Here is a 57671-nt window from a genome sequence, read left to right as displayed (position 1 = left end):
CGCGCAGCCCGCGACAAAGGACAGCGTGTCCTGCCCGACCTGGTACGAGGACGGGCACAGAATGTTGCGAAACCCCTGCGCCTCGGCGGTTTTCACGATCTCCGAACAATGTGCCCATGACGACCGCAGGTCGCCGTCCGGAACGCCCAGAAACTGATAATCGTCCGAGCAGAGCGCGGAAAACCATGACACTTCGGCAGCGTCCAGATCGGGCGATGTGATGGGAACGACGGTCATTTCTGTCTCCTGGCGGGCAATCGAATTTCCTCTTGCGTAGCAGCAGATTTAAAGTACATCAATGGTGCATCAATTATTTCTGCCCGTCTACACTCTTGCGCATGGGATCTCGCATGACACCGCCGAACGACCTTGACCGCACTGCCCCAACGGCGCTTCCCATCTATATGCAGATCAGCGAATTCCTGATCCGCGAGATCGCCGCCGGCCGCCTGGTGGATGGTCAGCGGCTGGCGCCGGAACGGGATATGGCCAAGAGCCATGGAACGACGGTGCGGACCCTGCGCAAAGCCCTGTCGGAGCTGGAGAAAAAGGGGATGCTGGAGCGTATCCAGGGGTCGGGTAATTACATACGCGCCAACCACAAGGTGCAGAGCGTCTATTCGATGTTCCGGCTCGAACTGACCACCGGCGGCGGCCTGCCGACGGCCGACATCTTGGAGGTCGCAGCGGTTCCCAAGCCGGCTGACCTGCCCGCCTTCGGCACCGCCGATCATGGCACGCGCGTGCGCCGGTTGCGATTCCTGAACCGCACGCCCATCGCTGTCGAGGAAATCTGGCTCGATGGCGATGCCGGCATCATCAAACCCGAGAGCATGTCGGATTCGCTTTATCGGACCTACCAGATGCAACTGGGCCTGATTATCGCACGGGCAGAGGATCGCGTGTCCATCGGCCAGGTGCCCGATTGGTCGCCACAGGGCTTCGCGCTCACGCCCGGCACGCTCACCGGATACATCGAACGCTTCAGCTGGGCCGACACCGCGTCCCCGGTGGAGTTTTCCCGAACCTGGTTCGACACAAGCAAGGCGCTCTACGTGCAGCGCCTGATTTGAGGGAGACAGTCTTGTCAAAAACGATCAACTACGGCGTCATCGGCTGCGGCATGATGGGCCAGGAACACCTGCGCAATATCGCGCTGCTGGACGACACGCGCGTCGCCGCCATTTTCGAGCCGGATGCGCATATGGCCGAGGAGAGCCGTAAATTCGCACCCGATGCGCAATTCGTCGACAGCGTCGATGCGCTGCTCGCGGTTGAGGATCTGGATTGCATCCTGATTGCCAGCCCGAATTATCGCCATGTCGAGCAACTCGAGGCTCTGGCCACGGCGCGCCCGCTGCCCGTGCTGGTCGAAAAACCCCTGTTCACCGACCCGGCCGATGTGGCCCGGCTGGACGCGTTTCGCAGCAATTACCCGGCTCCGGTCTGGGTGGCGATGGAATACCGCTACATGCCGCCCGTCGCGACCCTGTTGAACGAAGTCGAAGCGGCCACCGGCGGCATTCGGATGCTGACGATCCGCGAACACCGCTTCCCGTTTCTGGAGAAAGTCGGCGACTGGAACCGCTTCAACCGCTACACCGGAGGCACCTTCGTCGAGAAATGCTGCCATTTCTTTGACCTCATGCGCCTGGCGCTGAAATCCGAACCGGTCCGCGTGCTGGCATCCGGCGGCAGGGATGTGAACCACCTGGACGAGAGCTATGCGGGCGAGGCTCCGGATATTCTCGACAACGGCTATGTGATCGTTGATTTTGCCAACGGATCCCGCGCCCTGCTGGAGCTGTGCATGTTCGCCGAAGGATCCCGGTATCAGGAGGAAATCTCTGCCGTGGGCGCAAAAGGCAAGATCGAGGCACTGGTGCCCGGACCGGGCCGGTTCTGGCCAGAACATCTGGGCGCCCCGCCCGTGCCGCAGGTCGTGGTGTCGCCGCGCGCGCTCAAAGGACCAGAGGTGCGCGATATTCCCGTCGATCCGGCCCTGCTTGAAGCAGGCGATCACAACGGCTCCACCTTCTACCAGCATCAGGGGTTTCTCGAACTGGTGCGCGGTGTCCGCAGTCAACCAGACGTGAGCCTCGACGACGGGCGCATGGCCGTATTGATGGGGATGGCGGCGCAAATGTCGATGCAACAGCACCGCGCGGTCGAGATCTCGGAGCTGATGTCCACCGCCGCCTGACGGGCCCTGCCGGATGTGCACTCGCACTGTAAATCCGGCAGGCAGGCGCCCTCTTGAATAAGGTCAGGCCTGCCTCGCAGGCCTCCCTTGCTCCGGGCGTCCTGCCGATCCGGTTCGGAGAATGGTCATTCGGATGCGTCTTTCACCCGAAAGACGCCGCCAGATCCGCACAGGTCAAACGCCCCGGAGCCCGCCCGCGCGGGCTCGGCCTCTCCGCGCAGCTCCACCTCCCTCAACCCTCTGCCATACTCAAGCGGCGCTTGCGCCCAGTCTCGCGCCGCCAGCCCGGGCGTCTGCACGCCCACCGCTGCCGCCCGGGCGATCTGGGGGGCGGCACTGCTTGTCCCGCCCTGACGCACGAAGGAACCGCTCCGGGACCCGGCCCCCAGCACCCCGCGCAGAACCGCGCTGTCATCGCCGCGTCCCGTCAGATCCGGCCCCATGCGGTCTGCCGCATATCCGGAAGCAGGTTCATTCAGCGGACCCGCCGCCGAATAGGCGGACAGCTCACGTTCCTTGCCGACAAACGCAGCCACCGCCACCGCCGACTGGCCGCAGGCATAGCCGCTTAGCGTCATCGCCCGGCGCACAGGGGAGGTCGTATCCTCGGGATCGACGGCAAGCGGACGCCCAAAGGGACCAAAGCGGACATAATCCGCGTTGTCGAAATACGCCTGGCGCCCGCCGGGTTTGAAACCGGGCAGCGTTTCATCCCGCCGAACCCAGGCCTGCATGGCCCCCTTGGACCGTTTCCGGCGCCTGATCTGCGCCACCCACCTCCCGCAGGGCGCCAATGGCTCCTCCGCGATCAGGCTGGCGGTCGGGTTGAGGGATAAAATCGCGCGCCCGCGCTCTACCGGAGCAGGCACATGCTCATAGGACAGACGGGCGATTTCCTGCCCCGCTGCATTTAACAGGGATGCACAGGTTCGGCCCGCCGTGATGATCGCAACACCGTCGCCAAACGGGGTTGAGACGCTGATTTCCGCCTTTTCCTCTGTGCCATCAGCGGAATACGGCAGCCAGATCTGGACCTGCGTCGCCGTGCGATCATCCGGCTGCACCATCAGATCCAACTGGGTATTGCCGCGCCCCTCGGGGATCTCCCCGTGCATGCGGCTGAGGTTCAGATTGCCTGCCGCCAGAGTAAGCCACGCCGGTTGCAGTGCGGCGGCGCCGTTCTCCGCAAAGAAATGATCGAACAGGGTGGCAAAGGGGCCGGTCCCATCATGCGGCCCGCCCGCGTTGCCAAAAGACAGGTTGAAGACCACCGGCGCAAGTGCACCATCTTTGGTGCGAAACCGTCGCGCCTGCTTCATCAGCATGTGAAACGACAAATACAGTGCGGGCAGCATTTCGACACCTGTCGTATCCTCGACCAGCCGCGCTGGAAGCGCCGCGCAGATGATCGGTCGATTTTCGATCTGCTCCTGCATTGGGTACCCGGCGGCCAGCCCCATCACATGGGTGCCATGCGACGCGCGCAGAGAGACGGTGGAAAACACCTCTCCGTCATAATCCGCCTGCCCCGTGCGCGCATAGAACAGATCCTCGTCCAGCAGACCATTGAAGGTGCAGGCGGCCAACAACGCGTCGATCTCGTCGCGCCCGAATGTCCGACCCGCGCTTGCCCGGCTGGGGCGCGGCCCCTTGCGCGCTTCGAGCAGCGCGGCAAACTCCACCCGCGTCGCCACGGGTCCCATGCGAAACAGGTTGTTGGCTATGCCGATGCCATCGTCGATGACCGCCATGACCACGCTGTCGTCGGCGACCTCGATCACGCTTGTCTCCGGCCAATCCGCCGCGAAATCGAGCACATTTCGGGCTGTCAGCGCGCCCAGCGTCAGCGCCCGCACGCCAAAGCGGTTGGCGGCGTCCGGGTCCTCCGGTCGCCGGTTCAGCGCGTGCACAAAATCCTGCCGGGCATAGATCACAACGGGCTGCACGTCGGCAGCCGCCTGCCGGTCATCCGGATCATAGGCAACCGGAACCAGGAAATACGGCCCTGCCCCCGCGCCCCCATAAGCCTCTGCCTTGGCAATAAACGCCTCGATGCTGCCTTCGATCTGCAACAGCACGGACCACCATTTGGCGATCTGGCTCTCGGGATTTGCATGCGGATGCCGTGTGAGCCGGAAATCCGCCTCCTGGCTGAGGATGTTCGCCGCGCGAGCGCTCTCAGATGCTGATGAAACCGCCATCGGCTTATCCTGCCACTGCAAAGGCGGGCGGCAGATCGCGCCATTCGGCGACGGCGGCCTCCCAGAGCCAGTTCAAAATGTCGGACGGAGTATCCCGAGCGCCCTTGTGCGCCTTTGATGTCCCCCAGCGACAGCCGTCAGTCACGACCTTTCGGTGCAGGCGATCCGTTGCCGGCTCATAAAGCGCGTGCCAGTCGAAATCGAGCCTGCCCTCAAAACCCGGCCCATCAAAGTCGGCGGACTCCCAGCCGCCCCCTCGCGTGACATTCTGCATGTGCTCTGCAAGTACAAGGCCGAGCATTGCGCCGGCGGCGCTGTCGACGGGGAAGTGCACGCCTGCCACCGTCCGGTTGATTGCGATACGCGCGGCCTGACGCATCAGCATGTCCCCCCAGTAGGCGTGATCGCCATATTGGGGCGCCTCGCTCTGCCGCATCAGTTTCCAGATAAGCCGCGCGATCAGGAAGGCTTCTGTCGCATGCCCGCTGGGCAAGGACGCATGGGTCGGCGTTGGAATGATCGGTTGCACCTGTGGTGAGAATTCGATGGGCCGTTTGACTGCCAATGCAAACTTCAACCGCTGGATCGTGGAGAAGGCAAATGCCGCCGCCAGGCCCAGGAGCTCCAACGTCCGAGGCGTGCGTGCGGGATCGATGTATCCGATGCTCTGGAAGAACGGGAACGGCAGGCTCAGCTGCGTGAGGATTTCGGCCGTCCTGTCGCCGCGTATCTGCGCATAGCCGGCGACATAGTTGAGCTGTTGGACAAGCTGATCGATTGCGGGCGCTTTCATCCGCAGCATCTCGGTGTATTTCAAACCGCCCCCGTTACCCGTCGCACCAGATCGGCGCCAGACCGTCGCCGAAACGCACTCCGAGGCACCGGCCTCTGACGTGACATCAATCGTGGGTGCCAGAACCGACATGTAGATCGCGGCCTGTTGTTCCGGCGTCAGCCGTTTGAGCGCTTCCGGATTGCCCGCGCTGGCCGGTCGCGGTGGCGTAATGTGCTCGATCTGGCTGCTGACGATACCATCGCGGTTGGTGAGCAGCGCCAAGGCATCCGCGGGCGCGTCACTGCCGTAGGCATTGTAGGCGTTATAGGCATTGTAGGCGTTGTAAGCGTTATACGCATTGTAGGCATTATAGGCGTTTTCTCGACCGGCCATTCTCGTTCCTTCCAGACAAAATTCACTGTGGCTATTCCGGGATGCCGAGATGACGGAGCATCTCGGCGAACCGTTGGCCATTTCTGAACGCACCGCTCGGCGCGCCTTTTTGCCAGGCACTGACGGTCAAATCCGGCTGCCGGGCGATCAGATCCTGCGCCGCCGCACGCGCCTTGGCTTCCTGATCGCAGCCCAGATGCGCCACGGGCAGCATGCGGAGGCTGGAGGCATGCGCCGGATTCAGGCGCAGGGATTCCTTGGTCAGAACCAGCGCGCGCTCGTAGTCCTCGTTGGCGATGCAGGCCCCTGCGGCAAGCGCAAGATACATGAAGCGATGCGGATCCAGCGGTGTCAGATGCAGCGCCCGTTCCGTGTCGCGCCGGCCCGCAGATCCCCGGTCGCTGAACGCCAGCAGCATGCCACGCAGACTGCGCCCATTGGCATCGTTCGGATTGACCGACAGCGCCGAGTCATAGCTTCGCTCTGCGGCTTGCAGGTCCTTGACCAGATGCATCTGCACCTGCCCCTCGCACACAAGGGCGAGCGTGTGGAACGGGTCGATGTCGAGTGCACGGGCCGTCAGATCCTGCGCCGTTTGCGCTTCGACCTTGGGATCGGGCGCCCACCCCTGGGCGGAGTTCAACACATGCCACCGGGCCAGCCAGGCAAGCGGGGCGGGATGCTTCGGCGCGACAGACTGGAGGTGCTCCAGCAACCCATGCGCCTTGCGAAAGTCACGGACCGACAGGCGATGCATCAACCCGACCGCACCATGAAGGATGCTGAAACGCCGCAACTCCCCCAACGGGCGGGAGGCGACGCGCCGCACCTCGTTGAGCGTGATGGCACGCCGGATATTAGCCACAACCAGATCAAGCCCTTCGGTTTCCGGTGCCATCGGATCAAAGGGGATCTGCATGCGCTCCGCCCAGAGAACAAAACCTGTCTCGGCCTCCGAGAACTCGATCGACAACGCAACCTTGTCCGCCCGCTGCACCACGAAGCCGGACAGCAGGAAATCCGTCCGCAGCCTGTCACGGGCCACCTGCGGCGTGATGCCTTCGCCTCCGAAAGTCCCGGTCGACATCCGTGAAATCACGTTGACGTCGGCGTTCATGCTCAGCAGTTTGGCGATTTCATCCGCGAGAAAGATCCCATAGGTGGCGGCGGAGGTGTTCTCTCCGGCCTTGAACGGCAGGATCGCCAGAGTGGGCAGAACGTCCCGCGGGTCAAGCTCGGCAGAAATATGCGATGCATTTTCATGATCAACGCGATTGTCGGCTGCGGCTGTTTCGGCTGTGGGCTGGGGGCGCGCCTCCGCCCCAAAGACGATGTCCCGCGTCGCGTCCGGTCCATCGATCCTGCGCCCCTTCAACAGGTAGCCACGCTTGGGGATGGTCACCAGGGTCTCACGGCCCCGATCCCTGATCGCCTTTCGCACGTCGCGAATGCACTGGGTCAGACTGTCATCCGTGACCGCAACATCATGCCAGACCCGCTCAATCAGGGCGTCACGCGATACCAGTTCTCCCAGCTTCAGGACGAGAAAATGAAGAATTTCAGCGGATTGAGCGCGAAGGAAAATCTCTTCACCTCTGGCATCGAACAACCGGCGTGTTGCCGTGACATAAGACGCAGTGCCGATTGCAACCGACCCCGAGCCGGGATCCGACGCAGCCATCGTGCGCTGCTCAGATCCGCCCTTGCCCTTCGAGATCTCTTGCGCTGGTTCTGCTGTTGGCCTGCGCATGACAGCCCCTACTCTCCCCTGACGCTCGCTTTCGCGGGCGGGCATACCTATCGATACAACCCTAGGGAAAACTTCACTGCCATCCAACTCTTTATGCGGGAGATTCAGCATTGGTCCACCGACTTCAGAAACAGGACGTCCTCGCCGATATGGGCGCAGTAGAGTTCGTCCATGACGATCGACTGCAATGTGCGTTTCGATTTCGCCGCAATCGTGAGGCGCGCCGCCCCGACCGTAAATCCAGCAGGCAACGCCGTGGACGGAAGCAATATGCCGATGCAGGCCGGGACGGTCATATGTGTCATAACGAGCCAGCCTTCACTGCCGAGCTGCACCTGGACGTGATCGAATACCGGATTGGGGGATCGTTCGATCGAAGTCAGATCCGCCAGGGCTTCCAACTTTATCGGTTCGACAGAGGCCTGCGTCGGAAGCGGCGCCGCCTGCATGCGTCGCTCCAGGTTCAGGACCGTGCCAAAGGTCAGCCCATTGCCCAGGGACGTGCAATACAACCAATGTGAGCTGAGCGATTGACCCGACTGAGAGACGCCGTTCCAGCTGTAACTCGCGCCGACCTGCAAGCGCGACACGGCACAGCCCGGCTCCAGATGCAGAAGATGCATGTGGGAGTGCATGATGCGCGCGCTCGAATAGGTGCCGGAGGCATTGAGCACCACCGGCTCTGCATCGCAAACGACACCGGGAATATAGGGAAACACCTGCACGGATGTGACAGTACGGCTTTCCATCCGGGCGGGTCCTTTGGTTCATTTGCAAGGGCGCTGCGTTCAGCTGTCTTGCAGCATGCGGCTCTCCGGCGCAGATTTCCTGAAATCAAACTGAAATCGCTCTGAAATCTCCCTGTGACCGCCACGGCACCCCTCGGCCGTGGGTGGGACAAAGGGCAGGGAATGTCGTGCGTTATCAGATCGCTCGCGCCGCCCTTTGCAGATTTCGCCTGCGTTTCAGGATTATCGGCGGCGGTGGTCCCAGACTGGGTGCTGTCAGCGGGCCAGCCCCGCGGCGTCCATACCTCAATCAGAACCCTCCGGTCCCAACGGAGCCGGCCACCTGCTGGCCGCTTCGGAACCGGCGTCACAGAAAGGAAATGACGATGTCCGCCATTCAACCCAGTGACTGCACTATCTTTGTCCAGATTTGGGTCGACACAGATGCGCTGGTCAACGGTCAGACCACCGGGGTCTATCTCGTCGACAACAACCTCAATCACGGCAGTGCCAACGAAGGCAGCGTGAACCTGATGACCGCGGTGCCGGTCGGCACCAACATCTGCTGGTCCCTGCTGAACGTCGACCCGACCTCTGACACGATTCTGAGCATTCAGAACTTTGGCAACGCGGGTGTCTTCGGTGCCAGCGGCACGCCGCAGCAGGTCAATGCGACCACCTGGACCGGAACCGTGCAGGCACAGGGCGAAGATCGCTATGCGATCAATTTCTCCGCCCAGATCCCCGGCAAGTCCGGCATCACCACGTCGGTCGACCCGACGCTCAGCGTGCATTGATGCAAGCCTCACCTCTGGAAAAAGGAAGTCAAAATGTCTGAAGCCGTCGCACAAGTCTCCACCGGCCGGAAGAGCGGCCTGCAACCCCAAACCAGTATCACCATCGCCGTGGATACCGCCTATGTTGCCGCGCAACAGGGGCAGAATGTGTCCAAGGGCATCTACATGATGGACAACCGCCTGCGGAATGGCTCGACGGGCGAGGGAACCCTCGAGTTGAGCACCGTCTGCAACAACGGCGACCTGATCGGGTTCAACGTGGTGCCCATCAATGCCCTTGGCACCTCCGGCGATGAGGTCGTCATCACCGGCTTCACCGTCTCCCAAGGGTCCGTGTTCACCGCTGCGGGCCAACCCCGCCAGCAGGAATCCCCCAAGGGTGAACCCCAGGGCGCCTATTGGGTTGGTCAGGCCATGCATCAGGGCGAACAAACCTACCAGATCCAGATCGAAGTGACCGTCGGCAAGCTGCAACCGGTCTCCTACTTCATCAATTGGGATCCGTTCATCACGGCCCGCTAGGGTCCTGAAGCGGGGCCGAAAGCGGAGGATGAGAAACGCCCATGTCGGCATTTGTATCCCCGGCGCGTCCCGTCTCGGCTGCCCTCACCCCTTCTGTGAGCATTGCAATCGCGGTCGACACGGCCGCGATTGCAGCCGTGCAGGACGGCAAAATCACGAGCGGCGTGTATATGATGGACAATCAGGTCCGCAACGGCTCTGCCCATGAGGGCCGCATCGACCTCCATACGGTCTGCAACGTGGGCGCATTGATCGGGTTTCAGGTGCTTCCGATCAACGCCGCAGGCACAAGCGGCGACAGCGCCGCGCTGACGTCCTTTGCACTGCAAGGCGGTGATGATGTGTTCACCGGGGCCGGGCACCCCCGGGCCGAACCTCCACCAAAGGGGCTGGCACCGGGAAGCTACTGGATCGGGCAGGCAATGGCTGCCGGGACCGAAGAATATCAGATCCAGATCGAAGTGACGGTTGGCGCCCTGCAACCGACCAGCTTTTATGTCACCTGGGAGGCGACACTCACCGCGTCCTGAAACGCTGTGCTGCGCGCCGCGTGAAACACCCTTCACGCTGTCAGCAATGCTCCGGCGACCCTGAGGACTTTGGCGGCGTGGGCGTTGGCCTGATGCGCGGCCGCCTGCGGATCCTGTCCAGACAGATATGCCGCGATCCAGCCTGCGTTGAAAGCGTCTCCCGCACCAGTCGCATCAACGACACCACCCGCCAGCATGGGCGGTGCGACCTGGCATCTGTGACCCGCCACATCCATCAACACGGGGTTTTCCGCATCCTTGACCACCACGACCTCGGCCCCAGCTTGGCGATAGCGCGCCAGGGTTGCCTCTGGGATGTCATCCCCGAACAGTGCCTGCTCGTCGCCAAAACTCGGAAGAACACACCAAGACCGTGCCGCAGCATCAGACAAGACGTCACGGCACTGCTCGGCGCTGTCCCACAAGCGCGGGCGGATGTTTGGATCAAAACAGACACGCGCCCCGGATGCCGCGATCACGGCCCATAGCCGCACCCGGGCCTCCGGGCTCAGAATCGCCAGGGTGATGCCGGACAGATACACCAGCGCCGCCCCTTCCAGAGCCCGCGCCAGTGCTGCCTCATCGTCAGCCAGGCGACGCGCGGCGGAGTGGCTGCGCCAGTAGCTGAACACCCGGTCCCCCTGCTCCTGCCCAATCAGGTACAGGCCCGGTGATGCCCCGGGCAGGCGCTGCACGTGATCGACACCGATGCCAGAAGCAGCGATGAAGTCGCGCATCCGCGTCGATGTCGCATCATCCCCGATGGCTGTCACATAGTCGATCTGATGCTGGTCATCCAACAGGCGGCGAAGGTGCCAGGCGGTGTTGAACGTGTCCCCGGCAAACCCCATGCGGTAGAGCCCGCCGTCGACAGGCGCCATTTCCACCATACACTCCCCGATCACGGCAATGCGCATCATGTCGCCTCCACAAACCAGTCGCGTGCGTTCTCGTAGCAGATGCCCCGCACCAGCTGATGCAACAGCGCCTCGTCATCCGGCAGATGGCCGGTTTCCGACCAGCGTCCGATCATACCGCAGAGCAGCCGCCGGAAATACTCATGCCGCGGAAACGACAGGAAAGAGCGGCTGTCGGTCAGCATGCCGAGAAAGGTGGACAACAGCCCGACCTGCGCCAGGCTGCGCATCTGGCTTTCCATGCCATCCAGCGTATCGTTGAACCACCAGGCCGCGCCGGCCTGCACCTTGCCGGGGACGGATCCGTCCTGGAAGGTCCCCGCCGTGGCCGCCAGCACTGGGTTGCGGCCTGGATCAAGCCCATAGAGCACCATCCGTGGCAATTGCCCGTCGCGATCCAGCCGGTCCAGCAACCGGTTGAGCGGCCCGGCCATGTCGGTGTCGCGCAGCGAGTCGCCGCCTGCATCGGGGCCGATGCGGTGCAGCAATCTGCTGGACCCGTTGCGTACCACGTTCATGTGGCATTGCATCACCAGCCCGCGCGCCGCATAGGCCCGCCCCAAGGCATCAAACAATGCCGCCCGGTGGCCCGCGGCCTGCTCCGGCGAGACTGCGCGCCCGGCCCGCGCAGTCGCAAGCGCCCCGTCAAGCGCCGCCGCGCCGGGGATCTCGGCAGCATCGAGGTGATTGATGCCATGATCGGCCGCCTTGCAGCCATGGGCGACAAAATGGTCCAGACGCAGGAGCAACGCCGCGACCAGATCCTCAAAGCTGCGGATCGGATGGGTCAGTGCTTCGAGGCGGTCGAGATACGCGGCGAACCCGTCCGCTTCGATCTGCACAGACTTGTCGGGCCGGAAGGTCGGGACCACCCGGATATCGGCGCCAGAGAGCGCCGCGTGATGCTCCAGCGTATCCAATGGATCATCGGTAGTGCCCACCAGTTCCACCTTCATCCGGCGCAACAGCCCCTGGGCGGAAAACCCGTCCTCGCCCAACTTTGCATTGGCCTGCGCCCAGACGCGATCCGCGGTGTCCGGTGTCAGCACCGTGCCGTCCAGATCGAAATAGCGCCAGAGTTCGAGGTGGGACCAATGGTGCACCGGGTTCAGAACCGCGCGCGGCATGGCAGAGGCAAAGGCATCGAATTTCTCGCGCCAACTGGCTGCCCCCGTGACGCGCGCCTCGTCGATGCCGGCCCAGCGCATCACCCGCCATTTGTAGTGATCATGCGCCAACCACATTTCGCCAAGCGTGTCCCACCGCCGGTCAGCCGCGATTTCCGCCGGCGGGAGGTGGTTGTGATAATCGATAATCGGCAAATCCTGCGCGACCTCAAAATAGAGCCGCCTTGCGGTCTCCGTATCCAGCAGGAAGGACTGGTCTAAAAATCTGGCCATGGGTTATGTCGCCTCCATCAGAGCGGACAGGACGGAAGACAGCCCCTGCGCCTCGATCCGGTCATAGGCCGCCGTCACCTCGCTTTCGAATTCAGAAGAATGCGCCAGCGTCGGCGGGATCACACCGGGCACCGCCAGCACCCCGGCAACCGGCCGGTCCGAGGCGGCAGCCGCGCGCAGCGCCTCCTGCCGTGGATCGGCGATCGGGGCAAGCCTTTGCAATCCCGTGACCCAGCAGGCGATGGCCACTGCCGCCACCGGCCAGGGTCGCCCCGCTGTGATCGACTGCTCGACGGGCGCAAACAGCCGTTGGGGCATCTTGTTGCTCGTGTCGGTCGCAATCTGGTCCAGACGGTGATGCAGCCGGGTATTGGTGAACCGCGCAAGCAGATCCTCGGCATAGTCCGCAACATCCACGCCCGCCGGCAAATCCAGGGTCGGCGCTTGTTCTGCCAGCATCAGACGCCGGACCGCCGCACACAGGGGCACGTCCGTCATCGCCTCGGCCACGGTTTCATAGCCAAGAAGCTGCCCCGCCCAGGCAAGCGTGGTATGAGCGCCGTTCAAGAGCCGTAGCTTCATGTCCTCGAACGGCTCCACATCTGGGACGAGGAGTGCTCCACCGGCAGCAAAGGGCGGCGCTTCGCCGGCGAAGTCATCCTCGACCACCCATTGGCGGAAGGGCTCGCACAGGATCGCATTGGCGTCATCACGCCCGAGTGCCTCTGCAACTTCGGCACGGCTGCTGTCGGTCATGGCGGGCACGATCCGGTCCACCATCGAGGAGGGAAAGCGCACTGTGCCTTCGATCCAGGCCGCCAGCTCCGGGTCCTGCGCCCGGGCAAATCCAACGACGGCACGGCGGGTGAGCCTGCCGTTGGCCGGCTGATTGTCGCAGGACAGGATCGTCAGCCCGCCCTGCCCCGCAGCGCGCCGCCGCGCCAGCCCGGCCACAAGGACGCCGATCGCCGTGCGCGGCGCCTCAGCCCCCTCAAGGTCGGCCCGAATTCCAGGATGGGTCAGATCGAGCGCACCACCCGACGTGCAATAGCCTTTTTCGGTGATGGTCAGCAGGATCACCGACAAATCGCCCGAGGCAATCAGGGCCGGCAGCGCGTCGGCCCCATCGCGCGCGGGGTGACAGGTGCCGCAGAGCACACCAATCTCGCGCAACTGCGTCTGATCGCCATCCGCCTCGGCCACGTGATACAGATGATCCGCCTCCGCCAGGCGATCCAGGTCTTCGACACCGGAGTTCAGGCGCGCCGCGACCACCCCCCAGGTGCCTCCTGCAGTCTCGATTCCTTCTTGCAGGTAGACCATCGGATGCGCCCGCGCAAAGGCGCCAAACCCGATATGCAGGATGCGGGGTTTGAGGCTGGCCCGGTCAAGGGTGCTGGGATGTCTGATCACGCTCACAGGTGGATCCTCCCGTCAGGTTCAGTGGGGTTGGACAAGATAAGACTGCGGCGCTCCCCCGCGGGCAGCACCACCTCGGCGAGTGGGACATTCGGGGCGCCCGGCCCCTCGCGCTGCGTTAGAAGTGTGACCTCATCGAAGTCGCTGGACATCTCCAGATGGGTGACACACCAGACGGGATCAACCGAGACACCATCGTCTTCGTACATAAGGCTCGTCCCCACCGCGTCGCCCGCCGCAGGAAACAGGGCAAGGCTGCGGCGAAGGTCAGCGGATGGCGCGGCGCGATCAGCACCTTCCGACAAGGGGATGACACTGCCACCACGCACAAAGAGCGGGATCGTCTCAAGCGTCACGGGCACCTCAAGCCATTGGCCGCCCTGGTGCCAGATCCCGGTGTGGAAATCCCACCAGCCCCCGGCATGCTCGGGCAGATAAACGGGGCGGCTGTCGATGCCCTTGTCCAGCACCGTCGCCACCAGAAGATCCCGCCCGAGCAGGAAGCTGTCAGTCTCCTGCCAGGCCTGCGGATCATGGTCAAAGTCAAGAAACAGCGGCCGCAGCATCGGTTCGCTCTGCGCCGCCGCCTGCCAGAGGCAGGTATAGAGATAGGGCAAGAGCCTGTAGCGCAAGCGGATTGCGTTCCGGATCAGATCGGTGACCTCCGGATACATCCAGGGCTCGTTCACCGTCGCGTCATCGTTCCACGAATGGATGGTAAAGCGCGGGTGGAACACCCCGTTCTGGACCCAGCGCACGAACAGCTCCGGCTCGGGGCGCGGACCGGAGAAACCGCCGACATCGTGGCCGATGTTATAAAATCCCGACAGGCTCATCCCGAGGCCCGTGCGCTGGTTCCACCGCAGGGTTTTCCAGTCCGTGCGGTTGTCGCCACTCCAGGTCTGGGCATAGCGCTGCAACCCGGGCGCCCCGGACCGGCTGATCAGATAGGGACGTTTGTCCGGCGCTTGTTCCAATTGCGCCTCCATCGAGGCACGGGTCATGAGGATCGGCATCACCGGGCGCATCAGTGCAATATCCACCTCTTCGCCAAAGCCGGCACAACGGGCGTGGCGATCCCAGATCTCGTACTCATTATTGTCGTTCCAGGTCGACCCGATGCCGCGCGCCAGAAGCGCCGAGGCCACGTTGGCCTTCCACCACGCAACCGTATCCGGATTGGTGAAATCGAGATGAGATCCTTCATCATCCCAGAACACCGACCGCTCCGGCCCGCAGGCGGCATCGGCCTCGGCACTCGCGCGGATGAACAGACCCGCCTCCACCACCTCGTCATAGCGGGGGTGATCTTGCAACAGGCAGGGCTTGATGTTGGCGATCAGATGGATGCCTTGATCGGCAAACTTCGCCGCCATGCTCTCAGGGTCCGGCATCTTGTCATCGTTCCAGTTGAACACATACCGTTTGGCCCCGATGGAGGTGTAGCCCGACGACATCTGGAAGCTGTCGCAGGGGATCTGATGCTCCTCGATCCTGGCGAGGAACCCTTCGAGCTGCGCCTGCGCGTCGGGCGCGTCGGTATAGGACATGGTCGAGCCGGAGTAGCCCAGGCTCCAGCGTGGTGGAAACGCGGTGCCGCCTGTCAGTTGCTCCTGCCGCTTGACCAGATCCAGCAGCTGCGGCGCCCAGGACATGTAGAAATCGAGATCGCCATCCTCGGCCCGATAGGCGCGATAGGGGGCATGGTAGTTGTCGAGTTCATTGCCGAGATCGAACCAGCAGCCGGCAAGATTGTCATAGAAGATCGACCAGCATCCCGCACCCTGCGTGCGGGTCATCGTGAAGGGCACATGCTTGTAGAGCGGATCGGTGCTTTCGGCGTCATAGCCCATCGCATCCAGGTTTCGCATCTCGTAGCGCTTGCCCGCGCGGTTCAGCGGCCCGGTTTTCTCACCCAGGCCATAGACCGGCTCACCCGCGGTACGGGACAGGAAATGCGCATGAGCGTGGTCGCGCAGGCCCAGGTGGAACGCCCCCGTCGCCCGATCCGTGGCGAAAGTCTGCCAGGCACCGTTGATCTTTGCCTCCCAGACCATCTGCAGCGGCTGCAGCACACGAAGCCGCAGCGTCTCTGTCGCGATGGTCAGCGCGCCCTCTGCCGCCGAAACGACCGGTGGCGGGCATGTGAAACCCGAAAGATCTTCCCGCCGCCGCCCTTCCCAGGGGGCGTTCCCTCCCGGCGCAATCGTCCATGTGCGCCCAAGCCGCCAGGCTGCATCCTTTTGCAGCGACACGCGAAACAGCGCGTCCTCCAAAACGGAGATGTGCAGGAGGTGCCGTTCTTCGACACGCAGAGTGGCACCGGAGGCCGTCTCGGCCTCCAGCACCCATGATTTCAGGCATTTCATTATTGGTATCCCAACAGAAGTCGCGGCAGGAACAGGCTGATCTCAGGCACGTAGGTCACCAGCATCAACAGACCAAACAACACCGCGTAAAAGGGCAACAAGGGGCGGATCACCTTGGCGATCGACGTGCCCCCCACCGAGCAGCCGACAAAGAGCGCCGACCCGACCGGGGGCGTGCAGATGCCGATGCAAAGGTTCAAGGTCATGACAACTCCGAAATGGACCGGATCCATGCCCAGCCCTTGCACCACCGGCATGAAGATCGGTGTGAAGATCAGCAGTGCCGGCGTCATGTCCATGAAAGTGCCCACCACCAGCAGCGCGATATTGATCGCCAGCAGGATCGCCAGCGGATTCTCTGACAGCCCCAGCAGGAAGTCCGAAATCGCAAACGGAATACCGCCAAAGGCCATCACCCGGCTCATCGCGATGGAAGCGCCGATCATCAGCAGCACGACCGAAGTGGTCACGGCACTTTCGATCAGGATCGCGGGCAGGTCCTTGACCGTGATTTCGCGATACCACACAAGTGCCAACAGCAGCGTGTAGATCACCGCGGCGGCAGAGGCTTCGGTGGCGGTGAAAACGCCGGTGATGATGCCGCCCATGACAATGACGATCAGCCCCAGGGGCAGCGCCGCATCGCGGGCGGACACCAGCACCTCACGCAGCGCCGGGCGCGGTGCCACCGGGTAGCCGCGACGTTTGGCGATGATGCCTGCGACGATCATCAGCCCCAGCCCCATCAGGATACCCGGCAGATATCCGGCCACAAAGAGCGCCGCGATCGAGGTTCCGCCGGTGATCAGCGAGTAGACGATCAGCGTTGCGGAGGGCGGGATCAACAGCCCCGTCGGGCAGGAGGCAATGTTCACCGCCGCCGAGAATGCCGGGTCATAGCCCTCTTTCTTCTGCAACGGGGACATGACACCACCGACCGCCGCCGCGGAGGCCACGGCCGAGCCCGAGATCGAGCCAAACATCATGTTTGCAATGACGTTGCAGTGGGCCAGTGCCCCGGGCAACCGCCCGCCAAGCACCTTGGCGAAGTTGATCAAGCGCATGGCGATACCGCCACGGTTCATGATGTTGCCCGCCAGAATGAAGAACGGAATGGCGAGCAGGGTAAAGCTGTCCAGCCCGGACGCCATCTGCTGCGCCACGATGAACAACGACTGATCGAAGCCCATGAACAGCAGGAACGTCGCGGTGGTGGCAATCCCGATGGAAAAGGCGATCGGAACCCCCAGCGCCATCAAGAGGGCAAAACTGCCGAACAGCAGGATAATGGCCAGTGTCATGTCAGTTCCGCCCTCAGTCCAGTGGTCCGCCCACAGGGGCGTCAGCCCCGGGGTCCGTCGTGCCCGGCCCATTTCGCCAAAGCTCAACCAGAAAAATCACGCAGTAGAAAAAGATAATCGCCCCGGCGAAAGGAATCGCGCCGTAGACATAGCCCATCGGGATTTGCAGGGCCGGAGTGACCTGCCCCGAGGCAAAGGTCTTGAGCACCAGCTGACCGCCGCCCTTGATCATGACCAGGGCCGCAAACCCCGCAATGGCGCAGAGACTGAACCCCTCGGCAACGCTCCGCGCCCAGCCACTGAGCTTTTGTGTCAACAGATCAATGGCCAGGTGACGCCGCAATCCCATCGTGTAGGCTCCACCGATCAGCGCAAGCCACATGAACAGGAACCGCGCCAGCTCATCCGTCACCGTGCTTGGCACACCCAGGATGTAGCGGCTTATGACCTGCCAACTGACGCAGGCCACCAGAACGACGAAAATCGCCGTGAGGACCGTCTTGAGCAATAGATCGACCGCCCACCTCATCTGCGGCCTGCCCTGCCCCAACGGGCTGATACGCTCCACGTCATAGGTCCCCTCCCCGCGACAACCATGTGAGATCTGCGCCAGACACTCGCGCAGGAATCCAAATTGGTCAACCAATTTCTAAAAACTTCCACACCCACGTTGCAATTTCGAAGTTTTGGTTGACTGAATCGAAAAGATGGGGAAGTTTCCTCAAATATTGGTCGACCAATTCTGACAGGTCAGACCAAAGCACCTTGGGAGGAGAGACCATGACCAAGACATTGACCACGGCCCTGTCCGCATTGGCGCTGGCGGCGTCTGCTGGCGTTGGCGCTGCCGCGACATTGAAACTGAACCACAATAACCCGCCGGATCACCCGGTTCACATCTCCATGCAGGTCATGGCCGACCGCGTGGCGGAACTGACCGATGGCGAGATCAAGATCCAGATTTTCCCGAATGCCCAGCTTGGCACCCAACGCGAATCCATGGAGCTGGTGCAGAACTGCGCGCTGGAGATGGCCCGCTCCAACGCCTCCGAGCTCGAAGCCTTCGAGGAGAGCTACTCGGCGCTGAACCTGCCCTACATCTTTTCCTCCGAAGAGCATTTCAACACCGTTATCACCGGCGACATCGGGCAGGACATCCTGAACGCCTCTGTCGATCAGGGGTTCCGTGGCGTCGCCTTCTACACCGAAGGTGCCCGCTCTTTCTATGCCCAGAAGCCGATCATGTCGCCCGCCGACCTGGAAGGCGTGAAGGTGCGCGTACAGCCGAGCCCCTCTGCCATCCGCATGGTTGAGCTGCTGGGGGGCAACCCGACCCCGATTTCCTGGGGGGAACTCTACAGCGCCTTGCAGCAGGGTGTTGTCGATGCGGCAGAAAACAATCCGACCGCGCTGACCACCGCCCGTCATGGCGAGGTCGTCACCGATTTCTCCCTTGATGAGCACACCATGATCCCCTCCGTGGTGGTGATCTCCAACTGTGCCTGGGACGCAATGACCGAAGCGCAGCAGGAGGCGCTGCGCACGTCGGCGCAAGACTCCATGGCTGCGCATCGCGAAGCGTGGAATGCGGCCTCTGCCGCCGCCATCGACGAAGCCAAGGCAACGCTGAACGTGAACGTGCACGAGGTGGACAAGGCCCCCTTCTCCGAGGCTGTTCTGCCGATGCACGAAGAAGTCGCGGCGAAGTCGGAGCACCTCGCCGATCTGATTGATCGCATCAAAGCGGCACAATAAGCGATAGGCACAGGCACCATGCTGGAACGATCCGAACTCGCAGACAACGCGTTGCAGGCCCTGCACGACGAGGACTATGACCGTCCCTTCAACACGCAGAACCTCAACGCCGAAACGCTGATCTTCACCCGTGGCCGCCAGGGGCAGTCGCTGGACGGAGACTGGAATTTCTGCGTCGATCTTCTGGACACCGGGCTTCGGCAGAAATGGTACGCCATGCTGCCCGAGGCTCCCGAGGACCGGATCGAGCCCTGGGATTATGATCCCTATATGGGCGAGACGGTGCCTGTGCCCTCCTGCTGGCAGATGCAAAAGGAGAAGTGGTACTTCTTCGAGGGCTCTGCCTGGTACACCCGCCCCCTCCTGCACGACCCTGCCCCAGACCGGCGGCAGGTGCTGCGGATCGGTGCGGCACAGTATGATTGCAAGGTGTTCCTGAACGGCGAATTCCTGGGCAACCACTACGGCGGCTCCACCCCGTTCTGTGTGGAATTGACCCAGGCCCTGAAGCCGGGCCAGAATTGGCTGATGCTCTGCGTCAACAACACCCGCACGCTGGACCGCGTGCCCATGCGCAACACCGACTGGTTCAACTACGGCGGTGTCTACCGCGAGGTGACGCTCTATGATCTCCCGCCGGTGGTGATCCGCGACCTGTTTGTCCGGCTCGAGAACGGCGCGATCCGTGCCTCTGTCGATGTGGATGGAGACTGTGCCTCTGCCCGGTTGGCGATCCCAGAACTGGGTATCGACACCGAACTGCCCCTGTCCGAGGGCAAGGGCGAGATCACCTTGGATGCCGCACCAGAGCTGTGGTCACCGGACACTCCGAAACTCTACGACGTGATCCTCAGTGCCGGCGGGGACCGGGTGCAGGACCGCGTCGGGTTCCGCACCATCGCGCGCGCGGGCACTGAAATTCTGCTCAACGGCGCGCCGATCTTCCTGCGTGGCATCTCTGTCCATGAGGATGACGCAACTCAGGGCAAGGTCACGGGTGAGACCGACATCCGCCGCCGCTTTGCCCACGCCAAGGAACTGGGCTGCAATTTCCTGCGGCTGGCGCATTACCCGCATCATGAACGCGCGGCAGAGATTGCCGACGAGATGGGCCTGATGCTCTGGGAAGAGGTCCCGGTGTATTGGGCGATTGATTTTGCCAATCCGGCCACCCGGCGCGATGCCGAAAACCAGCTGCGCGAACTGATCCGCCGGGATCGCAACCGCGCCAGCGTCATTATCTGGTCGGTCGGAAACGAGAACCCCGACACCGACGCCCGTCTCGACTTCATGCGCGGTCTTGCGGATCTGGCCAAGGCCGAAGACCCGACCCGCCTGACCTCGGCCGCCTGCCTGGTGAACCACGCCAAGCTGAAGATCGAAGACCGTCTGGCCGCGCATATCGACGTGATCGGCCTCAATGAATACTACGGCTGGTACGAAGAGAACTTTGACGAGTTGGGCGAGATCGGCCGCAACTCCGCGCCGGATCGCCCGGTTGTGATCTCCGAAACCGGCGCCGATGGCGACAGCACCGAACACGGACCCGAACGCGGGCTGTTCAGCCTCGCCTATCAGGACGAAGTCTACGCAAGGCAGATCGCCACCCTGCGCGCGCTGGACTATGTGAAGGGCATGTCGCCCTGGATCCTCTATGATTTCCGGGTCGAGCGGCGTCAGGGCATTTTTCAACGGGGCTGGAACCGCAAAGGATTGATCGCCGCCGATAAAGCGACGAAAAAACCCGCCTTTCACCGGCTCGCCGCCTATTATGCCGAACGCGCGGCAGAAGAAAGCCGCGCGACGCAAACCAGCGGGGAGACAGCATGAGCCAATACAGGCGCTATCAGGATGTGGCACAGGCCCTGCGGGTCGTGATCCGGGACGAAGGTTTTGCCGTGGGGGACCGGCTGCCGCCCGAACGGCAACTGTCGGAACGGCTGTCGGTGTCGCGCTCCCTGGTGCGCGAGGCGCTGATCATGCTGGAGATTGATGGTCTGGTGGAGGTCCGCAAGGGCTCCGGCATCTATCTCGCCGCTCCGTCTGCGACCACCGCACCGCCGGTGCGCGACGACATCGGTCCGTTCGAGCTGTTGCAGGCGCGGCAGCTTCTGGAAAGCTCGATCGCAGCCTTTGCCGCAGAAATGGTCACCAAGAACGACATCACCCGCATGCGCGAAGCCCTGGAGATGGAGCGCCAGCAGATCGAATCCGGCAGTGCCGACCACTCCGGAGACGAGCTCTTTCACCGTTTGATCGCCGAAGCGACACAGAATTCGGTGCTGGTGGACATGGTCGACGAGCTCTGGCGCAAGCGCGAACAAAGCCCGATGTGGGCCAAGCTGCACGACCGGATCTTTGACGCGGACTATCGACGCAACTGGCTGGAGGATCACCAGAAAATCCTCGCCGCGCTGCGCACGAAGGACAGAGACGGGGCGCGTGCTGCGATGTGGCAGCACCTCGCACATGTTCGTGAAACCCTGATGGAGCTGTCGGATGTGGATGACCCCGCCTTTGACGGCTACCTGTTCCAACCCATCTCCGCGCCGGGCTGACGGCGCAGTCCGGGCCTTTCCTGCCCACGAAGACAAAGAACAAGAGGATCGCATGATCGAAACCTGGCGCTGGTTCGGCCCCGATGACCCCGTGACGCTGGAGGATGTCCGCCAGGCCGGTGCGACCGGTATTGTCACTGCCCTGCATGACCAGCCGAACGGCACCGTCTGGTCCGTGGAAGCCATCGCCGAGCGCCGCGACATGATTGCAGCAGCAGGTCTCAAATGGGAGGTGGTCGAGAGCGTTCCGGTACATGAGGACATCAAGCGCGGCGCTCCGGGTTGGGAGGACAAGGCCGACGCCTGGGCGCAGTCGATCCGCAATCTCGCCGCCTGCGACATCCGGACCGTGTGCTACAACTTCATGCCGCTATTGGACTGGACCCGCACCGACCTGACCCATGCGTTGCCGGATGGCGCGCTCTGCCTGCGCTATGATGCAGTAGATGCAGCGGTGTTCGACATTCACATCCTTGGCCGAGAGGCCGCCGCGGCCGACCACAATCCGGAGATTGCAGCCCGCGCGGCGACGCGCCACGCCGCAATGAGCGAAGCGGACTGCCAGCAGCTGACGCGGACCATTATCGCGGGCCTTCCCGGTGCCGAAGAGAGCTTCGACCTCGACAGCTTTCGCGCTCATCTGGCGATGTATGACGGGATCGATACAGCCCGGCTGCGGTCAAATCTGGCGGCTTTCCTGCGCCGTGTCGTCCCCGTCGCCGAAGAGGTGGGCGTCACGCTTGGGATTCATCCCGATGATCCGCCGTTCCCGATCTTCGGTTTGCCACGGGTGGTCTCCACGGCAGAGGACCTTCAGGCGATCCTCGACATGGCGGACAGCCCGGCCAACGGTCTGACCTTCTGCACCGGCTCGCTCGGGGTGCGCGCGGACAATGATCTGCCGGCAATGCTGACACGGTTCGGCCCGCGGGTGGCTTTCCTCCACCTGCGGGCAACCCTGCGCGAAGCCGATGGCATCAGTTTCCATGAAGCGCCGCATCTGGCGGGGGACGTGGACATGGTGGCGATCTGCAAGGCGGCTCTGGAAGCGGAAACCGCACAAGGGCGCGCGCTTCCGTTCCGGCCCGACCATGGGCATATGCTGGCCCATGACCAACGCACGACCAGCACACCCGGCTACCCCTATATCGGGCGTCTCCGGGGTCTGGCCGAACTGCGCGGTATCCTGCACACGCTGGCCCACAGCGCCGCGACATAAAATCGGCGGCGGGGCAAGCGGGCGCAGCCTCTGGAATATTTGCTTGCGGCGGCGGACCACTCGCAGATCCCTGAGAAGGGGGAGCCGGGCCAGTAGATCTGTCCCGGGCCTCCTCACCACGGGCATCGGCAGCTTGCCGCCCCCCGGAAGACGCGGCTCCCGCCAGCACATGGCATCAGCGCTGCATTTTGCCGCGCGGGGACACGACCTGATTTCCATCTGACAGATTCGCGGCGGGCGTATTTCAGGTTGTGTGCATCACAAAAATAGGAACACAGGATTTTGTTCGCCTGCCTCACACCGGCAGCCCATCACCCGCGCAGCAGACAAACCGGGCGGACGGCGAAAAAAATCGCATGCGGCGTCCGGGCCGGTCACGCCATAAAAATATCCATAAATCGCAATATATTATCGTGATCTAGGCCTGACGGGACCTGGCTGTCCAAAGACCTGATTCACAATCTAGCCCGTCCTAGTTCATGAAATTGGACGCCCCATTTTCGGTCAGTTTGTAACGCTTTTTCAGGTCGCCCCGCATTGCGGCGACAGGAAAGAGGATCGGCCCAATGACAACCCTGTGTCACATCGCGCTGTCCCCGGACGGTGGCACAAAGATACCTCTGCAAGAGCTCGGTCCCAGTCATGGGCTGACCCCGACCTCGGCCAAGATGTATGACCGTTTTTTCGGATTGCAATCCGTCACGCGTCACCGGGACGCACAGACTGGGATGCTGTCCCCGGTCCTGCAAGGCGCCATCGACAGTTTGCCAGACCGCGGCCGGTCCGCGGGGCTGGTCGTGTATTGCAAGACCCAGACACACAACACGCGCACCGACCAGAACTGGCTGCGGCAGATGGTCGATCAGCACGGGCTGGCCCATTGGGACGTGCATGCCTTGTCGATGACCAGCTGCGCCTCCGCGCTGGCCTGTCTTCATTTCGTCACGCAGTGCGGCACTGAGGCCCCAGTCATCGTGCTGACCGGGGAAAAGGCCTTCCATCCTTCGGTGTCCCGCCTGACGGTCGGCCTGCTGGCGGAGGTTCCCACCGCAGCGGTTCTGAATGCCGGTCCCGGGTCCTGGCACGTGCACGGCACAGCGGTCCGGCACCTGCCGCGATTTCACATCAACCCCGAAGCGATGGGCCCGGAGGACCGACTTGCCCTGCAACAGGCGTATGCGCCGGGGCTCACGCAATTTGTGGCCTCCTTTCTGGATCGCCATGCAGCGGTGCTGAGCCGCGACATGATCTTTGTGCCGCATAATCTCAACCGTCCGCTGACCGATGCCCTGATCCGGGCATTCGATTGGCAGGACCGGACCTTCCAGGGCGACATCGCAGGAACCGGTCATGCCTATTGCTCAGATCCGTTCGTCAATCTGGAGGCGGTTGTCTCAGACACTGGTCCGGTCCAGCAGGTCCTGCTGCTGGCGGCAGGGACCGGCGTGACCTTCTCCGCCTGTTTGCTGGACCGAGATCCCCCCGCCTGCCCCGCCCCCTGATCCCACTCACTGCCCGAAGCATAAGGAAGCCTTCCATGAACAAGACCATTTCCACTGCCGTTTCCGAGGTTCTCTCCGAGGTTCTGGAACGCCCTGTTACCGGCATTCGCCCTGACATGCGGTTCGACCGGGACTTCGACCTCGACAGCTACATGTTCGTGCAGTTCCTCCTGGGCCTTGAGGACAAGTTGCCGGGGCTGCGGTTCGACCCCGAAACCATTGGTCAGGCCGGGTTCAACACCATGGAAAAGCTGGTGGAGCACATCGAAGCAAGCCTTGCCCAGGGAGAGCAGGCACATGCTTGATTCAGCAACCGGCCCCCTCACGGAGCAGATCTTCGAGACCGCCCGGCGCGCGCCCCCGGCGCAGGCCCTGCAATCCGCGTGCCTTCTGGTCACCGGACGGGACGGTTTCCTCGCCGGTCGCAGCCATGCGATCCATCTGCCGGATACGCCACTGGTTGATCCGGCAGAGCCGGCAGCCGACGTCGGCACCCGATCCACGCGGACGGAACATGGCATCGCCTGTTTCGGGCTGGTGCTGTCGGAGGTCGCCCCCCGGCCGTTGCACCCGCGTCCGGCCTCTGTCGCCCTGGCGACCCTGGCCCTGCGCGCCGGGATCCTCGCGCACGCCATGGACATGGCCTTTGCCCATCTCGAAACCAGAGAGAGCCTGGGGCAGAAAACGCTGCATCACCAACTGGTCAAGGCACGGTTTTCCGCAAGCAGCATGTTTGTGAACCAGCTGCGCCGCGAACTCATCCTGTCAGACCCCCGGGGCGACATCGAAGGCTGTGATCGGCTGCACACCGAGATCGACACACATATGGTGCAGGTCGCCAAACTCATGGGCGGCCACGGCCTGCGTGAGGGGGCCGTGCATGGGCTGGAGTACCTCTCCACCCTGATCCGTGCGACCCTGGTCCCGTCGTCGCACAGCGGGGTGTGAACGGATGGCGCTTCAACCCAGTCTCGCCGAAGTTCGGCTCTTGGCATCCGGAACCTTGCCTGATCGCGCTTCGGCGCGTCCAATCCTGTATTCCTGCGACACCGGAGAGGACAGCGCCGCCCGAGAGCATCCGTTCGACCCTTGCCTTCAGCAGCGACTGGACGCCTGGAAGCGCCTCCAGTCGTCCACGGATTCTACCCCGCCGGCGATGCATCTGTTCTCGAACGCGGACGCGGTGCCCGACCTGCATTCCCAACGGCTGCGGGATGATTGGCGGCGCCTCTGCGCCGAAACGGATACTCCGCTACTGGTCTATCTGCACTGCGGCCATCAACCCGACACCCGAAGCCCGATCCTGCAATACCTGTTGCAGACCCTGGATCACCACGGGCCGGTGCATGCGCTGCGGGTGGAGTGTCGCAAATCGCTGCAAGATGCGATGGCCCTCGCCCGCGCGATGACCGCGAACAGCAGCCTGTCGCTGGTGTTGCGCGATCCCACCGAGCGGCTCACCCCGCGACCGCGCCCCACGCGCCCCTTGCGCTATGCGCTGCTTGGCACCCGGGATCGCGCCGTTGATCTCAGCCAGCGCCGGGCACAGGCCGCCGTCCCCCTCGCCGCAACGCCCATCAGGAGCCAATGATGCAACCCGCAACTCCCACCGCCGACGCCCTGCTCGACGCGGCCAGACCCACGGTCTGGCAAACGCTTTCCCGCATTCTGCTGCTTGCCATTCCCTTTGCCGTTGGTGCCGCCGCCACCTCGACGCTGAATCTGGGCAAAGTTGCGCTGCTGGCCCGTGTGCCGGACACCGGCGCATTGAACACGCTGTCGCTGTTGCAACCAAGCTTCATCCTGGCCTTGGCCATCATGGAGGGCTTGGCCATCACCGCGCAGGTGTTCAGCGCCCGCTCGCGTCACAACTGGCCCCGCCGTGGCACCCAGCGCGCGGTGCTGCGCCTGTGCCGCAATGGCGTGATCCTGTTCGTGATCGTCGCCGCAGTTGGCTATGCCGCGGCCGAAACTCTGCCTGTCCAGGACCCGGAGATCCGCCTGATCCTCGCGCATTTTCCGCTGTTCATGCTGTCGCTGGTGCCCTTCGTCGTGTTCGACATCTTTTATGGCGCCATGCGCGGACAAGGGAAGGTCCTGCTGGGGCTCGTGCCCTTTGTCGGTCTTGTCGCGATCGACCTGACCACAACCTACGTGCTGGTGTCACAATACGGCTGGGGGTTCGAAGCGGTTCTGATCGGCAATCTCGTTGGTCCGATCCTGATGCTGCCGGTCATCGCCCTGTTGTTGCGGCGCGAGCTGCGCGATGGGGAAGACAGCCCGGAAGAACCCTTCCGCATCCGCATCCGGCAGCTCCAGATCGGCGTCGGCATCCCCGTGTTCAGCTCGATCGTGGTGGGGTTTGTCAGCGCCTCGGTGGTGTTTCCGATCCTGTCCAAGATAGGCGAGGACAGCGCCTCTGCCTTCTTTGTGGTGCTGCGCTATCGCATTGCCTTCATGATCCCCGCAATCGCGATCGGATCCGCCATCGCGATCCTGGTCAACCAGCTCGCCGAGCAGGGTCAAACCGCCCAGCGCCTGCGCTATCTGATCATCGGTGTGCCCTTCATGCTCTGCCTGTATGCGATCGTGACCGCGCTGTTGCCACAGTGGACAGGGGCGCTCGATCTGCTGGTTCCTGAACAGGCCGAAGCGCTGCGCGCGGCCACCAACCAGATGTTCACCGAGCTGCTGATCACCTTCTTCCTGATTTCCGGCTCCGCCATGCTGCAGGTGATCCTGGAGCAGCTGGGGCGCGGTGTTCAGGTGCTGGTCATCACCTTCCTGATCGAGGCCGGGACCTGCGCCGCTGTGCTCTGGGCGATGATGCAGGGCGCGGGCATGGGGCTCATCCTTGACGTCCTGATCGCGGCAGCAGCTGGCAGCTTTGGTCTCTTCGCGGTGCAGTTCCTGCTGCTTCTGCGCAGCCTGGGGCGGGCCCATGCTGTTTGAACTCGCCTATCCCGGTCTCTGTGCGCTGGCGCTGTGGCGCCGCGCCATGCGCCGCCCGACACCTGCGGGGCCCATGTTCGCCTTTCGCGCTGTGCGGGGTCGGATGCGTCGGCAGGAGCTGAATGTACTGACCGCGCTCAACCCCGAATGGGGCGCGATGCTGGCGTTGCACCGGTTTGAACGCATGACCCCAGACACCGCCCAGGAGGCCCCGGATGCCCGTACCGCAGGCTGCCTTGCCGAACGCCGGTTCGGACCGGAAAACGGGCCGCGCGTGCTGCTTCTGCACGGTTGGAATGCCCGCAGCGCCATGATGACGCCCCTGGCGCTGGCCCTCGCGGCGAGCGGCGCGCGCGTCATTCTGCCGGACCTGCCGGGGGAGGGCTGCAACCCGGCGCGCCCGATGAGTTTCAGCGCCAAGGCCCGGATTCTGGCCGCCCAGTATCGCGATGAGGACATCGACACGGTCATCGGGCATTCCGCCGGCGGGTTGATCGCCGCGCAGGTGATCGAGGCCGGGCTGACTGCGGCCCGTCTGGTCACGATCTGCGCGCCATATTCGATGGAAACGCTGCTGCGAGCGTATCTGTGTCGCATCTCAGCCCCAATCGCAGTGACCGATGCGCTGCTTTCGCGGGCGGCGCGCCGTGAGGGGCGCCCCCCGCATGAAATCGGGCCGGAGCTTTTTGCCCGCATGGGGTCGCGGCTCATGGTCATTCATGCCCGGCGTGACTGGCAGGTTCGCCTCAGCGAGGCCGAAGACATCTGTTCCATCGCGCCCGCCGCGCGCGCGCTGGTGCTGGACGCCTGCAACCACCACAGCATCCTCGATGACCCGCGCCTGTTCGAAGGCATTGTGTGCTTTGCACTGCCCGAAACCACGCGCCACCCCGCCTCGGCGCACGTGGGAACCCCTCCGACGCCACCTGCCCGATCAGCCCCCCCTCGCGGAGGGCCACCATGCTGACCCTCCTCGATCTCTCGGTGGTGTTCCCGGCGCGGCAGGAAAAGCTTGCTGACCTGGCCGACGACCTGTCGCTGTCACGCAACCAGATCCGGATGTATGATCGCTTTTTCGGGTTCGAAACCTTCCATTGCGACCACGCGGAACCACTGCACCACCTGCTCGACCAGGCGGTGGGCGCCCTGATGGATCGCAACCAGAACCGCCAAAGCGCCCTCAGCCATGCTGTGCATTGTCACACGCTGCTCTCGACGCAGGTTTTTGACACGCCGGCGTCCAGCCATCTTGCGGCACTCGCCGCCGCGGGGGTCGAGGTCTTTGACGCCACGATGAACCACTGTGCAACCGGGCTGAGCATGCTGGGCATGCTGGATCACCTGCTCGGCCCTGATGATACTGGCCTGATCCTGATCGGAGAGAAGGCCTTTCACCCGGCGATCCGCGTGATCGAGAACACCACGATCATGGGCGAGGCCGCAGCCGCCTTGCTGGTCGGTCGCACCCCGGGGCCCTTTGAGGTGGTCGACACCTTTACCCGTCATGCCTCGCAATTCTGGAAGAACACCGGTCTGCGTGGCGAGAACTACCTCGATGGGTTTGACAGCGCCTATGTCCAGCTGGCCAGCAAGACGCTGCAGGACGCGCTTCGACACTTTGGCCGCACCCCGCAGGATCTGCGATGGGTGATGCCGCATAATGTCAATGCGCCCTCCTGGTATCAGGTGGCCGAAGACGCCGGGATCGACACGCAGAAACTGCGCCTGTCGACCATCGGCTGCTATGGCCACTGTTTTGGTGTCGATCCCTTTCTCAACCTCTGGCGCGGCGCACAGGACGATGTGCTGCAGCCCGACGACGAGGTGCTCCTGTTCAGCATCGGCCTCGGCGCGACCGCATCCTGCGCGCTGTTGCGGGTGACGGACACACCTCTGCCTCTCTCATTCCCGCAAACTGGAGTTTCCCAATGACCGACATGACAGATGCCATCCTCGCCAGCCTGAGCGACATCGGCCTTGGACCTCAACGCATCGAACGGGCCAGATCAGGCGAGGCTCTGTTCGGGACCGGCGGTTTGCTGAATTCGATCGAGCTGGTCCAGTTCATCGTTGCCCTGTCGGACCGCACGGGCATGGAAAGCTTTGAGTTCATGGAGAGCTTCGAAGGCGGCACAGGCGTATTCGAAACCATCTCGGCTCTGTCTGCATTCATCGCGGCGCGCAAATCCCACGATGTGGCGGTATGACGATGACGGGGTTCGAGATCCTGCCGCAGGACGCGGCGCAGCTTCACAGCCTGGCAGACGCGGTCGGCACGCCCTTCTATGTCTATGACGCCGCAGCCATTCGTGGCCGCTATCGCGCATTGACGCGGGCCTTGCCGCAGGCGCAGTTCTTCTATTCGCTCAAGGCCAATCCAAATCTGAGCCTTGTGGGCCTGCTGGTGGCCCAGGGCTCCGGAACCGAGGTCAGTTCGCGGCTGGAGCTGGAAACCGCACTGGCAGCGGGATGCCCTGCCGATCAGATCCTGATGGTCGGCCCCGGCAAGGCCGAAGACGATCTGGAGCGGGCGGTATCGCTTGGCCTCAAGGCGATCGTCGCGGAATCCCTGCCCGAGCTCGAACAGATCAACCGGATCGCTGCTCGGGCAGAACGCACTCAGCCCATTGCCATGCGGGTGAACCCCGATTTCAAGGTCAGCGGCGCCCGACTGAACATGAGTGGACGTCCGACACAGTTCGGGATCGACGAATGCGCCTTGGACACCGCGTTGCGGCGGGTTGAGGATCTCCACAACCTGCGTCTTGCCGGTTTGCATGTCTATATGGGGACCCGCATCCTGAGCCATGACACGATCCTGGCCAATACCTGCGGCATTCTCGAACTTGCGGCGCGTGTGGCCCGCGACCTTGCCGCGCCGCTGGAGTTTGTCGACATCGGTGGCGGGTATGGCGTGCCCTATTACGAGGACGAGATCGCACTCGACCTCAATGCCCTCGGATCGGCGATGCAGCCGCTGCTGTCAGCCTTTGCAGAGACGCATCCGGACACGCGGATCGCCATAGAGCTTGGCCGCTACATGGTGGCCGAAGCCGGGCGTTTTGTCACCTCGGTGCGGCAGGTAAAGGCCAACAAGGGAGAGAACTTCGCGGTCTGCGACGGTGGGTCCAATGTCCACAGCGCCGCCGCGGGACAGGGCTTCATGCGCCGCAACTTCCCGGTTTCGCTGGTGCCGCACCCGGCCCGGAGCAACGCTGCAGATGGCCCTGATGCCCCCTGGAGCATTACCGGCCCCCTTTGCACCCCAATGGATGTGATCGCCAAGGACGTCGTGCTCGCCCCGCCCGCACCGGGTGATCTGATCTGCATCCACCAGTCCGGCGCCTATGGTGCAACCGCGTCGCCGGTGAATTTCCTCGGATTTGGCGCGCCTGTCGAGGTCATGGTCGATGAGGGCACCGCCACCGTCGTGCGCGAACGCCCCCGGGTGCAGGGATTTCTGGACGAGCAGATCCCCCGACCGATCTCCATACTGCCCGCGGCGCCGCATATCACCTTGCCCGCGCCCTTTGACCATCCGGCGCTGGAGCGGCTTGAGGATCTCCGCACGCTGTTTGAAACCACCGGAGGCACGCTGGCAGAAGATCCGGACGCCTGGCGGGATCTCTGGGCCGATCCGCTGGTCAAGGCCCTGACGATGATCGGCGTGCCGGAGGCCTATAACGGCTTTCCCCTGGCCGAGACCTCACTCGGTCTGGAGCGCTGTCCGCATGATCTGCATGTGGCACTGGTCGAACGGCTGGCGCGGTTGGACGCCGGTTGCATTCTCGCGCTGCAAGGTCCGTCGCTGGCGGGGGGCGCGCTCGAAGCGGTGGGGACACCCGCGCAGCAGGAGAGGTTCTTTTCCGCCTATCGCAGCGGCCCGCAAGGCACCTTCTTTGCGGTCACGGAGCCGGATGTCGGCTCCGATGCATCGGCGGGCGCCACCGTGCTGGAGACCTCCGGCGCAGGTTACGTGCTGAGGGGCAGCAAGATGCTGATCGGCAACGTTGCCCGTGCCCGGATCGGTATTGTCTATGCCAGGTTCGCGGCCTCCGGGCGCAGTGCGCTGGTGCTCATCGAACCGGAAAAGGTGGCGGATCACCTCACCATCACACGCCTGCCCACGACCGGAATGTCCGGCGCCGACCTCTGTCGGCTCGACATTCACGATGTGCCGGTCGGCCACGAAGATCTTGTCGCCGCGCAATCCGAAAAGCCCTCTTTGCGGGACGGGTTCATGGCCATCAATGGCGTGTTCGAACGTTACCGCCCGGTGGTGGCTGCGCTGGCGCTTGGCAATGCACGCGGCATGCTGGACCGGCTCAGCCAGCACGGGCAGGCCAGCGCCTTTGCGGGCGAATACCGCACCCACAGCGCCCTGATCGCGGCCCTGGCGGAAGTCTGCGCCGACGGTCTTCGCGGACGGTCGCGTGGGCACCGGATCAGCGAGGTCAAGTTTCAGGCCGTGGCCTTTTCCGATGCGCTGGCCGCCCGGATCGCCCGCGATGCGCCCGCGGCCATGCTGACGGACCCGCTGCTGCGTCGCAAGATCCGGGATGCAAAGGGCTTTGAATACATGGAGGGAACTTCCAATATCCATGTGCTCAATGCCTATCGCACCTATGTTGCGGGGGTGGCATCATGACCCTGCGCCTGGACCCGGCCAAGATCGTTGGCGCCAGCTTCGGCGGACTGGAACCGCCGGTCGCGGATGCGGCGGACCAGCATGCCTATTGGGAAGACTTCAACGCCCGTTTCTTTCGATCCAATGGACAGGAATACGATCCCGTCGCACAGAGCAATGTCGAGAACTGGTTATCCGCGCCGGATCGGGCCTCCTTTGCCGCCATGGCGGAGGAACTGCTGAACGAGCTGCGGCAGCACGACCCGCTGGAAGACGTCGATCTGGTCCTGCTGGCCCACTGGATGCCCGACCTGCACCTAGGAACCTCGGTCACCAATTTTGCCCTGCATTGGATGGATCGGCCCGACGGGTTCGGATTTGCCATCTCGGACCGGGGGCTGTCTGCTCCGCTGTTTGCCATTGACTGCGCCGCGCGTTACCTGACCCGCCAGGGCCGCCGCGCCTTGGTGATGACCATGGATCAGAAGCATCTGCTCTATCGCTCACCAACCGCCGAACAGCTGCAACCGGAGAATTCCGCCAGCCTGTTGCTGCTGGAGTCGGAGGCGAAATCCGGGCTTTGCTATCGGGGCTATCGCCGTCACATCCAGATCGAAGAGGCAGACCTGCCCGCGGTGCTGGACACCAGCTGCCGCGATCTCGGGCTTGATCCGTCGGCAACGGTGCTGATTTCCGATGACCGTCTCAGGGGCCTCGACGAGGGGTTCGCCGACTGGCGCCCGGCTCCCTCCAGCCAGATGTGCGCTGCGCCCCTGCGGGCGCTGATGGGGATGCCTGCGACGCGCAACAACCTGTTGATGACTTGGCAGGACCAGGAACTTTGCGTCGTGGGCTTCGCCGCAGAGGACGGAGGCACCTGATGCGCCTTGCGAGCCTCGTCAGCCATGTGCCCTCCGCGCGTCTGGGCGCCGAAGAGATCATACGCGAAGCCGGCGGCAGCCCCGCCGAAGCCCGTGTGTTCGAGCGTATGTTCGGTCTGGATCGCGTGGCCGCCGTGCCCCCCGGGGAAACGCTGGAAGCCCAGTTCGATCTGGTGGTGCGCAAGCTCGCCGCCCGTCATCGCGGGCCGCTTCCCGACGCGCTGATCTATGCGCATGGGCAGCCGCTGCAATATGCGGTCGGACGCTCTCCGGTGCATCATCTCTGCGCCGGCCACCCCCTCCTGGCAGAGATCGAGCGACGCTATGAGGTCGATCAGTACAATTGCGGCGGCTTGTTCTGGGCGCTGGACATGGCGCGCACCTTGTTGGTGACCGGACTGGCCCGCGCCGTTGTTGTGCTGGGTGGCGACAGCCATATCGACCTGCCGCCGGGAGATCGCTACGTGCCCGGCTGTACCCTGATGGGCGATGCCTTCTGCGGCATGATCGTGGATCGGGCAGACGGCGGATTGCAACTGGGCGAGATTGCCATGTGCACGCACCCCCAGTTTGCACGCGGCCGCGCCGGCACCGCGACCGAAATGGGTGCGTTCTTCGCCGCCCACGCCGGAATCGTCCAGCAATCGCTGTCGCGGATCGGGTTCGATTGGGCAGGCGATTGCCCGCTTCTGCCACATAACGTCAACCGACTGGCCTGGCAGATGTTCTGCCGTGAGACCGGTCTGCCCGAGACCCGGCTGCGGCTGGGGCTGCTGCCCGATATCGGCCATTGCTACACCAGCGACCCCTTCTTGTTGCTGGAGCAAGAGCACGCCGATCTGCGCCCGGGCAGGTCCTGCGCCATCCTGTCGATCGGCATGGGCGGCTTTGCAGGCGCCTGCATGATCACCCAGTCCCCCGTCTCTGCGCATACGAAGGAGCGCGCCACATGTTCGCAACTCATTCCCTCCTGACTCATTTCCTGTCACAGGCAGCCCGAACTTGGCCACATGCGCCTGCCGTCAGCGACGCGCGACACACCCTCAGCTATCCGGAGCTGCAAGACGCCGCGACCCGCATCGCCCGGGCCCTGCATGCCAGGGGCGTGACCGCCGGAGACCGGGTGGTTCTGTCCTGCCCGAATTCGGTCGCGTTCGTCGCCGGCTACTGGGGCATCCTGGCCAGCGGTGCAGTTGCGGTCCCGCTGAACCCCGGCACGCCGGCGAGCAAATTCGCGTTTGTGTTGCAGGATTGTACCCCGGCGGCCATTCTCGCCGACCCGTCCACCAGCGACGTCGTGGAGACTGCACTGGAACGGACCGGGGATCCCATACCGGTGCTCTGCGCGGAAATTGACGCCTCTGTCACCGCCGCCCGCACAACGCAGACCGCCTGCGAGGACCTGCCCACACCTTCGGTTCTGGATCAGGATCTGGCCACGATCATCTACACCTCCGGCTCCACCGGCACGCCCAAAGGGGTGATGCTGTCGCATCTCAACATGACCAGCGCAGCGCGGTCGGTGGCAAGTTACCTCGGCTACCACGCAGAGGATCGAATTTTCTGCGCCGTGCCGATGACCTTTGACTACGGGCTGCACCAGATCACCATGGCCGCATTGACCGGAGCAGAGATCTTTGCCGAACCGGGGTTCGGGCAACCGCTCTTTGCGCTTCAGCATCTGGCCCAAAACCGGGCCACCGTCTTTCCCGTAGTCCCCACGATGGTGCCATTGATTGCGCCTTTGGCCGACCGGTTCGACCTCGGTGCGGTCCGGCTGGTCTCCTCGACGGCAGCGGCGCTGCATCCGGAACTCATCGACACACTGGAAACCGCCTTCCCCGGCGCGACGGTGTTTTCGATGTACGGTCTGACGGAGTGCCACCGCTGCACCTACTTGCCGCCCTCGCAGCTGACCCACCGCCGTGACAGCGTCGGCATCGCCATCCCCAACACCGAACTCTGGGTGGTGGATGCCGAAGGACAGGCCCGGCGCAGAAACGCCACCGGGGAACTGGTCATTCGCGGATCAACGGTGATGAAGGGCTATTGGAACAATCCCGAGGCCACTGCCAAGCGCCTGCGCCCCGGCCCCCTGCCCGGCGAGCAGGTCTTGTACACCGGCGACACCTGCCGGCTCGATGCGGAGGGATACCTCTATTTCGTCGGGCGCAATGACGACATCCTGAAGATCGCTGGTGAGAAAGTCGCCCCCTCGGAGGTGGAGGCGGCGCTGATCGCCCATTCCGCCGTCGCCGAAGTCTGCGTGCTTGGCGCCGACCATCCGGTGCAGGGGCAGATCTGTCTGGCGCATGTCGCGCTGGCCCCCGGGACGGAGTGTACCAGCCAGGATCTGGTTCAATGGTGCAAATCCCGCCTCGACAGCCACGCCGTGCCCGCCCGGATCGCGATCCACGCAGAAATGCCCCGCACCCAGAATGGCAAGCTCGACAGGGCCGCGTTGCACGCGCTTGCCCCGACCGCCGCCCCCAGATCCCGCGCCCGGCCTCTGAGCCCCGCGCACTGACGCCGCCGCCCCGCCCACTCGACAGCTGAAAGGACCCATCATGACCACGCATATCGACACCCAGATCATTGACGCCATCGTAGAGCTTCTGGACATGGATGACGGCAGTTCGATCACGCCGGACACCCGGATCGAGGATGATCTCGGCCTCGACAGCGGCTTGCTGCTGGAGCTGTTCATGGCGCTGGAAGAGCGTCTCCCGGCGCTGGAGATCGACCCCTCCGAGCTGCGCCCGGAACAGTTCTCGACCATTCAAAGCCTGTCGACGCTGATCGCGTCGTTCATGAAAGAGGATGCCCCGGCATGAAGCCGCAGGCGGATGATCCACACCAGCTGCTCCGCGACATTCATCGCCGGTTTGCGGGGAGCGGTGCGGAGGCCTATCGCACCACGTCCGAGACGCTCAGCTTTGATCGCCTTTACCACGCCTCCCTGGCACTGGCGGAGACGCTCGCGCGCGTGCCAGACCCGAGGTGCAGCCGGCCCGTATTGATCTGGGGGCACAAGGACCCGCGCTACCTCGTCGCGTATTGGGCCTGCCTGCTGGCGGGCCGGCCCCTGGTGCCCGCCGAACAGGACACCCCAGCGGAACGGCTGCGCCAGATCGTGCAGACATGTGATGCGTCGGTGGTCCTGGTCGCCGACGCCGATCCGAATGCGCCCACGCAATTGCACAAGACGCTGACAGGGAGCGACGTTCCGGTCTGGAGCGTGGACCTCGATGCCGCGCCTGCGCAGGATCTGCCACCGCACGACGCCGCGCCGGATGACGTGGCCTATATCATGTTCTCCTCCGGCACGCTGGGCCAGCCCAAGGGCATTCAGGTCACCTATGCCAATCTGGCGGACTTCATTCGCTGGCAGGACCAGCTTCTGGCAGGGGCCAGCTTCAACGGTGTGACCGGCAACATTCGCCATTGCTTTGATGTGTCCCTGTTCGAACTCTGGAATTCCTGGCTGCGGCTGCGACCGATCACAGCGCTCAATCACGCTGATTTTGCCAACTCCACCGGCTATATCCGGCGCCTTGCGGCCGATCAGGTCGGGCTGTGGGTCTCCACGCCTTCGATCACCCGCCTGATGCTGCGCAATCGCCGTTTCAATGGCACCACACTGCCCGCGCTTTCGACCTTTCTGTTCTGCGGCGAGGCCCTGACCAAGCCGGTCGTGCAGAGCCTGTTCGACCGGTTTCCGGGGTGCCGCGTGCTGAACACCTATGGCCCCACCGAATGCACCGTTGCCGTCACCGCGGTCGACATCACCGCAGATCATCTGGCAGCCCCGGAGGACTTGCCGATCGGATATGCCCGCCCGGGAACCGCGTTGGTCGCAGATCCCGGCCCGGACCAGGGCGAGATCGAGATCCGCGGCGCGTCGGTCGGGCGCGGCTACCTGAAGCTGCCGGACAAGCAGGGGCGCGCCTTTCCCGCCCCCGGCTGCTACCGTACCGGGGACCGGGGGCTGCGCCGGGCGGATGGGCTTTGGTATTTTGGCGGGCGCATCGACCGCGAGATCAAGGTGCAGGGCATGCGCGTCGATCTGGACGACATCGAGGCCCATATCCGCCGCCAGCCCGGGATCGAGGACGCCGTGGTGGAGCCCTACATGCTGCGCGGCGAAGCCCGTGCGCTCAATGCCTACATCTTTGGCGACCACACCGCAGATGTGCTCAAGCAGCTCGCCGGTCAGATGTCCCGCGAACTGCCCCCCTATCTGGTGCCGCGCTTTTGGTACGCCGGCTTCGAAGCCAGCCTCAATCGCAATTCCAAGATTGACCGCGCCTGGCTCTCCGAAGCGGCCAGAACCGCAGACCATCGCCACGTGCACAGCCAACCCGATGCAGAAACGCTCAGCTGAGAGGACTTAGAGATGACAGAACCGCAGATCCCCGTATTCGACGCCAGCTCCGAGTTTCACCAGAACCTTGGCCTGCTGAAGGTCGCCGAAACCGCCATGCGCAAACTCGGCGACGTGGTGATGATACGGGCCAGCGAAAGCCGCCAGATGCTGCTGCTGACGGGAACAGAGAGCATCCGGTACTGGAAAAACCACCAGGGACAGTTCCAAACCGAACTGGGGGACATCGCCAGCAATGCCGGGACCACGCGTATTCTCATCGGCGACGCATTGGAGCGCCCGGAGAACGCGGCGATCTGGGACGCAAGCCGGAGTGGTCTGGCAGAGGTCAACGCCCGGTGGGATGACTGGGCGCATCGGAGCCTGACCACGGCGACCCGCGCGCTGGTGCGCGATCTTGCCCTCACTGCCGAGGCGCCTGTTGATCTGCGCCCGATCTGCTCCCTCTGGGCCGTGCGGGCCCTTTGTCCGACCCTGTTTGGTGACGCCCTGCCCGACCAGGACATGGTCGACGGGTTGATGCAGATCGAACAGTTCTATTTTGCCATGAGCACCAAAGACGCCGAAGAGATTGCACATCCCGAGAGGCTCGCCGAATTCCAGCAGGCGCGCGGGTTCCTGGACCGCGCGGTGCGTGCGGGCCTGACCCAACTGAACGACGAGACCTCTACGGTTCTGGCCACGATGAACAAGTGCCTGCCGGAGACCCTCAGTGAGGAACAGCGGATCGACTTTCTGCGCCCGACATTGGGGCGCCTGCTGCTGGAAAAGCTCAACATTGACGGGCTCGGGCTGCTGTGGACCCTGTGCCATCTGGCGCAAAGCCCGGATCTCGTTCCTGAAATGGCACGGGAGGTCGACGGATGCACGGATCTCTACGACGCTCCGGACACCGAGACCCCGCTGTGCTACTCGGTGATCCAGGAAGCGCAGCGCCTCTACCCCGAATTGCCCTTCATCTACCGGATTACGAGCAAGGAAATGGAGGTTCAGGGCTACAATGTGCCGCCGCGAACCACCATTCTGTTCGCCCCTTGGCTGGTCCATCGCGACGGGCGCTACTGGGACACCCCTAATCGCTTTGACGGTCACCGGTTCCTGACCCCGCCCGAGGATCGCAACTCCTATCTGCCGTTCGGGATCGGCCCGCGTGTGCGCAGCCGCAGCCGGTTTTTGCAGCATCAGCTGTCCGTCGCCGTGCGCGCGGTGGTGGCGGAGTTCGACCTGCAACTGGCCCCGGACTGCAAGCGCGGCAATCTGCGCCCCATCCTGCGGTCCACCCTCGCCCCCCGTGGCGCGGTTCCGGTTGCCTTCAGGTATCGCACTGCCGCGACAGAGGCCGCAACCCTGGCGCTCTAGGCCCGGACCAACGGGTCGCAGGCAGGCTGCGCCCTGACTGCACGATGACACGGGGGGACGCGCGCATCACACAGTTGTCGCCGCCCCCGGATTCACCTTCTCACTTCACCGGAGGCCCCATGACAGAGAGTTTCCTATCCAAGATCCTCGCCCACATACGTTCGCACCCGGAGGCACCGGCGCTGGTCAGTGACGGCACCGTGGTGTCGTTTGGCGCTCTGGGGCGCCACGCGCGGGCCGTCCTCGACATGCTGGAAACGGATGCAACCACCGGGCTGGTGATGATCCAGGGGCACAAGGAACCAGGCGTGGTGGCAGCCATGCTGGCCTGCATGTGTGCCGGGCGGGGATTTGTGTTCGTGGACCGCTCGAACCCGCCTGACCGGCTCGCCCGGATTCAACGGGTGGCAGACGCGCGGACCCTGTTCCACGCTAACGAAGCGCCCGAGGTGCACGCTGACGTGACCTTGCATCGCATCCCGCCCGCAGCGGATCAGGCGCTCGGCGAAACCGCCGCGCAAGATCGGGACCCAGCCGATCTTCTGTATGTGATCTTCACGTCCGGCAGCACGGGCGAACCCAAGGGCGTGCCGATCAGCCATGCCAACTTTGCTGCATTCCACGACTGGTACGGCCCGATGTTGCAGGACATCCCCGGGCGCACGCTTGCCCCCTGGCAGAGCGCACATGTGAACCATGCCAGTCTCGCCTTCGACATGGGCATGCTGGATCTTTGGCCCGTGCTGGCACTGGGGCGTCCGGTCGTCCTGCTCGACCACCGGCACAACATCATGCCGCACAAGAATATCGAGGCCCTGATCGCGCATCCCGATCAGGTGGCTGTGCGCTCCTGGTTCTCGACCCCGTCGCTGTTGCAGCTGATGTGCACCGATCCCCGGTTCGACGCTGGCACCCTGCCCGGGTTGCAGTGTTTCTTTGTCGGCGGCGAGGCTGTGCAGCACCGTCTGGTGAAGGATCTGAAACGGCGCTTTCCACAGGCCGACATCCGCCACGCTTACGGTCCCTCCGAGGGCACCTGCATGAGCCATGTGCATCGCCTCTCCGATGCCGAGATCGACCGCGGAGGGATTTTGCCCCTCGGGCCGGCGCTGGCCGAGAATGTGATGCGGATCGTCGACGCCGATGGCACCGACGTTCCAGAGGGCACGCCGGGAGAGGTGGAACTGACCGGACCGCAGATCGTGACCGGCTACCTGCCAGCCGACCACCCCGGAAATGCGGCCTTCTCCCGTCACAAGGGGCAACGCTCCTATCGGACCGGTGACCTGGGCTATGTCGATGCCGCTGGCAACCTGATCCTGCTGGGGCGGGCGGACCGGCAGGTGAAATGGAATGGCAACCGCATCGAACTCGACGAGATCGAGCGGGCTGCGCATAGCCTCGCGCAGGTTCAGAAGGCGGCCTGTTTGCCGGTCCGCGAAGCCGGGCAGCTTCGGGATATCATTCTCTTTGTGCAACCGGAATGCGGGCACAGTCTCGCTGCGACGGACTGCGCACAGGCACTGAGCGCGTTGCTGCCGCAGACCATGATCCCGCGCGACATCCGGGTCCGCGACAGCCTGCCGGTGACCGTGAATGGCAAAGTCGATTCTCGGGCCCTGCTTGCAGAGGCCACGTCCAAGATATCCGCCAAAGTGTGATCCGATGCGTCTCCGGGACGACCAACATCACGCTCAACCCCTTAATAAGCGGAGCAAAACGCCGATTAGGACGTCCTTCTTTGTGATTTAGGTCTCGCGTCCCGCCCTGATGTTCCAAGCTCGATCCATCCCGTCGCCCGAGTGCGACCAATCCGTCACCGGCCTGCCCCCCGCGAGGAAAGCGATCCGAAATGTCCAATCCCGATGATCTCGAAACCAGGCTGCGCTCTCTCTCCATCGACAGGGCAGACGCTGCCCCGCGCACAGCCTCCGGTTCAGGATCCGAGCGCCGCGGCCGGCGTTCAGCGCCATTCTGGGTTTATGGTCTGGGTCTGGTCCTGTTGGCCGGGGGGAGTGCGCTCTATCTGTCTCCGGCGCTACAGGATCGCGCAATCACGCTGGCCGCCCCCCTTTTGGAGCCGGCCAAGAAGCTGCTGGACCAAGCCGATCCGGATCAGGCCGATCCGGCCACCCCTGCGACAGGCGCAGAGCCACCGGCCGCCGAGCGACACGCCCGGGCGTCCGCAGATGATGACACCGCCTCTGCCTCTGCCGCGCCGCCCAAACCGGCACCGGGGCCGCGGATTGTCGGTTCAGGCTTTGTGGTTGCGCCCACTTCCGTCATTCTGATGTCGGAGATCGGGGGGCGGGTCGACAGTGTCGACGTGACAATTGGCAGCCGTCTGGATGCGGGCACTCCGGTGTTGAGGCTGGAAGACGGCAATGCCCGATTGGCCCTCGATCTGGCGCGCGAAGACATGCGGCTGGCCCAGGCTCGGCTCGACAGTGCCCGCGCCGACCATGCCGCCGCCGCGGCCCCGCTGCGCCGTCTGGAAACGCTGGAAGCCCGCGGCATCGGCAAACGCGCCGAGCTGGAAGACGCACAGCTTCAACTGGCCAGCCTCGGCCACGACATCTCGATCGCCCGCAGCCAACTTGAAACCGCACGGCTGACCCTGCAGCGGGCACAGAGCGATCTGGAAAAACACGTGCTGCGTGCCCCTTTCGATGCGGTGGTCGTGGATCTGCCAGCGGCCCCCGGCATGACGGTTTCCTCCGGCATCAACGGCGGTGCCGACGAGGCCGGGCTGATGGAGCTGATGGACGTCAGCCAGCTCTATGTCGATGTCGATGTCTCGGAACGCAATATCGCCACGATCCGCCGCGATCAGATCGCCGAAGTGCGTCTCGATGCCTTTCCCGACCGGATTCTTGCGGCGCAGGTGTCGGCGATTGATCCGCGCGCCTCGCGGGAAAAAGCCACGATCCGCGTGCGCCTCAAGCTGGACACCACCGATCTGGACGGCGTGCGGCCCAATATGTCTGCCAAAGCTACTTTCACCAACCTCACGGACCGGGCGCTGGCCCAACTCCGGATCAACGGGAGCAACTGACCCATGACCCCTGTCTCATACGACATCGAACTCACCAACGTCTGCAAGAGCTACCCGCTGGGCAAGTCCCGCATTCCGATCTTCGATGATCTGACCATGTCCATTCCCGATGGCGATTTTCTCGCCATCATGGGGCCGTCGGGGTCGGGAAAATCCACCATCCTCAACCTGATCGGCGGCATCGATACGGTCGACAAGGGCCATGTCAGCATTGGCGGCACCATGCTCGACAAGATGAGCACCCGCGCCCTGACGCGCTGGCGGTCCGAGGTGATCGGCTTCGTGTTCCAGTTCTACAACCTGATGCCGATGCTGAGTGCCGCGCAGAATGTCGAGCTGCCGCTCCTGCTGACCGACCTCAGCGCGTCGGAACGGCGCGAGCGGGTGCATACGATCCTGGATATCGTCGGTCTGTCGGATCGGCACGATCACCTGCCGTCACTGCTGTCCGGCGGGCAGCAGCAACGGGTCGGCATCGCACGCGCCATCGCCAGCGACCCGCGCATCCTGCTCTGCGACGAACCCACCGGCGATCTGGACCGCAAGTCCGCCGACGAGATCCTGGACCTGCTGCAACTTCTGAACACCAAACTGGGCAAGACCATCATCATGGTCACCCACGACGAAAGCTCGACCCGCGTGGCCAAACGTACCGTGTTCCTCGACAAGGGGCGTTTCGTGTCGGAGGAGATCGCGCAATGCGCCTGAGCCCGTCCCTGCTGATCCGTCAGAACCTGACGCGCAAGCTCTTGCGCAGCGTATTGCTGATCCTGTGCATCGGCGTCGCCTTCTTCATCTTTGGCGTCCTGTCAAGCTTTCGCCAGGGGTTTGAAGGGGCCGGGTCACAGACCGCGCGGCTGGTGGTCGCCTCCAAGGTCGGCGGCAACGAGACGCTGCCCTTGTCCTATCTGCCGGAGATCGAAGCACTTGATGACGTGGCCGAGGTCACCCACATCACCCGCCTGCGCGCCTTTGTCGGCAACGAGCGCAACATCGTCGGTGCCAACGCGGTCGATCTTGAAAGCTACGCCCGGGTCTATGCCGACACCTATAATTTCACGCCCGACATGCTGCGCGCCGCCGAGGCGGATCGCACCGCCATTCTGGTCGGGCGCACCCTTGCTGATCGGATGGGCTGGCATACCGGAGACAGTGTGACGCTGACCAGCTTTGTGCACGCCCGCGACGGCGGGGATCGCAACTGGCGCTTCACCATTGCCGGGATTTTCGACGGGGCCGAGATCACCACCGACACCAGCTTTCTGCTGGCGCGGTCCGATTATTTCCACGCCGCGGTCCTGCGCAATCGCAACCGGGTCGATCTCTACGGCATCAAACCGCAACCGGGCGCGGACACCGACGCCCTGTCCCGCCAGATTGACGCCGCCTATGCCAATTCCGGCGCCCAGACCCGGACCCAATCCGAAACCGCCTTCATGTCGGCCTTCCTGGAGCAATTTGCCAATATCGCGCTTTTGGTCCGGCTGATCGTCGGGGTCGCCTTTGCCACCATCCTGATGATCGTCGCCAATACGATGATCTTTGCCATCCGGGAGCGCACGCTGGAGATCGGCGTGTTGAAAGTCCTCGGCTTTTCCGGCGGGCGGATCATGCGCATCGTTCTGGCGGAAACACTGGTGCTGTTTGCGCTGGGGCTGTGCCTCGGGCTCAGTCTCACGGCCGCGGTGATCCCCATGCTGGCCGATGCGCTGCAAAGCGTCGTGCCCGGCCTCTACCTCACCCCGCGCGTGATTGGCACGGCGGTGGCGCTGGCGGTGGGATTTGCCCTCGCCTGCGGCGCGCTGCCCTCGATCAATGCTCTTCGCCTGCCGATCGCGGCAGCTCTCAAACACAGGTGATCCAATGTTCGGTTTTCTCCGTCAATCCCTCGCGCTCTCGACCGCCAACCTGCGCAGCCTGCCGCGCCGGGCCTGGATTTCCCTGTCGATGGTGCTGTCCGTGACCCTCGTTGTGCTGGTGCTCCTGGGCTTTCTCGCCATGGCCAACGGCTTTCGCAAGACGCTGTCGTCGACCGGCGCCGACAACGTGGCGCTGGTGCTCAGTCGCGGTGCCTTCAGCGAGGCCCTGAGCCGGATCGAGACCCAGCAGGCCCATCTGGTTGAAGAGGCCCCCGGCCTTGTTCGCACCGACGATGGCACGCCTCTGATCTCTCGGGAACTGGTGGTGCCGGTGGACGCGGTCGCACTGGACAGCAACAAGAATGAAACCCTGTCGCTGCGTGGTATCGACCAAACCGGCCTGACGCTCCGCCCCCGGGTGCAGATCAGCGATGGCCGCATGATGACCCCCGGCACTGCCGAGATCGTTGTTGGTGCGCGTCTGGCATCGCGCTACCGCAATCTGGCAGTGGGCGATACGATCACCTTCGGGCGCTCGCAATGGACCGTCGTCGGGCACTTCACGGCCGGGGGCAGTGTCTTCGAGAGCGAGCTGCTGGCCGATGCGGGGCTGGTACAGGCGCAATTCAACCGCCCCAACCAGATCCAGTCCCTGCGTGTGCAACTCTCCGATGCAGCGCGGTTTGAACAGTTTCGCGCCTATGTGGAAGACGAGCTCGACATGGGACTGGCGGCACAGACCGAAAAGGCCTTTTACGCCGCCCAGGCCAGCGACATCAGCCGCATCATCCTGTTCCTGGGATGGCCCCTGGCGATCGTCATGGCCTTCGGCGCCGCGGTGGGTGCCATGACCACCATGTACAGTTCGGTCTCCGACCGGATGATCGAGATCGCCACCGTGCGCGCATTGGGGTTCAGCCGCAGCGCGGCGTTTGTAGCAACGCTTGTCGAAGCGCTGGTTCTGACACTGATCGGCTGCGCCATCGGTGTGGCGCTGGCCTGGATCGGGCTCGATGGCTGGAGTGCCTCGACAAAGGGCGGCGCGAATGCACAGTTGGCGTTTCAGCTCGCCCTGTCCTGGCCACAGGCGGTGAGCGCGGTGGTGCTGGCTCTTGCGATCGGTGCGGTCGGCGGCGGCTTGCCCGCATTGCGCGCCACACGCGTCCCCCTGCGCGCGGCAATGACCGGACGGGCCTGAGCCGATGGCACTGCCGCAGCCCTCGACCTCCCCCCCACCGCGTGGGATGCACCCAGAGCGTCCTCGCGCGGTGGTCATCGGTGGCGGCATTGCCGGTCTTGCCGCCTGTAGCGCGCTTGCCCCCCATGCCGCGTCGATCATTCTGATCGAGCCCGACGGCCTCCCCGACGGTGCCACCTACAGGCGCCGTATCCCGCAGGCCCCGCATGTCCATGCGTTGCTGGACAGCGGCCGGCAGGCGCTGGAACAATTGATGCCGGGGATCGGGGCGGCGCTGCAACGGGCCGGAAGCCTGCCTCTCAAGGTCCGGTCGCAATGGCGCACTCACGATGGGCACGAATGGTGCACGCCCGAAGACACCGGTCCGATGGTGCTGAGCCAGAGTCGGCCGCTCCTCGAACAGGCGCTGCGGCAACGGGTGCGAAGGATACCACATCTGACCCTCATGTCCGGCCGTGTCCGGGGGCTGGTGACTCAGACGGGTGAAGACCCGCATTCGGCGCGTATCACCGGGGTCCATGTACAGGACACAGCGCAGCCTCCCTCCACACCGGATCGCCCGGTCCCCGCAGACATCGTCATAGATGCCTCGGGGCGGGCCGGCGACAGTCTCAAATGGCTGGCGGCGGCGTCGGGCCGCCTCCCGCCGGAAGACACCCGGACACCTGACATCCGCTACTGCAGTGCCTTCTTTGACAGGACCGCGCAGGATGGTTCCACCGCCCTCAGCGCCTGGCTCCGCCCGGCACAGGCGCCCGGAACCCGCAGCCTGGTCATGGCGCCGGTGGAACACAACCGCTGGATCATCACCCTGACCGGACGTTTCGGCGCCCAGATGCCGCGAGACGAGCAGAGCTTTCGCCAGCTGTTCGAGGCCATCGCCGGCGCAGAGCTCTCCGCCCGACTGGCAGATGCGCCGATGGTCTCGCGCCTGCGTGGCTTTGCGATCAAGACGGTGCGCTTCCGGCGCTTTGATCACATCGCAGAGGACCTGCCGGTCGGGTACTTTCCGATCGGAGACACCATCGCGACCTTCAACCCGCTGTTTGGACAGGGCATGAGCGTTGCCGCGCTTCAGGCACTGTCGCTGCATAACACACTGACCCGCCAGCCAGATCTGGCAATGGCACAAAGCGCCTATCTGCAAGAAGCCTGCCGGACGGCTGGCTGGGCCTGGAACATCGGCGGCGCTGTTGATCGCGCCTACCCGCAGATGCGGCAACAGCCGGACGCCGAGTGCGATCACCTCGCCGAGCGGTTGCGGCTCGCCTTTTCCGCCTCCGTCATGCGCCCGGCGATGCGTGGCCAGATCGACCGCGTCCTGCATCTGCTTGATCCGCCGGACAGGCTCGACGTGCTCTGCAGCGAACTGGCCGAGTGACGCGTCGCGCCGCTTTGCGATCTCCCATCTCTTTGGCAAGGAATACCAAGATGAAACTTCTGACCACCGCTCCGCCTTCTGTCCGCTACGCGCCCGGTGCCTATCTCGATGCCGTGGGAACGCTGGCGCAATGGAATGAAACCGCCGGCGTTGAGGGGATGCTGATCTATACCGACAACAGCCTGATGGACCCGTGGACCGTCGCCCAGGCGGTGATGGAGCGGACCCATCGCTTCGTACCGCTGGTCGCTGTTCAACCGCTTTACATGTCTCCCCTGGCTGCCGCGCGAAAGGTGTCCTCCCTCGCCTTTCTCTATGGGCGCAAGATGGCGCTTAACATGGTGGCCGGGGGCTTTGTCCGCGATCTGGAGCAGCTGGGTGACGCAACCGAGCATGATGCCCGCTATGACCGGCTGGTGGAGTACACGCAAATTCTACAGGCGCTGCTGCGCGGAGAATCCGTGACTTTCAGCGGCACATATTATCAGGTGACCAATCTGACGCTCTCGCCAGAGCTGCCGCCGGAACTCATGCCCGAGATTTACCTCTCCGGCGCATCTGAGGCCTGCGCGGCGGCAGCGGCGACCCTGGGGGCCACCCGCCTCAGCTACACCAAGCCGCCTCACGATCTCGAACCGCTTGCCCCGCTTCCCGGAGAAGGCCAGATCGGCCTGCGCTTTGGCGTCATTGCCCGTGAAACCTCCGACGAGGCCTGGCAGGAGGCACGCCTGCGGTTCCCGGCGGATCGGCGTGGCCAATTCGCCCACAAGATGGCTCGGGGCACCACCGACAGCATCTGGCACCAGGAAATCTCGCAAAAAGCGGATGACCTGCACGAGGCGCGCGATGGTGCCTACTGGCTGTTTCCCCTGCGCAACTACAAGACATTCTGCCCCTATCTGGTCGGCAGCTACGGCGAGGTGGCGGCCTATGTCGGCCGGTATCGGGCCCTTGGCTATACCACGCTGATCCTGGACGTGCCGGAAAGCGAGGCGGAGCTTCAGCACAGCCTTCGCGCGGTGCAGCTCGGTGGTGCGCAGGTCCTGCGTCCCGAACCCGCCTCCTTCAGCTGATCGCGAGACACCATGTTCAATCGTACCCTCTTCGACCCCGAGCACGACGCCTGGCGCGCCGAGGTGTCCCGTTTCCTGACCTCCGAGGTCGTCCCGCAGCATGATCGCTGGGTTGCAGACAAGAAGACACCGCGTGACATTTGGCAACGGGCTGGCGCGGCCGGGTTGCTGGGACGCGGGATACCCCGGCAATATGGCGGCGCGGGGCGGGACTTTCGCGACAGCGCCATCGTGATCGAGGAACTGGCGCGGCACCGTGTCCACGGGCTGTTCACCTGCCTGCAGAGCGATATCGTCGCCCCATTCATTCTGCGGCTTGGTACGGACGCGCAAAAAGACCGCCTGCTCCCGGCCCTGTGCCAGGGCGAAACCCTCGGCGCGCTGGCCCTGACCGAACCGCAGGGCGGCAGCGCCATGTCCGATATGGCCACCACGGCCCGCAACAGCGGTGAAAGCCTGGTTCTGAACGGATGCAAGACACATATTTCCAATGGGTCAGTCGCAGATGTGGTGATTGTTGCCGCGCAGAGCGCGCGTGGTGCGATCGGCGACCAACCCGGACTGAGCCTGGTGCTGGTGGAGACCGAACGTCCGGGTATCAGTCAGCAAGCGATCCAGAAATGCGGCATGCCGGCACTGGATACCGGTCGGATCTCGCTGGAGGACTGTGTCGTTCCGCGCGGCAACCTCCTCGGTGCCGAGGGCATGGGCTTTGTCTACCTGATGAGTTTCCTCGGGGTGGAGCGGCTGGTTCTCGCCATCTATGCGCAGGGGTGCTGTGAGCGGATCTTGCAGGATCTGATCCGGGATTGCGACGCACGCCGCACACCGCAGGGCAGTCTTCTCGATCACCAAAACCCCCGGTTTGCCCTGGCGGATCTGTACAGCGAATGTGCCGTGAACCGCAGTTTCATCGATCAGTGCATTCCACAGGTGCAGGACGGGCGGTTTGACCCCAAGAGCGCCTGCATTGCAAAATTGCGGACCACCGCCACCCTGAAGAAGCTCGCCGCGCTGGGGGTACAACTGCGGGGGGCTGGCGGCATCAGCGGGGACAGCGGCGCCGCTGCGAGCCAGGATCTTCTCGATGCATCGGTGCAGTCCATCTGGGGCGGCACCAGCGAGATCCTTCAGGACCTGATCGGCCGCAGCATGGCCAGTGGGCTATGAGTTGCGCGTTGCCGCCACTGCCGGTCGAGGTCTGGCATGTCCGGTTGCCCGATCAGCTGCGCCCTGAGGATCTGGCCCTGCTGGATCGTGAGGAACACGCGCGGGCCACAGCCATTTCGATGCCGGCGCACCGGGTGCAATATGTCGCCGCCCATGCCGCGCTGCGCCGAATTCTGGGCGCGGCCAGCGGATGCGCACCCGACGCCTTGCGGTTTCTCCGCGAGGCTCATGGACGCCCGGTGCTGCAAGGTCGCAACGCCCCGCATTTCAGCCTGAGCCACTCTGGCGCAGATGCGGCGATTGCCCTGTGCCGACACGCCCCGCTTGGGGTTGACCTGGAACAGCGCCGAGCGCGCCCCCGGGCGCGACAGTTGGTAGCACGGCTCTTTGCAGAGCCTGAACGCGCGCGCCTCCTGCCGCTCCGATCTGCGGAGTTTGACGCCGCCTTTGCCCGGCTTTGGGTCCTCAAGGAAGCCTATATCAAGGCGGATGGCCGGGGTCTCGCCTGTCCCCTCGACAGTTTTGCCATCGACCCTTTTGCGCCCCGTCTTCTTTGCAGTGACATGGAGGTCCCAATCCGCCCTCAACTCTCCTATAAGGAGTTGTGTAATAATATTGATAGCGCTTTAGTGGTATGGACCGCATACCCCGTTGAAATCAAACACCGGGTTCTGGATATGCGCGTTGATATGGGAAGGGCGGCCTGAGATGGACGTGTCATACAGAGGCCCGAATATGGCGATATGTACCGGGTCAGGATCGGGGCAGCCCCCTGCGTTCTGTGCCGCCGTCCTGCTGATGCCGCATGATCCAGACGACCGCCTTCAATGACCGGAGACTGAGGCCTTGCTGTTTTTCCCCCTGCCGTTCCTGACCGCGTTCTTCCTGATCTTCGTGATCATGCAGCTTGCCCGTTTCATCGGGCGGGGGCTTGATTGGGTGGTCATGCTGACCGTCGTGGGCTTTGCGTTGCAGTCGGTGCTGCTTGGCGTGTCCTGGGGCATTCAGGACATGCCCAAAATGCCGCTGATTTCGCTGGCGATCGCCTTGCCGCCACTGACTTGGTTGTCGCTCAATGAACTGGCAGGCCGTACCGGACGTTTCAGCCGCCCCGTCATATTCGGCGCGATCGCGGTGTTGCTGGCGATCACCAATGGCGCGTTCCTCCTCGGCATCGAGGATATCGTCGATACGATGTCGATCCTGGTCTACCTGCTGTTTGGCGGGCATCTGATCTGGTCCGGCATGAACCTTGATCTGGACTGGATGGCAAGCCGTCCCTTGCAGAGCCTCATTCCCACCCAGCGCGCCTATATGGTCGCGGGGACTATTCTGCTGCTGTCGGCCGGAGTGGACGTGATGGTCGCGCTGGATATCCGGCTCAACGACAGTCAGATTTCGCCTGCACTGGTCGGGTATTCCAACCTCACCTTCCTGCTTGCGCTGATCGTGGTGTTCTTTACCCGCCATGACGGCCCTGCCCCGGCCCCGCGGCCGCAGCCCACCACGCCGCAGGCCCAGTCCCTGTCGCCGGAGGATGAGACCAGCGCCGAAAGCATCCTTGCAAAGCTGGATCAGGAGATGGAAACCAACCATCTGTACCGAAATGAAAACCTGTCGCTGAACGAAATCGCACGCAAGATCCGCGTGCCCGCCCGACAGGTGTCCAGCGCCGTGAACACGCTGCGGGCAATGAATGTTCCGAAATACGTCAATACGTTCCGCATTCGCGATGCCTGCCGCATCCTTGAAGAAACCGACATGCCGGTGACCGAGGTGATCTTTGCCGTGGGGTTCACCACCAAATCCAATTTCAATCGCGAATTCCAGCGGGTGACCGGCCTCAACCCCAGCGCCTGGCGCAGCCGTGCCTGTACCACCTCCGAACCCCGCTCCGGCTCTGACACGGTCCGGGTGCAGGAAACCGCATCGGAGACCTGAGCCCCCAGGTCCGGAAACCCGATCGCGGACGTCCTTTATCGCGCATCAGGTCGCACACAGGGGGCGGAGGGGCCACACTCCATTGCACAGAAGACGGGGCCTGCTGCCCCCTTGCACAGGAGCATTGGCATGAAACGCAAGACAAAGATCACGCTCGCCTCGATCAGCGCCGCCCTGGTGGTCCTGAGCGCCGCCCCGCGTCTGGTCCAGGCCGAGGACGATCAGTCCATTCCGTTGTCCGCCGCCATTCGCACGGTCATACTGCATGGGGACGGCACCGCGCTGAAGCTGACCACTCATGCTGACGACGTGCGCGAAGCAAGGATCACCACCGAGGACAATATCGGCTGTGCTATTACATCGACCGTAGAAACGGTTGGCGATCAATTGAAGATCTCAGTTGAAAAAGGCCGCATGCGCGTGGGGTTCTGGTGCGACCCCGATGTGACGCTGTCGCTTCCGGCCGGGCTAAGCTTGGAGATCGGCCTCACCAACCTCGCCGCGGACATCAGAGGGACCTACGATCAGGTCCAGATCCGCACCGGCCAATCGGTAATCGATTTCGACGGAGCAGCGGAGCATTTCACACTGCATGGGCGGCGTGCGGCGGTCCGTCTGAACTTCCCGCGCGACATGCCGCGCGAGGCCGTGGAACTCGATGTTGATACCATTCTGTCACATGTCACCTTCAACGGCGCCTGATCAGACCCTGCGGCCTCGTCACGCCCCACAGCATGTGTGACCCATCCGGAGCCAGCAGCGGCACGGGGCCACGCCGCGCCCGGTTTCCTGAACACCGGCTGCGCCGCGGGGCCATCGCCCCCCCGGTCGGCGCAGGAGGCTTATCAATCGGGTACGGTAACCGGCATTGAAAATCCTGTTTTCACCCGATCCATCACCGCGCTGGTGCGAAATCGCAGCACGTTTTCATCGGCAAAGAACTGACGGCGGGTGAAGTCATCATAATCGGCCATATCGCGTGCCGAGATGATCAGCACAAAATCCGCGTTCCCCGTCACATAGTAGCACTGCATCACCTCCGGCGCGGCGCGCATCTGCGCCTTGAAGCGGTCCAGATCTTCCATCCGCTCGTTTTGCAACGTCACCTCGACAATCAGCAGCAACCCGCGTCCCACCTGATCCGGGGCGAGCACGGTGATCTCGGCTTCCACCACATCAGACGCCCGCAACCGTGCCAGGCGTTTGCGGCAGGCATCCGGCGACAGGCCCACCTGCTTGGAGAGCGCCTCGGCGGTCATGCGGGCGTCGGATTGGATGGCCTCCAGTATCAAGGCGTCGAATCTATCCATACCGGCAGAATGGCGGAAATTCGGCCTCTGGGTAAGACGCAACGGTTCTGCGGGACGGTATTCGGACCATTGTAGCTCGGTTGGTACGGTTTTCGGCCAGATCCGATCCGAGAAATCCGGGATACGTCACAGCAAGAGCGCTAGGCTGGGCATCAAAGAACAGGAGCCCGCTTTATGCCCGTGACATTTGCCAACCCCCACCGTGGTCGGGGTCTCGCCCTCGACGCGCCGTTTCCTCGCGATGATGCAACAGAGGTCGCCGATTTGCTGGGGCAATGCCCTGCGCATCAGGAAACACCGCTCCTGTCCGTGCCCACGCTGGCCGCGCAATGTGGCGTTGCTCAAATCCACCTCAAGGACGAGCGCAACCGCATGGGGCTTGGCAGTTTCAAGGCACTCGGGGCCGCACATGCCATTGCCCGCGCCGCGTGGGATGTGGTTGAGGGTGGCGATTGGTCAAAAGCGCTGGCAGGGCGCACATTCGTCACCGCAAGTGCAGGCAACCACGGACTGTCCGTTGCCGCCGGGGCGGCCCTGTTTGGGGCGCAGGCGGTGATCTACCTTGCCGAAACCGTGCCCGAGAGTTTTGCCGCGCGCTTGCGTGCCAAAGGCGCCGAGGTGGTGCGCGAGGGAAACGATTACGAGGCCAGCATGGATGCGGCAGAGACGGCGGCGGCGCGCAACGACTGGACGTTGCTCTCTGACAGCTCTTGGCCCGGATATACCGAACTCCCTTATCTGGTGATGGAGGGATACCTGCAACTCGCTGCGGAGGCCGCTCAGCAGATCCCCGCGCCCCCGACACATATCCTGCTGCAAGCCGGGGTGGGTGGGTTGGCGGCCGCGGTCGCCGCCCATGCCCGCAAGGTCTGGAGCGACGCCCCACAGATCATTGTCGTTGAGCCCGAGGCAGCCCCTGCCCTCATGGAAAGCATCCGGGCTGGCAACGTGGTCGATACCCAAGGGCCGGTTTCTGCGATGGGGCGGCTGGATTGCAAAACGCCGTCGATGATCGCGCTTCAGGGATTGGCGCGCGATGCGGATCTGTTTGTCACCCTCAGCGAAGAGGAGGCCGCTGCCGCCGTGGTCACACTCCAAACCGAAGGACTGGCCACAACCCCCTCTGGCGGGGCCGGGATCGGGGCCTTGCTTGCCGGGCTTGATCTGCCCGCTGAGGCCCGCGTGCTCGCGATCTTGAGCGAGGGGCCAGAGGATGCCTGAGACGTCGCTGATCTTTCCCGCGCGGGAATATCGAAACCGCATCACCCGGTTGCAGGCCCGTATGGCAACAGCCGGGGCCGATGCGCTGCTGCTGACCACGGCGGCGGATGTGTTTTACGTCACCGGTTTCCTGACCCGGTTCTGGGAGAGCCCCGCCCGGCCCTGGTTCGTCGTGGTGCCCGCCTCTGGCGATCCGGTGGCGGTCATCCCCTCTATCGGTGCCGCCTTGATGCAGCGCACATGGATCAGGCAGGTCCGGACGTGGGATGCGCCTGACCCTGCGGATGACGGGCTGAGCCTCTTGGTCGACACGCTGGCGTCATTGGTCCCAGAGCAGGGAAAAATCGCTCTACCCATGGGATTAGAGACACATCTGCGGATGCCGCTTGCAGGTTATCACGCCCTTTGCGCGCAGCTGGCCCCGCGGCAGATGATGGATGGCACCGATATCGTCCAGCGGGTACGTGAAATCAAATCCGAGGCCGAAATCGCCAAGATCCGCACCACCTGCGCCATCGCCGGGCGCGCTTTTGATCGGGTGTCAGAGATCGCGGGCGTGGGCCGCCCCCTTGATCAGGTGTTTCGCGCATTTCAGGCTCTGTTGCTGGATGAGCGGGCCGATTGGGTGAGCTATCTCGCTGGCGGCGCAGGCGCAGATGGTTACGGCGATGTGATCTCTCCGGCCACCGCGCAGCCGTTGGAGCGCGGCGATATTTTGATGCTCGACACTGGCGCAGTTCGCGAGGGGTATTTCTGCGACTTCGACCGTAACTTTGCCATCGGTCCGGCCTCGGATCTGGCCAAACGCACGCATTCCGCGCTCTGGTCAGCGACGAACACCTGTCTTGAGGCGCTGCGTCCGGGGATGCTGGCGCGGGATGTACATCAGATCCTGAGCGATGCGCTGATCGCGCAAGGGGTCACGCCCGGCGCTGGACGGCTGGGCCATGGGCTGGGCGTGACGCTAACGGAATGGCCGTCGTTCACCCCGAAGGACACCACGCCCCTGCGGGCGGGCATGGTCCTGACACTAGAACCCGGCGCAATAGTGGGACCGGATCGCATCATGGTGCATGAGGAAAACATCGTTTTGCGCGAAAGTGGTGCGGAGCTTCTGTCGCCCCGTGCGCCCTCTGACCTGCCGGAGATTGGGTGATGACATCCTTTCCATATGAGATCACCGAAGACCCGCGCCCGCGTCTCGGGCTGATTGCCTTGCAGGTGGATGAAACCATCGAAGAGGACTTCCGCCAGATGTTTCCTCAGCCTGCGGCACGGCTGCACATCAGTCGCGTTCCTTCCGGTGCGGAGCTGACGCCCGACACCATCGCCGCCATGGAAGAGGATTTGCCACAGGCCGCGCGTCTGCTGCCGCCTGCCGCCCGGTTTGAGGTCATCGCCTATGGCTGCACCTCCGGCACCAGCCTGATCGGCGCAGGCAGGGTGAAAGGACTGATCCATGCCAATGCCACAACACACGCCGTCAGCGACCCGCTCAGCGCCGCGATTGCCGCGCTCCGGGCACTGAATGTGACACGTGTCGGGATCGTCTCGCCCTATATCGCCTCCGTGGCCGCTCCGATCCGCGCAGGATTTGAAGCGGCGGATCTTGTGGTGCCCGACATGATTGGCTTTGGCGAGGAGATTGAGGCCCGTGTTGCGCGGATCGCACCTGCCTCCATCCGTGCCGCGGCCCATGCGCTTGCATCACGGGCTGAACTGGATGCGATATTCCTGTCCTGCACCAACCTGCGCACACTCGAGGTCATTCCGACGCTCGAAGAGGAACTGGGCCTGCCGGTGCTGAGTTCCAATCAAGTCCTCGGCTGGCACATGGCAAGTCTCGCGGGCCTTGCGCTGCGGGATCTGGCGCTGCCGGGGCAGCTTGGAAAAAAGGCGGCGCAGCTCTGAGCCACGCCGCCTGTTTGTCCTTGGCCCTGAGGGGCTGCGTGCTTAGACGCGCACCATGTCGCGCTGCATCTCGGAAAAGATCTCCGCACCGTCTTCGCGCAGGATGACGATCTCCTCCAGACGGATGCCGAACTTACCCTCAAGGTAGATGCCCGGCTCGATCGAGAACACATTGCCCTCGGCCAGCACCACGTCGGAATTGGCGGCGATATAGGGCGGCTCGTGAATGTCGATGCCGAGACCATGGCCGGTGCGATGCAGGAAGCGATCCCCATAGCCTGCGGCGGTGATCACATCGCGCGCGGCCTTGTCGATATCGCTGGCCACAACACCGGGCTTGGCCACCGCGAGTGCGGCCTGAACGGCCTTCTCGACCACGGCAAAGACCTCCTCATAACCCTCTTCGGGCGCACCAAAGTAGCCGCAGCGGGTCATGTCGGACGGGTAGCCATCCAGACGGCAGCCCGTATCAATCAGCACAGCAGAGTTGCGGGTCAACTGGGTGTCACCGGGTGTGTGATGCGGGAAGGCCCCAGAGGCGCCAAAGCACACGGAGCAGAACTCCAGCGTCGCTCCGGCAGCGGCATATTCGGATTTGATCAGTTCGACGATCTCACGTTCGGTGACGCCTTCTTTGAGGGCAGCAAACGCGGCCTTGACGGCCTTGTCGTTGGTCAGATGCGCGGCTTTGATCGCGTGGTACTCGCTGTCGTCCTTGGAGGCCCGCAACAGGCTCACGGTATCATCGGCAAAACGGCGGCGCGGTGTCTCCAGCGCGTCCAACAGGCGCAGAGAGAAATCGGTGCGCATGGTCTCATCCAGAACCACCGACAGATTCGGGCGTGTCGCACCGCAGGCCTCAAGAAGTGCGGCCAGAGCGGCCTCCGGGCCTTCGTCATCCCGCCATGGGTGGAACGGCAGGTCCGTGTCCTTGCGCGCGGCGGCGGCATTCAGCGCCGGCATCAAAAAGCCCGCATAAGACTGGCTCACCAAGAGCATCACCGGGCGCTCATCGCCATGAGGATGCACACCAGACAGCCACGCCATATGGCTGGAAGGGCCGAGGGCGACAAGGTCGGTGCCTGTCAGCTCCATGCGGGCACGCAGAGCAGCGAGGCGGGCGGCGGTCAGCGGGAATTCGGTCATCGAAGGCTCCGGGATTATAGGGAGAGATAGGGGAAACGGGCCACCAGCGCGGGCGGCCCGATCAGTTCACAATTACTCTTTTTCCACCAGACGGTAGAACACAAAGTCAGATGTCGCGCCGTTGACGTAACCCGATACTGCCTCGTTCATGGCGACCTGATAGGCGGCCTGGAACATGATCACGATGGGCGACTCGGCTTGCACCTCTTTTTGCAGCTCGCGGTACATGTCGAGACGGGCATCCGCGTCGCTCTCGGACAGCGCTGCCATGGTTTTCTTGTTCATCTCTTCCGGCACGGCCCATGCGTTGCGCCAGGTGGTGGTCGCTGCATAATTGTCGTCAGAGTTGTCGGAATTATAGGCGAAGGCCTTGGCGTTGGAGTGCGGATCCATGAAGTCCGGGCCCCAATACAGCAGCATCGCCTCATGGCTACGCTCGCGGTATTTGGTGATCACCTGGCTCCCGGTGCCCGGCAGGATCTCAAAGTTGATGCCCGCATCGGCAAAGCTCGCTTGCAGCGACTGCGCCATATCGGTGAAGGGGGCCGCATTGATCACATCCAGCGACACGGTGATCGGGGTCTCGATGCCAGCCTCGGACAGGATGCTCTTGGCCTTTTCCGGGTCATAAGAGAACGGGGTCTCATCATACGAACCGGGGAAGCCCTTGGGCCAGAAGGCCTGATGCACGTCCATCTGACCTTTGATGATCGTATCGGTCATGCCTTTGTAGTCGACCAGATAGCGTGCCGCTTCCCAGACTGCCGGGGGCGTCAGGCTCTCGGTTTTCTGGTTGAACGACAGGAAGTGGACAGCCGCCTGCGGGAAGGTCTCGACCTTGATCTCGCCACTGTCGAGCGAAGCCACCTGATCCGGCGTCATGTTGCGCGCCAGATCCACGTCGCCTTGCTCCAACAGCAGCTGCTGAGTGGCGCTTTCGGCAACGTGACGGATGATCACGCTGTCGATCTTGGGTGCGCCGTTGAAATAGGTCGGGTTCGCCTGCATACGAACCATCTGACCCGCAGAATAGCGTTGCAGCGTGAAGGGACCGGAACCGGCTGCATTGGCATTGAGCCACGCATTGCCCATGTCGCCGTCAACTTCGTTTTCCTGCACCAACTTGCTGTCGACAATGGATGCGGGGCGCGCAGCCAAAACGTTCAGCACAAACGCCGGAGAGAAATCGCCCGCGTATTTCACGGTGACGGTGTTGCCCTCGCCCGTGACCATCTCGCCGATGTTGTCTGCCGTCCAGCCCAGCTGGGTCAGGATAAACGCCGGGGTCAGGTTCAACTTCACCACGCGGGAGAAGGAATAGACCACGTCTTCTGCGGTCACCGGGTTGCCAGAGGCAAACGTCGCGCCATCGCGCAGGGTGAAGGTGATGGTCTTGGCGTCGGGATCGGTGACCCATTCCGAGGCCAGACCCGCCGCCAGAACGGTGGTGTCTTCGGCATCGTACTGAACCAGACGGTCATAAAGGTTGGTGACCAACTCGCCAGAGGTGAACTCATAGGCCTGCGCGGGGTCGATTGCGACGATATCGTCGATGTTCTGTGCCACCACCAGCACACCCTCGGGCGTGTCGGCCAAGACGGCAGGTGCCGCAAGCGGCAACAGCAGCGCGCTGGCCAGCAATGTTGTCTTCAGATGTTTCACGGGAGGTCTCCTTGTTGGATGAAACTTCTAGTCAGTCTGTCGCGGTTTACGCGTTCTGTTTGTGGGACAGTTCCGGAAGCTCGATGGCGCCTTTGCGGTTGAGAACTGTCAGCGTCCCGGTCCAGAGCAGCCGGGCGGTGTGATCGGTTGGGTTGCTCCATGCGTGCGGGGTATTGCCGCTGTAGTGCAGGCTGTCACCCGC

The 57671-nt window shown here is 63.6% G+C and carries 53 protein-coding genes (2 of these 53 running past the window's edge); 38 read left to right on the top strand and 15 right to left on the bottom strand.

What is annotated here, in order from left to right; genetic code table 11:
* Nucleotides 1-237, bottom strand: the start of a protein-coding gene (locus tag MHM97_RS02730; RefSeq protein ID WP_239319166.1) for an LLM class flavin-dependent oxidoreductase. 918 nt of this gene lie to the left of the window's left edge; only the first 237 of its 1155 coding nucleotides appear in the window; the start codon lies at nucleotides 235-237; its stop codon lies beyond the left edge, outside the window.
* Nucleotides 238-350: 113 nt separating this feature from the next.
* On the opposite strand from MHM97_RS02730, the gene MHM97_RS02725 reads away from it, so the two are divergent.
* On the top strand, nucleotides 351-1073 hold the full coding sequence (locus tag MHM97_RS02725) for a GntR family transcriptional regulator (RefSeq protein WP_239319163.1): 723 nt from the start codon (nucleotides 351-353) through the stop codon (nucleotides 1071-1073).
* Between the two features lie 11 nt (nucleotides 1074-1084).
* On the top strand, nucleotides 1085-2203 hold the full coding sequence (locus MHM97_RS02720) for a Gfo/Idh/MocA family protein (RefSeq protein ID WP_239319159.1): 1119 nt from the start codon (nucleotides 1085-1087) through the stop codon (nucleotides 2201-2203).
* Nucleotides 2204-2328: 125 nt separating this feature from the next.
* On the opposite strand, the gene MHM97_RS02715 is transcribed toward MHM97_RS02720, so the two are convergent.
* From MHM97_RS02715 to MHM97_RS02700, 4 genes are all read right to left on the bottom strand, one after another.
* Complete coding sequence (locus tag MHM97_RS02715; protein ID WP_239319158.1) at nucleotides 2329-4404, bottom strand: S8 family serine peptidase; 2076 nt, start codon at nucleotides 4402-4404, stop codon at nucleotides 2329-2331.
* A gap of 4 nt (nucleotides 4405-4408) precedes the next feature.
* Nucleotides 4409-5572 carry a phosphatase PAP2 family protein gene (locus MHM97_RS02710; protein WP_239319157.1) on the bottom strand — a complete coding sequence of 388 codons (1164 nt, stop codon included), beginning with the start codon at nucleotides 5570-5572 and terminating at the stop codon, nucleotides 4409-4411.
* A 31-nt stretch (nucleotides 5573-5603) separates the two neighbouring features.
* A complete protein-coding gene (locus MHM97_RS02705) occupies nucleotides 5604-7253 on the bottom strand; it encodes a winged helix-turn-helix domain-containing tetratricopeptide repeat protein (protein ID WP_239319155.1) in 1650 nt (549 codons plus the stop codon).
* Between the two features lie 173 nt (nucleotides 7254-7426).
* Nucleotides 7427-8071, bottom strand: a complete 645-nt coding sequence (locus MHM97_RS02700; protein ID WP_239319154.1) for a hypothetical protein — start codon at nucleotides 8069-8071, stop codon at nucleotides 7427-7429.
* A gap of 365 nt (nucleotides 8072-8436) precedes the next feature.
* On the opposite strand from MHM97_RS02700, the gene MHM97_RS02695 reads away from it, so the two are divergent.
* The 3 genes from MHM97_RS02695 to MHM97_RS02685 are packed head-to-tail and all read left to right on the top strand — an operon-like array spanning nucleotide 8437 to nucleotide 9899.
* A complete protein-coding gene (locus MHM97_RS02695; protein WP_239319152.1) occupies nucleotides 8437-8847 on the top strand; it encodes a hypothetical protein in 411 nt (136 codons plus the stop codon).
* A gap of 33 nt (nucleotides 8848-8880) precedes the next feature.
* Nucleotides 8881-9369, top strand: coding sequence for an AidA/PixA family protein (locus MHM97_RS02690; protein WP_239319150.1), 489 nt, complete (start codon nucleotides 8881-8883; stop codon nucleotides 9367-9369).
* A 41-nt stretch (nucleotides 9370-9410) separates the two neighbouring features.
* Nucleotides 9411-9899, top strand: a complete 489-nt coding sequence (locus tag MHM97_RS02685; RefSeq protein ID WP_239319148.1) for a hypothetical protein — start codon at nucleotides 9411-9413, stop codon at nucleotides 9897-9899.
* Nucleotides 9900-9931: 32 nt separating this feature from the next.
* Here MHM97_RS02685 and MHM97_RS02680 read toward each other — a convergent pair whose 3' ends face one another.
* From MHM97_RS02680 to MHM97_RS02655, 6 genes are read right to left on the bottom strand one after another with little or no spacing between them, the layout of a single operon-like run.
* Nucleotides 9932-10819, bottom strand: coding sequence for a sugar kinase (locus MHM97_RS02680; protein ID WP_239319146.1), 888 nt, complete (start codon nucleotides 10817-10819; stop codon nucleotides 9932-9934).
* Nucleotides 10816-12216, bottom strand: coding sequence for a glucuronate isomerase (gene uxaC / locus MHM97_RS02675; RefSeq protein WP_239319144.1), 1401 nt, complete (start codon nucleotides 12214-12216; stop codon nucleotides 10816-10818). Before uxaC ends, MHM97_RS02680 begins: the two co-directional genes overlap by 4 nt.
* Before the next feature lie 3 nt (nucleotides 12217-12219).
* Nucleotides 12220-13635, bottom strand: a complete 1416-nt coding sequence (locus tag MHM97_RS02670; protein WP_239319143.1) for a mannitol dehydrogenase family protein — start codon at nucleotides 13633-13635, stop codon at nucleotides 12220-12222.
* Nucleotides 13632-16004, bottom strand: a complete 2373-nt coding sequence (locus tag MHM97_RS02665; protein ID WP_239319142.1) for a glycoside hydrolase family 31 protein — start codon at nucleotides 16002-16004, stop codon at nucleotides 13632-13634. Before MHM97_RS02665 ends, MHM97_RS02670 begins: the two co-directional genes overlap by 4 nt.
* Nucleotides 16004-17305: a TRAP transporter large permease gene (locus MHM97_RS02660; RefSeq protein WP_239319141.1), complete on the bottom strand. Its 1302-nt coding sequence runs from the start codon at nucleotides 17303-17305 to the stop codon at nucleotides 16004-16006. Before MHM97_RS02660 ends, MHM97_RS02665 begins: the two co-directional genes overlap by 1 nt.
* A 13-nt stretch (nucleotides 17306-17318) precedes the next feature.
* Entirely contained in the window at nucleotides 17319-17834 is a 516-nt protein-coding gene (locus MHM97_RS02655) for a TRAP transporter small permease (RefSeq protein WP_239319140.1), read from the bottom strand.
* A 251-nt stretch (nucleotides 17835-18085) separates the two neighbouring features.
* Here MHM97_RS02655 and MHM97_RS02650 point away from each other — a divergent pair, with 251 nt between their 5' ends.
* From MHM97_RS02650 to MHM97_RS02505, 30 genes are all read left to right on the top strand, one after another.
* Nucleotides 18086-19060 (top strand): TRAP transporter substrate-binding protein, encoded by a 975-nt coding sequence (locus MHM97_RS02650; RefSeq protein WP_239319139.1) that lies wholly within the window; start codon nucleotides 18086-18088, stop codon nucleotides 19058-19060.
* Between the two features lie 18 nt (nucleotides 19061-19078).
* Complete coding sequence (locus MHM97_RS02645) at nucleotides 19079-20890, top strand: glycoside hydrolase family 2 protein (protein ID WP_239319136.1); 1812 nt, start codon at nucleotides 19079-19081, stop codon at nucleotides 20888-20890.
* Nucleotides 20887-21618 (top strand): FCD domain-containing protein, encoded by a 732-nt coding sequence (locus tag MHM97_RS02640; protein ID WP_239319135.1) that lies wholly within the window; start codon nucleotides 20887-20889, stop codon nucleotides 21616-21618. The genes MHM97_RS02645 and MHM97_RS02640 overlap by 4 nt, the downstream gene beginning before the upstream one ends.
* A 52-nt stretch (nucleotides 21619-21670) precedes the next feature.
* A complete protein-coding gene (gene uxuA / locus MHM97_RS02635; RefSeq protein ID WP_239319134.1) occupies nucleotides 21671-22837 on the top strand; it encodes a mannonate dehydratase in 1167 nt (388 codons plus the stop codon).
* A 566-nt stretch (nucleotides 22838-23403) separates the two neighbouring features.
* The gene (locus MHM97_RS02630; RefSeq protein WP_239319133.1) at nucleotides 23404-24339 is read left to right on the top strand and encodes a 3-oxoacyl-[acyl-carrier-protein] synthase III C-terminal domain-containing protein; all 936 of its coding nucleotides are present in this window, start codon (nucleotides 23404-23406) and stop codon (nucleotides 24337-24339) included.
* 35 nt (nucleotides 24340-24374) lie between these two features.
* Nucleotides 24375-24644: an acyl carrier protein gene (locus MHM97_RS02625; RefSeq protein WP_239319132.1), complete on the top strand. Its 270-nt coding sequence runs from the start codon at nucleotides 24375-24377 to the stop codon at nucleotides 24642-24644.
* The gene (locus MHM97_RS02620) at nucleotides 24637-25287 is read left to right on the top strand and encodes a hypothetical protein (RefSeq protein ID WP_239319131.1); all 651 of its coding nucleotides are present in this window, start codon (nucleotides 24637-24639) and stop codon (nucleotides 25285-25287) included. Before MHM97_RS02625 ends, MHM97_RS02620 begins: the two co-directional genes overlap by 8 nt.
* Before the next feature lie 4 nt (nucleotides 25288-25291).
* The gene (locus MHM97_RS02615; RefSeq protein ID WP_239319129.1) at nucleotides 25292-25930 is read left to right on the top strand and encodes a hypothetical protein; all 639 of its coding nucleotides are present in this window, start codon (nucleotides 25292-25294) and stop codon (nucleotides 25928-25930) included.
* Nucleotides 25930-27291 carry a hypothetical protein gene (locus tag MHM97_RS02610; RefSeq protein ID WP_239319127.1) on the top strand — a complete coding sequence of 454 codons (1362 nt, stop codon included), beginning with the start codon at nucleotides 25930-25932 and terminating at the stop codon, nucleotides 27289-27291. Before MHM97_RS02615 ends, MHM97_RS02610 begins: the two co-directional genes overlap by 1 nt.
* Nucleotides 27281-28258: an alpha/beta fold hydrolase gene (locus MHM97_RS02605; RefSeq protein WP_239319126.1), complete on the top strand. Its 978-nt coding sequence runs from the start codon at nucleotides 27281-27283 to the stop codon at nucleotides 28256-28258. The genes MHM97_RS02610 and MHM97_RS02605 overlap by 11 nt, the downstream gene beginning before the upstream one ends.
* Entirely contained in the window at nucleotides 28252-29223 is a 972-nt protein-coding gene (locus MHM97_RS02600; protein WP_239319125.1) for a 3-oxoacyl-[acyl-carrier-protein] synthase III C-terminal domain-containing protein, read from the top strand. Before MHM97_RS02605 ends, MHM97_RS02600 begins: the two co-directional genes overlap by 7 nt.
* Nucleotides 29220-29498 carry a hypothetical protein gene (locus MHM97_RS02595; protein WP_239319124.1) on the top strand — a complete coding sequence of 93 codons (279 nt, stop codon included), beginning with the start codon at nucleotides 29220-29222 and terminating at the stop codon, nucleotides 29496-29498. The genes MHM97_RS02600 and MHM97_RS02595 overlap by 4 nt, the downstream gene beginning before the upstream one ends.
* Nucleotides 29495-31939, top strand: a complete 2445-nt coding sequence (locus tag MHM97_RS02590) for an acyl-CoA dehydrogenase family protein (protein WP_239319123.1) — start codon at nucleotides 29495-29497, stop codon at nucleotides 31937-31939. Before MHM97_RS02595 ends, MHM97_RS02590 begins: the two co-directional genes overlap by 4 nt.
* Nucleotides 31936-32799, top strand: coding sequence for a hypothetical protein (locus tag MHM97_RS02585; RefSeq protein ID WP_239319122.1), 864 nt, complete (start codon nucleotides 31936-31938; stop codon nucleotides 32797-32799). The genes MHM97_RS02590 and MHM97_RS02585 overlap by 4 nt, the downstream gene beginning before the upstream one ends.
* Nucleotides 32799-33773, top strand: a complete 975-nt coding sequence (locus MHM97_RS02580; protein ID WP_239319121.1) for a hypothetical protein — start codon at nucleotides 32799-32801, stop codon at nucleotides 33771-33773. Before MHM97_RS02585 ends, MHM97_RS02580 begins: the two co-directional genes overlap by 1 nt.
* Nucleotides 33749-35326 (top strand): class I adenylate-forming enzyme family protein, encoded by a 1578-nt coding sequence (locus MHM97_RS02575; protein ID WP_239319120.1) that lies wholly within the window; start codon nucleotides 33749-33751, stop codon nucleotides 35324-35326. Before MHM97_RS02580 ends, MHM97_RS02575 begins: the two co-directional genes overlap by 25 nt.
* A 40-nt stretch (nucleotides 35327-35366) precedes the next feature.
* Nucleotides 35367-35633 carry a phosphopantetheine-binding protein gene (locus MHM97_RS02570; protein ID WP_239319119.1) on the top strand — a complete coding sequence of 89 codons (267 nt, stop codon included), beginning with the start codon at nucleotides 35367-35369 and terminating at the stop codon, nucleotides 35631-35633.
* On the top strand, nucleotides 35630-37183 hold the full coding sequence (locus MHM97_RS02565; protein ID WP_239319117.1) for an AMP-binding protein: 1554 nt from the start codon (nucleotides 35630-35632) through the stop codon (nucleotides 37181-37183). Before MHM97_RS02570 ends, MHM97_RS02565 begins: the two co-directional genes overlap by 4 nt.
* 12 nt (nucleotides 37184-37195) lie before the next feature.
* Nucleotides 37196-38542, top strand: a complete 1347-nt coding sequence (locus MHM97_RS02560; protein ID WP_239319116.1) for a cytochrome P450 — start codon at nucleotides 37196-37198, stop codon at nucleotides 38540-38542.
* Nucleotides 38543-38661: 119 nt separating this feature from the next.
* The gene (locus MHM97_RS02555; RefSeq protein ID WP_239319114.1) at nucleotides 38662-40203 is read left to right on the top strand and encodes an AMP-binding protein; all 1542 of its coding nucleotides are present in this window, start codon (nucleotides 38662-38664) and stop codon (nucleotides 40201-40203) included.
* Nucleotides 40204-40394: 191 nt separating this feature from the next.
* Entirely contained in the window at nucleotides 40395-41597 is a 1203-nt protein-coding gene (locus MHM97_RS02550) for an efflux RND transporter periplasmic adaptor subunit (protein ID WP_239319112.1), read from the top strand.
* A gap of 3 nt (nucleotides 41598-41600) precedes the next feature.
* Nucleotides 41601-42305 (top strand): ABC transporter ATP-binding protein, encoded by a 705-nt coding sequence (locus tag MHM97_RS02545; RefSeq protein WP_239319111.1) that lies wholly within the window; start codon nucleotides 41601-41603, stop codon nucleotides 42303-42305.
* Complete coding sequence (locus MHM97_RS02540) at nucleotides 42296-43456, top strand: ABC transporter permease (RefSeq protein WP_239319110.1); 1161 nt, start codon at nucleotides 42296-42298, stop codon at nucleotides 43454-43456. The genes MHM97_RS02545 and MHM97_RS02540 overlap by 10 nt, the downstream gene beginning before the upstream one ends.
* 4 nt (nucleotides 43457-43460) lie before the next feature.
* Nucleotides 43461-44654: an ABC transporter permease gene (locus MHM97_RS02535; RefSeq protein WP_239319109.1), complete on the top strand. Its 1194-nt coding sequence runs from the start codon at nucleotides 43461-43463 to the stop codon at nucleotides 44652-44654.
* 4 nt (nucleotides 44655-44658) lie between these two features.
* Complete coding sequence (locus MHM97_RS02530) at nucleotides 44659-46035, top strand: FAD-dependent oxidoreductase (protein ID WP_239319104.1); 1377 nt, start codon at nucleotides 44659-44661, stop codon at nucleotides 46033-46035.
* 50 nt (nucleotides 46036-46085) lie between these two features.
* Nucleotides 46086-47108, top strand: a complete 1023-nt coding sequence (locus tag MHM97_RS02525; RefSeq protein ID WP_239319102.1) for an LLM class flavin-dependent oxidoreductase — start codon at nucleotides 46086-46088, stop codon at nucleotides 47106-47108.
* A 12-nt stretch (nucleotides 47109-47120) separates the two neighbouring features.
* A complete protein-coding gene (locus MHM97_RS02520) occupies nucleotides 47121-48278 on the top strand; it encodes an acyl-CoA dehydrogenase family protein (RefSeq protein WP_239319100.1) in 1158 nt (385 codons plus the stop codon).
* Entirely contained in the window at nucleotides 48275-48985 is a 711-nt protein-coding gene (locus tag MHM97_RS02515) for a 4'-phosphopantetheinyl transferase family protein (RefSeq protein WP_239319098.1), read from the top strand. The genes MHM97_RS02520 and MHM97_RS02515 overlap by 4 nt, the downstream gene beginning before the upstream one ends.
* 139 nt (nucleotides 48986-49124) lie before the next feature.
* Entirely contained in the window at nucleotides 49125-50219 is a 1095-nt protein-coding gene (locus MHM97_RS02510; RefSeq protein ID WP_239319097.1) for a helix-turn-helix domain-containing protein, read from the top strand.
* A 129-nt stretch (nucleotides 50220-50348) separates the two neighbouring features.
* A complete protein-coding gene (locus MHM97_RS02505) occupies nucleotides 50349-50921 on the top strand; it encodes a hypothetical protein (protein ID WP_239319096.1) in 573 nt (190 codons plus the stop codon).
* Nucleotides 50922-51064: 143 nt separating this feature from the next.
* On the opposite strand, the gene MHM97_RS02500 is transcribed toward MHM97_RS02505, so the two are convergent.
* Complete coding sequence (locus MHM97_RS02500) at nucleotides 51065-51529, bottom strand: Lrp/AsnC family transcriptional regulator (RefSeq protein WP_239319095.1); 465 nt, start codon at nucleotides 51527-51529, stop codon at nucleotides 51065-51067.
* Between the two features lie 174 nt (nucleotides 51530-51703).
* On the opposite strand from MHM97_RS02500, the gene MHM97_RS02495 reads away from it, so the two are divergent.
* From MHM97_RS02495 to MHM97_RS02485, 3 genes are read left to right on the top strand one after another with little or no spacing between them, the layout of a single operon-like run.
* Complete coding sequence (locus MHM97_RS02495; protein WP_239319094.1) at nucleotides 51704-52750, top strand: pyridoxal-phosphate dependent enzyme; 1047 nt, start codon at nucleotides 51704-51706, stop codon at nucleotides 52748-52750.
* Nucleotides 52743-53906, top strand: coding sequence for a M24 family metallopeptidase (locus tag MHM97_RS02490; RefSeq protein ID WP_239319093.1), 1164 nt, complete (start codon nucleotides 52743-52745; stop codon nucleotides 53904-53906). The genes MHM97_RS02495 and MHM97_RS02490 overlap by 8 nt, the downstream gene beginning before the upstream one ends.
* Complete coding sequence (locus tag MHM97_RS02485; protein ID WP_239319092.1) at nucleotides 53906-54661, top strand: maleate cis-trans isomerase family protein; 756 nt, start codon at nucleotides 53906-53908, stop codon at nucleotides 54659-54661. The genes MHM97_RS02490 and MHM97_RS02485 overlap by 1 nt, the downstream gene beginning before the upstream one ends.
* 42 nt (nucleotides 54662-54703) lie before the next feature.
* Here MHM97_RS02485 and MHM97_RS02480 read toward each other — a convergent pair whose 3' ends face one another.
* The 3 genes from MHM97_RS02480 to MHM97_RS02470 form a co-directional block, all read right to left on the bottom strand.
* Nucleotides 54704-55807, bottom strand: a complete 1104-nt coding sequence (locus tag MHM97_RS02480; protein ID WP_239319091.1) for a M24 family metallopeptidase — start codon at nucleotides 55805-55807, stop codon at nucleotides 54704-54706.
* Nucleotides 55808-55879: 72 nt separating this feature from the next.
* Nucleotides 55880-57469, bottom strand: coding sequence for an ABC transporter substrate-binding protein (locus tag MHM97_RS02475; protein ID WP_239319090.1), 1590 nt, complete (start codon nucleotides 57467-57469; stop codon nucleotides 55880-55882).
* Between the two features lie 46 nt (nucleotides 57470-57515).
* A protein-coding gene (locus MHM97_RS02470) for a helix-turn-helix domain-containing protein (protein WP_239319088.1) crosses the window boundary here: on the bottom strand, nucleotides 57516-57671 show its 3' portion. It continues 459 nt past the right edge of the window; 156 of the gene's 615 nt are visible here — the last part of the coding sequence; its start codon lies beyond the right edge, outside the window; its stop codon occupies nucleotides 57516-57518.

This window comes from Epibacterium sp. Ofav1-8 (assembly GCF_022348185.1).
Classification (GTDB): domain Bacteria; phylum Pseudomonadota; class Alphaproteobacteria; order Rhodobacterales; family Rhodobacteraceae; genus Epibacterium.
The sequence above is the reverse complement of the archived record's forward strand: the minus strand, read 5'-3'. Positions and strand labels throughout refer to the sequence as shown.

Bases quoted from the DNA above. Each gene is read 5' to 3' on its own strand.
- MHM97_RS02725 (WP_239319163.1), top strand. From the start codon at position 351: ATGACACCGCCGAACGACCTTGACCGCACTGCCCCAACGGCGCTTCCC.
- MHM97_RS02715 (WP_239319158.1), bottom strand. From the start codon at position 4,404: ATGGCGGTTTCATCAGCATCTGAGAGCGCTCGCGCGGCGAACATCCTC.
- MHM97_RS02710 (WP_239319157.1), bottom strand. From the start codon at position 5,572: ATGGCCGGTCGAGAAAACGCCTATAATGCCTACAATGCGTATAACGCT.
- MHM97_RS02705 (WP_239319155.1), bottom strand. From the start codon at position 7,253: ATGGCTGCGTCGGATCCCGGCTCGGGGTCGGTTGCAATCGGCACTGCG.
- MHM97_RS02700 (WP_239319154.1), bottom strand. From the start codon at position 8,071: ATGGAAAGCCGTACTGTCACATCCGTGCAGGTGTTTCCCTATATTCCC.
- MHM97_RS02695 (WP_239319152.1), top strand. From the start codon at position 8,437: ATGTCCGCCATTCAACCCAGTGACTGCACTATCTTTGTCCAGATTTGG.
- MHM97_RS02690 (WP_239319150.1), top strand. From the start codon at position 8,881: ATGTCTGAAGCCGTCGCACAAGTCTCCACCGGCCGGAAGAGCGGCCTG.
- MHM97_RS02685 (WP_239319148.1), top strand. From the start codon at position 9,411: ATGTCGGCATTTGTATCCCCGGCGCGTCCCGTCTCGGCTGCCCTCACC.
- MHM97_RS02680 (WP_239319146.1), bottom strand. From the start codon at position 10,819: ATGATGCGCATTGCCGTGATCGGGGAGTGTATGGTGGAAATGGCGCCT.
- uxaC (WP_239319144.1), bottom strand. From the start codon at position 12,216: ATGGCCAGATTTTTAGACCAGTCCTTCCTGCTGGATACGGAGACCGCA.
- MHM97_RS02665 (WP_239319142.1), bottom strand. From the start codon at position 16,004: ATGAAATGCCTGAAATCATGGGTGCTGGAGGCCGAGACGGCCTCCGGT.
- MHM97_RS02660 (WP_239319141.1), bottom strand. From the start codon at position 17,305: ATGACACTGGCCATTATCCTGCTGTTCGGCAGTTTTGCCCTCTTGATG.
- MHM97_RS02655 (WP_239319140.1), bottom strand. From the start codon at position 17,834: ATGAGGTGGGCGGTCGATCTATTGCTCAAGACGGTCCTCACGGCGATT.
- MHM97_RS02650 (WP_239319139.1), top strand. From the start codon at position 18,086: ATGACCAAGACATTGACCACGGCCCTGTCCGCATTGGCGCTGGCGGCG.
- MHM97_RS02645 (WP_239319136.1), top strand. From the start codon at position 19,079: ATGCTGGAACGATCCGAACTCGCAGACAACGCGTTGCAGGCCCTGCAC.
- MHM97_RS02640 (WP_239319135.1), top strand. From the start codon at position 20,887: ATGAGCCAATACAGGCGCTATCAGGATGTGGCACAGGCCCTGCGGGTC.
- uxuA (WP_239319134.1), top strand. From the start codon at position 21,671: ATGATCGAAACCTGGCGCTGGTTCGGCCCCGATGACCCCGTGACGCTG.
- MHM97_RS02630 (WP_239319133.1), top strand. From the start codon at position 23,404: ATGACAACCCTGTGTCACATCGCGCTGTCCCCGGACGGTGGCACAAAG.
- MHM97_RS02625 (WP_239319132.1), top strand. From the start codon at position 24,375: ATGAACAAGACCATTTCCACTGCCGTTTCCGAGGTTCTCTCCGAGGTT.
- MHM97_RS02620 (WP_239319131.1), top strand. From the start codon at position 24,637: ATGCTTGATTCAGCAACCGGCCCCCTCACGGAGCAGATCTTCGAGACC.
- MHM97_RS02615 (WP_239319129.1), top strand. From the start codon at position 25,292: ATGGCGCTTCAACCCAGTCTCGCCGAAGTTCGGCTCTTGGCATCCGGA.
- MHM97_RS02610 (WP_239319127.1), top strand. From the start codon at position 25,930: ATGCAACCCGCAACTCCCACCGCCGACGCCCTGCTCGACGCGGCCAGA.
- MHM97_RS02605 (WP_239319126.1), top strand. From the start codon at position 27,281: ATGCTGTTTGAACTCGCCTATCCCGGTCTCTGTGCGCTGGCGCTGTGG.
- MHM97_RS02600 (WP_239319125.1), top strand. From the start codon at position 28,252: ATGCTGACCCTCCTCGATCTCTCGGTGGTGTTCCCGGCGCGGCAGGAA.
- MHM97_RS02595 (WP_239319124.1), top strand. From the start codon at position 29,220: ATGACCGACATGACAGATGCCATCCTCGCCAGCCTGAGCGACATCGGC.
- MHM97_RS02590 (WP_239319123.1), top strand. From the start codon at position 29,495: ATGACGATGACGGGGTTCGAGATCCTGCCGCAGGACGCGGCGCAGCTT.
- MHM97_RS02585 (WP_239319122.1), top strand. From the start codon at position 31,936: ATGACCCTGCGCCTGGACCCGGCCAAGATCGTTGGCGCCAGCTTCGGC.
- MHM97_RS02580 (WP_239319121.1), top strand. From the start codon at position 32,799: ATGCGCCTTGCGAGCCTCGTCAGCCATGTGCCCTCCGCGCGTCTGGGC.
- MHM97_RS02575 (WP_239319120.1), top strand. From the start codon at position 33,749: ATGTTCGCAACTCATTCCCTCCTGACTCATTTCCTGTCACAGGCAGCC.
- MHM97_RS02570 (WP_239319119.1), top strand. From the start codon at position 35,367: ATGACCACGCATATCGACACCCAGATCATTGACGCCATCGTAGAGCTT.
- MHM97_RS02565 (WP_239319117.1), top strand. From the start codon at position 35,630: ATGAAGCCGCAGGCGGATGATCCACACCAGCTGCTCCGCGACATTCAT.
- MHM97_RS02560 (WP_239319116.1), top strand. From the start codon at position 37,196: ATGACAGAACCGCAGATCCCCGTATTCGACGCCAGCTCCGAGTTTCAC.
- MHM97_RS02555 (WP_239319114.1), top strand. From the start codon at position 38,662: ATGACAGAGAGTTTCCTATCCAAGATCCTCGCCCACATACGTTCGCAC.
- MHM97_RS02550 (WP_239319112.1), top strand. From the start codon at position 40,395: ATGTCCAATCCCGATGATCTCGAAACCAGGCTGCGCTCTCTCTCCATC.
- MHM97_RS02545 (WP_239319111.1), top strand. From the start codon at position 41,601: ATGACCCCTGTCTCATACGACATCGAACTCACCAACGTCTGCAAGAGC.
- MHM97_RS02540 (WP_239319110.1), top strand. From the start codon at position 42,296: ATGCGCCTGAGCCCGTCCCTGCTGATCCGTCAGAACCTGACGCGCAAG.
- MHM97_RS02535 (WP_239319109.1), top strand. From the start codon at position 43,461: ATGTTCGGTTTTCTCCGTCAATCCCTCGCGCTCTCGACCGCCAACCTG.
- MHM97_RS02530 (WP_239319104.1), top strand. From the start codon at position 44,659: ATGGCACTGCCGCAGCCCTCGACCTCCCCCCCACCGCGTGGGATGCAC.
- MHM97_RS02525 (WP_239319102.1), top strand. From the start codon at position 46,086: ATGAAACTTCTGACCACCGCTCCGCCTTCTGTCCGCTACGCGCCCGGT.
- MHM97_RS02520 (WP_239319100.1), top strand. From the start codon at position 47,121: ATGTTCAATCGTACCCTCTTCGACCCCGAGCACGACGCCTGGCGCGCC.
- MHM97_RS02515 (WP_239319098.1), top strand. From the start codon at position 48,275: ATGAGTTGCGCGTTGCCGCCACTGCCGGTCGAGGTCTGGCATGTCCGG.
- MHM97_RS02505 (WP_239319096.1), top strand. From the start codon at position 50,349: ATGAAACGCAAGACAAAGATCACGCTCGCCTCGATCAGCGCCGCCCTG.
- MHM97_RS02500 (WP_239319095.1), bottom strand. From the start codon at position 51,529: ATGGATAGATTCGACGCCTTGATACTGGAGGCCATCCAATCCGACGCC.
- MHM97_RS02495 (WP_239319094.1), top strand. From the start codon at position 51,704: ATGCCCGTGACATTTGCCAACCCCCACCGTGGTCGGGGTCTCGCCCTC.
- MHM97_RS02490 (WP_239319093.1), top strand. From the start codon at position 52,743: ATGCCTGAGACGTCGCTGATCTTTCCCGCGCGGGAATATCGAAACCGC.
- MHM97_RS02485 (WP_239319092.1), top strand. From the start codon at position 53,906: ATGACATCCTTTCCATATGAGATCACCGAAGACCCGCGCCCGCGTCTC.
- MHM97_RS02480 (WP_239319091.1), bottom strand. From the start codon at position 55,807: ATGACCGAATTCCCGCTGACCGCCGCCCGCCTCGCTGCTCTGCGTGCC.